50 protein-coding genes (2 of these 50 cut by a window edge) are annotated in these 57,671 nt (G+C 69.3%); 40 read left to right on the forward strand and 10 right to left on the reverse strand.

What is annotated here, in order from left to right; genetic code table 11:
* Positions 1 to 325, forward strand: the final stretch of a protein-coding gene (locus GF068_RS29060) for an alpha-ketoacid dehydrogenase subunit beta (RefSeq protein WP_153822742.1). Its footprint begins 650 nt before the window's first position; the window shows 325 of its 975 coding nt (coding positions 651-975); the start codon falls outside the window, past its left edge; its stop codon occupies positions 323 to 325.
* A 1-nt stretch (position 326) separates the two neighbouring features.
* Positions 327 to 1,790, forward strand: a complete 1,464-nt coding sequence (locus GF068_RS29065; protein ID WP_153822743.1) for a dihydrolipoamide acetyltransferase family protein — start codon at positions 327 to 329, stop codon at positions 1,788 to 1,790.
* A 2-nt stretch (positions 1,791 to 1,792) separates the two neighbouring features.
* Here GF068_RS29065 and GF068_RS29070 read toward each other — a convergent pair whose 3' ends face one another.
* Complete coding sequence (locus tag GF068_RS29070) at positions 1,793 to 2,914, reverse strand: M48 family metallopeptidase (RefSeq protein ID WP_153822744.1); 1,122 nt, start codon at positions 2,912 to 2,914, stop codon at positions 1,793 to 1,795.
* Between the two features lie 253 nt (positions 2,915 to 3,167).
* Here GF068_RS29070 and GF068_RS29075 point away from each other — a divergent pair, with 253 nt between their 5' ends.
* The 5 genes from GF068_RS29075 to GF068_RS29095 all read left to right on the forward strand — a co-directional run bounded on the left by GF068_RS29075 (position 3,168) and on the right by GF068_RS29095 (position 9,673).
* On the forward strand, positions 3,168 to 4,295 hold the full coding sequence (locus GF068_RS29075) for a cytochrome-c peroxidase (RefSeq protein ID WP_153822745.1): 1,128 nt from the start codon (positions 3,168 to 3,170) through the stop codon (positions 4,293 to 4,295).
* Positions 4,296 to 4,357: 62 nt separating this feature from the next.
* Positions 4,358 to 5,504 (forward strand): peptide chain release factor 2 gene (gene prfB / locus GF068_RS29080; protein WP_153822746.1). Its coding sequence is split into 2 segments (ribosomal slippage): positions 4,358 to 4,426 and positions 4,428 to 5,504, totalling 1,146 coding nucleotides; the frame shifts between segments, so codons are not numbered across the junction.
* Between the two features lie 113 nt (positions 5,505 to 5,617).
* The gene (lysS, locus tag GF068_RS29085; RefSeq protein ID WP_420814134.1) at positions 5,618 to 7,216 is read left to right on the forward strand and encodes a lysine--tRNA ligase; all 1,599 of its coding nucleotides are present in this window, start codon (positions 5,618 to 5,620) and stop codon (positions 7,214 to 7,216) included.
* The gene (locus GF068_RS29090) at positions 7,213 to 8,907 is read left to right on the forward strand and encodes an ABC transporter permease (protein ID WP_153822747.1); all 1,695 of its coding nucleotides are present in this window, start codon (positions 7,213 to 7,215) and stop codon (positions 8,905 to 8,907) included. The genes lysS and GF068_RS29090 overlap by 4 nt, the downstream gene beginning before the upstream one ends.
* 4 nt (positions 8,908 to 8,911) lie before the next feature.
* Positions 8,912 to 9,673, forward strand: coding sequence for an ABC transporter ATP-binding protein (locus GF068_RS29095; protein ID WP_153822748.1), 762 nt, complete (start codon positions 8,912 to 8,914; stop codon positions 9,671 to 9,673).
* Positions 9,674 to 9,696: 23 nt separating this feature from the next.
* Here the strand turns inward: GF068_RS29095 and GF068_RS29100 are convergent, their stop codons facing one another.
* The 6 genes from GF068_RS29100 to GF068_RS29135 all read right to left on the reverse strand — a co-directional run bounded on the left by GF068_RS29100 (position 9,697) and on the right by GF068_RS29135 (position 18,729).
* Positions 9,697 to 10,596, reverse strand: coding sequence for a hypothetical protein (locus GF068_RS29100; protein WP_153822749.1), 900 nt, complete (start codon positions 10,594 to 10,596; stop codon positions 9,697 to 9,699).
* Positions 10,597 to 10,687: 91 nt separating this feature from the next.
* Positions 10,688 to 13,039, reverse strand: coding sequence for an MXAN_6577-like cysteine-rich protein (locus GF068_RS44470; RefSeq protein WP_206079578.1), 2,352 nt, complete (start codon positions 13,037 to 13,039; stop codon positions 10,688 to 10,690).
* 289 nt (positions 13,040 to 13,328) lie between these two features.
* Positions 13,329 to 15,323: a GMC family oxidoreductase gene (locus GF068_RS29120; RefSeq protein WP_153822750.1), complete on the reverse strand. Its 1,995-nt coding sequence runs from the start codon at positions 15,321 to 15,323 to the stop codon at positions 13,329 to 13,331.
* An 89-nt stretch (positions 15,324 to 15,412) separates the two neighbouring features.
* Complete coding sequence (locus tag GF068_RS29125) at positions 15,413 to 16,441, reverse strand: arginine N-succinyltransferase (RefSeq protein ID WP_153822751.1); 1,029 nt, start codon at positions 16,439 to 16,441, stop codon at positions 15,413 to 15,415.
* Positions 16,442 to 16,595: 154 nt separating this feature from the next.
* Complete coding sequence (locus GF068_RS29130) at positions 16,596 to 17,642, reverse strand: SUMF1/EgtB/PvdO family nonheme iron enzyme (RefSeq protein WP_170319741.1); 1,047 nt, start codon at positions 17,640 to 17,642, stop codon at positions 16,596 to 16,598.
* A gap of 199 nt (positions 17,643 to 17,841) precedes the next feature.
* Positions 17,842 to 18,729, reverse strand: coding sequence for a shikimate dehydrogenase family protein (locus GF068_RS29135; protein ID WP_240807530.1), 888 nt, complete (start codon positions 18,727 to 18,729; stop codon positions 17,842 to 17,844).
* On the opposite strand from GF068_RS29135, the gene lepB reads away from it, so the two are divergent.
* The 6 genes from lepB to GF068_RS29165 all read left to right on the forward strand — a co-directional run bounded on the left by lepB (position 18,695) and on the right by GF068_RS29165 (position 26,137).
* The gene (lepB, locus tag GF068_RS29140) at positions 18,695 to 19,462 is read left to right on the forward strand and encodes a signal peptidase I (RefSeq protein ID WP_338046617.1); all 768 of its coding nucleotides are present in this window, start codon (positions 18,695 to 18,697) and stop codon (positions 19,460 to 19,462) included. The genes GF068_RS29135 and lepB overlap by 35 nt on opposite strands.
* Before the next feature lie 267 nt (positions 19,463 to 19,729).
* Positions 19,730 to 20,146: a hypothetical protein gene (locus GF068_RS29145; RefSeq protein ID WP_153822753.1), complete on the forward strand. Its 417-nt coding sequence runs from the start codon at positions 19,730 to 19,732 to the stop codon at positions 20,144 to 20,146.
* A gap of 85 nt (positions 20,147 to 20,231) precedes the next feature.
* On the forward strand, positions 20,232 to 24,503 hold the full coding sequence (locus GF068_RS29150) for a HipA N-terminal domain-containing protein (RefSeq protein ID WP_153822754.1): 4,272 nt from the start codon (positions 20,232 to 20,234) through the stop codon (positions 24,501 to 24,503).
* Positions 24,500 to 25,453 carry a HipA domain-containing protein gene (locus tag GF068_RS29155; RefSeq protein WP_153822755.1) on the forward strand — a complete coding sequence of 318 codons (954 nt, stop codon included), beginning with the start codon at positions 24,500 to 24,502 and terminating at the stop codon, positions 25,451 to 25,453. The genes GF068_RS29150 and GF068_RS29155 overlap by 4 nt, the downstream gene beginning before the upstream one ends.
* 320 nt (positions 25,454 to 25,773) lie before the next feature.
* Positions 25,774 to 25,944: a hypothetical protein gene (locus GF068_RS29160; RefSeq protein WP_153822756.1), complete on the forward strand. Its 171-nt coding sequence runs from the start codon at positions 25,774 to 25,776 to the stop codon at positions 25,942 to 25,944.
* Positions 25,945 to 25,954: 10 nt separating this feature from the next.
* Positions 25,955 to 26,137 carry a hypothetical protein gene (locus GF068_RS29165; protein WP_153822757.1) on the forward strand — a complete coding sequence of 61 codons (183 nt, stop codon included), beginning with the start codon at positions 25,955 to 25,957 and terminating at the stop codon, positions 26,135 to 26,137.
* A gap of 6 nt (positions 26,138 to 26,143) precedes the next feature.
* On the opposite strand, the gene ftsH is transcribed toward GF068_RS29165, so the two are convergent.
* Entirely contained in the window at positions 26,144 to 28,039 is a 1,896-nt protein-coding gene (gene ftsH / locus GF068_RS29170; RefSeq protein ID WP_153822758.1) for an ATP-dependent zinc metalloprotease FtsH, read from the reverse strand.
* A gap of 134 nt (positions 28,040 to 28,173) precedes the next feature.
* Between ftsH and GF068_RS29175 the strand changes: the two genes are divergently transcribed.
* From GF068_RS29175 to GF068_RS29185, 3 genes are all read left to right on the forward strand, one after another.
* Positions 28,174 to 28,716 (forward strand): hypothetical protein, encoded by a 543-nt coding sequence (locus GF068_RS29175; protein WP_153822759.1) that lies wholly within the window; start codon positions 28,174 to 28,176, stop codon positions 28,714 to 28,716.
* A gap of 141 nt (positions 28,717 to 28,857) precedes the next feature.
* A complete protein-coding gene (locus GF068_RS29180) occupies positions 28,858 to 29,154 on the forward strand; it encodes a hypothetical protein (protein ID WP_206079579.1) in 297 nt (98 codons plus the stop codon).
* The gene (locus GF068_RS29185) at positions 29,151 to 29,819 is read left to right on the forward strand and encodes a sigma-70 family RNA polymerase sigma factor (RefSeq protein WP_338046618.1); all 669 of its coding nucleotides are present in this window, start codon (positions 29,151 to 29,153) and stop codon (positions 29,817 to 29,819) included. The genes GF068_RS29180 and GF068_RS29185 overlap by 4 nt, the downstream gene beginning before the upstream one ends.
* On the opposite strand, the gene GF068_RS29190 is transcribed toward GF068_RS29185, so the two are convergent.
* Positions 29,816 to 30,226 carry a hypothetical protein gene (locus GF068_RS29190; RefSeq protein ID WP_153822760.1) on the reverse strand — a complete coding sequence of 137 codons (411 nt, stop codon included), beginning with the start codon at positions 30,224 to 30,226 and terminating at the stop codon, positions 29,816 to 29,818. The genes GF068_RS29185 and GF068_RS29190 overlap by 4 nt on opposite strands.
* A 113-nt stretch (positions 30,227 to 30,339) precedes the next feature.
* Between GF068_RS29190 and GF068_RS29195 the strand changes: the two genes are divergently transcribed.
* The 7 genes from GF068_RS29195 (at position 30,340) to tgt (ending at position 36,517) form a co-directional block, all read left to right on the forward strand.
* The gene (locus tag GF068_RS29195; RefSeq protein ID WP_153822761.1) at positions 30,340 to 31,104 is read left to right on the forward strand and encodes an SDR family NAD(P)-dependent oxidoreductase; all 765 of its coding nucleotides are present in this window, start codon (positions 30,340 to 30,342) and stop codon (positions 31,102 to 31,104) included.
* Positions 31,105 to 31,215: 111 nt separating this feature from the next.
* Positions 31,216 to 31,458, forward strand: a complete 243-nt coding sequence (locus tag GF068_RS47425; protein WP_153822762.1) for a (2Fe-2S)-binding protein — start codon at positions 31,216 to 31,218, stop codon at positions 31,456 to 31,458.
* A 189-nt stretch (positions 31,459 to 31,647) separates the two neighbouring features.
* A complete protein-coding gene (gene bfr, locus GF068_RS29205; RefSeq protein WP_153822763.1) occupies positions 31,648 to 32,121 on the forward strand; it encodes a bacterioferritin in 474 nt (157 codons plus the stop codon).
* Positions 32,122 to 32,242: 121 nt separating this feature from the next.
* Positions 32,243 to 33,604 carry a sigma-54-dependent transcriptional regulator gene (locus GF068_RS29210; RefSeq protein WP_153822764.1) on the forward strand — a complete coding sequence of 454 codons (1,362 nt, stop codon included), beginning with the start codon at positions 32,243 to 32,245 and terminating at the stop codon, positions 33,602 to 33,604.
* A gap of 292 nt (positions 33,605 to 33,896) precedes the next feature.
* Positions 33,897 to 34,277, forward strand: coding sequence for a response regulator (locus tag GF068_RS29215; RefSeq protein WP_153822765.1), 381 nt, complete (start codon positions 33,897 to 33,899; stop codon positions 34,275 to 34,277).
* A 9-nt stretch (positions 34,278 to 34,286) separates the two neighbouring features.
* Positions 34,287 to 35,381 carry a tRNA preQ1(34) S-adenosylmethionine ribosyltransferase-isomerase QueA gene (gene queA, locus GF068_RS29220; RefSeq protein WP_338046619.1) on the forward strand — a complete coding sequence of 365 codons (1,095 nt, stop codon included), beginning with the start codon at positions 34,287 to 34,289 and terminating at the stop codon, positions 35,379 to 35,381.
* Complete coding sequence (gene tgt / locus GF068_RS29225) at positions 35,378 to 36,517, forward strand: tRNA guanosine(34) transglycosylase Tgt (protein WP_153822766.1); 1,140 nt, start codon at positions 35,378 to 35,380, stop codon at positions 36,515 to 36,517. Before queA ends, tgt begins: the two co-directional genes overlap by 4 nt.
* On the opposite strand, the gene gspC is transcribed toward tgt, so the two are convergent.
* Positions 36,510 to 37,484 (reverse strand): type II secretion system protein GspC, encoded by a 975-nt coding sequence (gene gspC / locus GF068_RS46500; protein ID WP_153822767.1) that lies wholly within the window; start codon positions 37,482 to 37,484, stop codon positions 36,510 to 36,512. The genes tgt and gspC overlap by 8 nt on opposite strands.
* Before the next feature lie 136 nt (positions 37,485 to 37,620).
* Here gspC and GF068_RS29235 point away from each other — a divergent pair, with 136 nt between their 5' ends.
* From GF068_RS29235 to ftsZ, 17 genes are all read left to right on the forward strand, one after another.
* The gene (locus GF068_RS29235) at positions 37,621 to 39,030 is read left to right on the forward strand and encodes a response regulator (RefSeq protein ID WP_240807534.1); all 1,410 of its coding nucleotides are present in this window, start codon (positions 37,621 to 37,623) and stop codon (positions 39,028 to 39,030) included.
* Between the two features lie 65 nt (positions 39,031 to 39,095).
* Entirely contained in the window at positions 39,096 to 40,427 is a 1,332-nt protein-coding gene (locus tag GF068_RS46505; RefSeq protein ID WP_153822768.1) for an AgmX/PglI C-terminal domain-containing protein, read from the forward strand.
* Between the two features lie 57 nt (positions 40,428 to 40,484).
* On the forward strand, positions 40,485 to 40,883 hold the full coding sequence (locus GF068_RS29245; RefSeq protein WP_153822769.1) for a cobalamin B12-binding domain-containing protein: 399 nt from the start codon (positions 40,485 to 40,487) through the stop codon (positions 40,881 to 40,883).
* Positions 40,884 to 41,405: 522 nt separating this feature from the next.
* Positions 41,406 to 41,858: a division/cell wall cluster transcriptional repressor MraZ gene (gene mraZ, locus GF068_RS29250; protein ID WP_153822808.1), complete on the forward strand. Its 453-nt coding sequence runs from the start codon at positions 41,406 to 41,408 to the stop codon at positions 41,856 to 41,858.
* Entirely contained in the window at positions 41,855 to 42,823 is a 969-nt protein-coding gene (gene rsmH / locus GF068_RS29255; protein ID WP_153822770.1) for a 16S rRNA (cytosine(1402)-N(4))-methyltransferase RsmH, read from the forward strand. The genes mraZ and rsmH overlap by 4 nt, the downstream gene beginning before the upstream one ends.
* Positions 42,820 to 43,176, forward strand: coding sequence for an FtsB/FtsL family cell division protein (locus tag GF068_RS29260; RefSeq protein ID WP_240807536.1), 357 nt, complete (start codon positions 42,820 to 42,822; stop codon positions 43,174 to 43,176). The genes rsmH and GF068_RS29260 overlap by 4 nt, the downstream gene beginning before the upstream one ends.
* Positions 43,173 to 45,263 (forward strand): penicillin-binding transpeptidase domain-containing protein, encoded by a 2,091-nt coding sequence (locus GF068_RS29265; protein WP_338046620.1) that lies wholly within the window; start codon positions 43,173 to 43,175, stop codon positions 45,261 to 45,263. Before GF068_RS29260 ends, GF068_RS29265 begins: the two co-directional genes overlap by 4 nt.
* A complete protein-coding gene (locus GF068_RS29270; protein ID WP_153822771.1) occupies positions 45,260 to 46,876 on the forward strand; it encodes a UDP-N-acetylmuramoyl-L-alanyl-D-glutamate--2,6-diaminopimelate ligase in 1,617 nt (538 codons plus the stop codon). The genes GF068_RS29265 and GF068_RS29270 overlap by 4 nt, the downstream gene beginning before the upstream one ends.
* The gene (locus GF068_RS29275) at positions 46,876 to 48,336 is read left to right on the forward strand and encodes a UDP-N-acetylmuramoyl-tripeptide--D-alanyl-D-alanine ligase (protein ID WP_153822772.1); all 1,461 of its coding nucleotides are present in this window, start codon (positions 46,876 to 46,878) and stop codon (positions 48,334 to 48,336) included. Before GF068_RS29270 ends, GF068_RS29275 begins: the two co-directional genes overlap by 1 nt.
* Complete coding sequence (gene mraY, locus GF068_RS29280; RefSeq protein WP_338046621.1) at positions 48,333 to 49,463, forward strand: phospho-N-acetylmuramoyl-pentapeptide-transferase; 1,131 nt, start codon at positions 48,333 to 48,335, stop codon at positions 49,461 to 49,463. The genes GF068_RS29275 and mraY overlap by 4 nt, the downstream gene beginning before the upstream one ends.
* A gap of 5 nt (positions 49,464 to 49,468) precedes the next feature.
* Positions 49,469 to 50,815: a UDP-N-acetylmuramoyl-L-alanine--D-glutamate ligase gene (gene murD, locus GF068_RS29285; protein ID WP_153822773.1), complete on the forward strand. Its 1,347-nt coding sequence runs from the start codon at positions 49,469 to 49,471 to the stop codon at positions 50,813 to 50,815.
* Entirely contained in the window at positions 50,812 to 52,179 is a 1,368-nt protein-coding gene (gene ftsW, locus GF068_RS29290) for a putative lipid II flippase FtsW (protein ID WP_338046622.1), read from the forward strand. Before murD ends, ftsW begins: the two co-directional genes overlap by 4 nt.
* Complete coding sequence (murG, locus tag GF068_RS29295) at positions 52,176 to 53,300, forward strand: undecaprenyldiphospho-muramoylpentapeptide beta-N-acetylglucosaminyltransferase (RefSeq protein ID WP_338046623.1); 1,125 nt, start codon at positions 52,176 to 52,178, stop codon at positions 53,298 to 53,300. Before ftsW ends, murG begins: the two co-directional genes overlap by 4 nt.
* Positions 53,300 to 54,721: a UDP-N-acetylmuramate--L-alanine ligase gene (gene murC / locus GF068_RS29300; protein WP_153822812.1), complete on the forward strand. Its 1,422-nt coding sequence runs from the start codon at positions 53,300 to 53,302 to the stop codon at positions 54,719 to 54,721. The genes murG and murC overlap by 1 nt, the downstream gene beginning before the upstream one ends.
* A complete protein-coding gene (locus GF068_RS29305; RefSeq protein ID WP_153822774.1) occupies positions 54,718 to 55,644 on the forward strand; it encodes a cell division protein FtsQ/DivIB in 927 nt (308 codons plus the stop codon). The genes murC and GF068_RS29305 overlap by 4 nt, the downstream gene beginning before the upstream one ends.
* Before the next feature lie 154 nt (positions 55,645 to 55,798).
* The gene (gene ftsA, locus GF068_RS29310; protein WP_153822775.1) at positions 55,799 to 57,121 is read left to right on the forward strand and encodes a cell division protein FtsA; all 1,323 of its coding nucleotides are present in this window, start codon (positions 55,799 to 55,801) and stop codon (positions 57,119 to 57,121) included.
* A 166-nt stretch (positions 57,122 to 57,287) separates the two neighbouring features.
* Positions 57,288 to 57,671: the start of a cell division protein FtsZ gene (gene ftsZ, locus GF068_RS29315; RefSeq protein WP_153822776.1), read on the forward strand. The gene runs 948 nt beyond the window's last position; 384 of the gene's 1,332 nt are visible here — the first part of the coding sequence; the start codon lies at positions 57,288 to 57,290; the stop codon falls past the right edge of the window.

Consider the following 57,671-nt stretch of genomic DNA (forward strand, 5'->3'; position numbering starts at 1 on the left):
GCTCGAGGCGGCGAACCAGGCGGCGGCGCAGGGCATCGACTGCGAGGTCATCGACCTGCGCACGCTCTGGCCGCTCGACATCGAGACGATCATCACGTCCGTGAAGAAGACGGGCCGCGTGGTCGTGGTGCACGAGGCGCCGAAGAGCTGCGGGCTCGGCGGCGAGATCGTCGCGCTCATCAACGAGAAGGCCTTCCTCCACCTCGAGGCGCCGCCGAAGCGCGTGACCGGCTTCGACACGCCCTTCCCGTACACGCTCGAGATGGAGTACCTGCCGCTCTCCCACCGCATCCTGCCGGCGATCATCGAGACCGCGAGGTACTGAGATGGCGAGCTTCGAGTTCAAGCTGCCCGACATCGGCGAGGGCGTCACCGAGGGCGAGATCGTCAAGTGGCTCGTCGCGCCGGGCGACGTCGTCAAGGAAGACCAGCCGATGGTCGAGGTGATGACGGACAAGGCCACGGTCACGATCACCGCGCCGAAGGCCGGCAAGATCGTCGAGACGCGCGCCAAGGAGGGCCAGGTCGTCGCCGTGCACTCCGTGCTCGTCGTCTTCGACCTCGACGGGGCCGGGGCCGAGAAGGCCGCGCCCGCGCACATCGCTCCCTCTGCCGCGGCCGAGCCCACGGCGGGGACGGCGGCCAGCGCCGCGAAGGATCAAGGCCCGGCGGCGACCGCGGTCGGCGACATCAAGGAGGACCTGCCCGGCATGAACCTCATGCCGATCGCGGCCTCGCACACGACGAACGGGGTCTCCGCGCCGCCCGTCGCCGCGTACTACAACGAAAAACCCCTCGCCACGCCGGCCACGCGCAAGCTCGCGCGGGACCTCGGCGTGGACCTGCGGCGCGTGACGCCGACGGGTCCGAGCGGGCGGGTCACGAAGGACGACGTCCGCGGCGCGATCGCGGCGCCCGTGGCCGCTGCGCCGCAGGCGATGCACACGGCCGCGGCCTCGCACGTGCCCGAGTCGCTCCCGACGACCGTGCCTGCGCCCGCGCCTGTGTCCGCGACGGCGCCCATCGTGCCTGTCACGAAGGCGCCCACGCCCGTGCGGGTCCCGCCGCCTCCGGCCGGCGAGGAGGCGCTCGAGGAGCGGACCCCGCTGCGCGGCGTGCGCAAGCGGATCTTCGAGCAGATGGCCCGCTCGAAGCACACCGCGGCGCACTTCACGTTCGTCGAGGAGTGTGACGTCACGGCGCTGAAGGAGCTCCGCGCGCGGCTCAAGCCCGCGGCGGACAAGGCCGGCGTGAAGCTCACGTTCCTGCCCTTCTTCGTGAAGGCCGTCGTCGCCGCGCTGAAGAAGCACCCCTCGCTGAACAGCGCCTTCGACGAGAGCACGCAGGAGCTCGTGCAGCGCCGCTACTACGACATCGGCATCGCGTCTGCCACCGAGGCGGGCCTCATGGTGCCCGTCGTGCGTCGCGCCGATCGCAAGAGCATCCTCGACATCGCGAAGGACATCCAGCGCCTCGGCGAGGACACGAAGGCCGGCAAGGTCCGCGCGGAGGACCTCGGCAACTCCACCTTCACGATCACCTCGCTCGGAGCGCAGGGCGGCCTCTTCGCGACGCCGATCCTGAACTTCCCCGAGGTCGCGATCCTCGGCATCCACCAGATGAAGCAGAAGCCGGTGGTGCGGGACGGCCAGATCGTGATCGGGGACGTGATGCTGCTCAGTTTGTCCTTCGATCACCGCATCATCGACGGCCACGTCGGCGCGGCGTTCGCCTACGAGATCATCGGCTACCTCGAGAACCCGGATCGGCTCTTCCTCGAGATGGCCTGATTTCACGTGGGTTCGCCCGCGGGGATCACCACCCCGTGGCTCATCGCCACGGCCTCGCGGATCTTCTTCGTCATCTGCTCCTCGATCTTCGCCCGGTCCGCGAAGAGCTCCCACACCTCGAGCGTGTCGTCGGGCGAGCGCTCGATCACGCGCTTCGGCAGCGCGTTCACCCAGGCGAGACGATCCTTCGGCGAGGGGTGGCTGTCGTAGGGCGAGGGCTCGGCGTGGATGGCCTCGTCGATCGCCCTCTCGATCTCGGCCTCCGCCGGTGTTTGTCCGCGGACGCGGTATCGGTAGAGGTTCGCGAGCGCGCGCCGCTGCTCGATCACCTCCGAGAGCACCACGCGCGTGTACACGTCGAAGCGGATCGACCGATCGATCACGTGCTTCAGGCCCTCGGTGAACGCCTCCGCGCCGTACGCGAAGGCCGCCCATCGATCCGCGAGCACCTCCTGCAAGCGCGACGCGCCCTGCGAGATCCGCAGGAAGACCTTGTGGAGCCCGCGCTCGCACAGCCACGCCGGGTTCGTGAGCACGCTCCGCCGTACGGCCAGCGCGAAGCCGCCGCCGGCCGTGTCCTCGTTGTGAAAATGCCCGTATTCGTGGGCCAGGATGGCCTTGAACGCGCCGATCGGGAAGCCGTCGAGCACCCCCGCGCCGAGCACGAGGCACCGCTCCGTCCGGCCCGTGAGCTGCCGCAAGAGGCCGCCACGTTCGAGGACGCCGACCTCGGTCGCGGGCGTCATGTACACGCTGTCCACCGGCCGCGTGCCGATGCGCCCGGCCACCTCTTCGAGCACCCCGCGGAGCTTCGGGTGCTCTGCGAGGTCGAGTTTGTCCCCGGGCTCGCTCTCCTTCGGCCGGAAGAAGAAGCTCTTCAGCATCACCCACGACGAGAGCAGCGTGAAGGCGCAGCAGGCCCAGAGAACGACGCCGTAGATGCGCCGCAGCCACCTGTCCGCGCCCGTCGTGTTCGTGTCGGCCGACGTCGGCGCCGCGGTCGCCGCGCGCAGCGTGAGCTCGCTCAAGAGCGCCCCGAGCCCGAGCAACGCGGCGAGCCCCGCGAGCCAGCCGAGCAGGCCGTAGAGGATCGTCGCGCCCCACGTGTCCAGCGTCGCTCCCACGGCGCCTCCTCCCCGTTCTCGGGCATACTAACCCACCACGATGCCGCGTCGCGACGGGGTGGCGCGGATGCGTTCGCTGCGGCGGCCGAGCCCGACCTCGTGATTCGTTGCGGCTTCCGTTGCGGCACCTCCGGCTCTCTCCGCCGTTCCGGCAGCCGATCGTTGACGCCGCCCGGTGTTGTCACCTAAGACGAAGCGCCGAGAGCCCGATCCACGCACCTCGGGCTCGATCTTGCGAGGAGACACGTCACCGATGCGCTTCCGCCTGTTCCTGCCACTGCTCTTGATCTCTGCCGCGGCGTTCGCAGGCGCCGGCTGCGGCGAACGTGAGGCCACGCCGCTCCCGTTCCAGCAGAAAAAGAAGGGGGCGAACGCTGCGGCCGAGGCCGCGAAGCTCGCGGAGCTCGACCTCGCGGACATGAAGAACAACTTCGGCACGTTGCCCGCCAAGTACGAGGCGAAGAGCGGCGAGACCGACACGAACCCGATCACGGCCGAGAAGGTCGCTCTCGGGCGCATGCTCTACTACGAGAACCGGCTCTCGAAGAACCAGGACCTCTCGTGCAACTCGTGCCACATGCTCGACAAGTACGGCGTCGACGGCACGAAGGTCTCGAAGGGCCACAAAGGCCAGCTCGGCGGCCGCAACGCGCCCACCGTGTACAACGCCGGCGGCTTCGTCGCGCAGTTCTGGGACGGCCGCGCGGGCACGCTCGAGGACCAGGCCAAGGGCCCGATCCTGAACCCGATCGAGATGGCCATGAAGGACGAGAAGAGCGTCGTCGCGGTGCTCGAGTCGATCCCGGGCTACGAGGACGCCTTCAAGAAGGCCTTCCCGGACGACAAGGAGCCGATCTCGTACGACAACCTGGCGAAGGCGATCGGCGCGTTCGAGCGGCAGCTCGTGACGCCCTCGCGCTTCGACAAGTACATGGGCGGCGACAAGACGGCGCTGACGGATCAGGAGCGCGCGGGCCTGACGAAGTTCGTGCAGAACGGCTGCACCTCGTGCCACAGCGGCAGCGCCCTCGGCGGCTCGACGTTCCAGAAGCTCGGGCTCATCAAGGCGTACCCGAACCAGAAGGACCTCGGCCGTTACGACGTCACGAAGAAGGACGAGGACAAGATGGTCTTCCGCGTCCCGACGCTGCGCAACGTGGCCGAGACGGGCCCGTGGTTCCACGACGGCTCGATCGACAGGCTCGAAGCGACGGTGCAGGCGATGGCCTACCACCAGCTCGGCAAGGAGCTGCCCGAGGCGGACGTCGTGGACATCGTGGCCTTCTTGAAATCGCTGACGGGCGAGATCCCGCAGGAGTACATCAAGAAGCCCGAGCTGCCCCCGAACGGCGAGAAGACGCCCGGCCCCGATCCCACGTGATCGGAAGCAGTCCCTCCTGATCAGGCTAGCGTGGGCGGCGGAAATCGAATAAACCGCCGCCCATGCTGTCCGAGACCCGCGAGAAAATCGAAGACCTCAAAAGGCGCTATGCTGCGCTAAGGGGGCATCTTTGACGTCCCCAAGCTCACGCGCATGCTCGCCGAGCTGACGCAAAAGTCGCTCGAGCCTGGGTTCTGGAACGATCAAACGAAGGCGCAGGCCACCCTGCGCAAGCGCGCGGACGTCGAGCAGAAGCTCGAGGTCGCGCAGACGCTCGGCCGCGCGGTCGACGACGCCGCCGAGTACCTGGAGCTCGCCGCCTCGGAGAACGACGAGGCCGCGATCGCCGACTGCGAGACGCAGGTCGAGGAGCTCGACGCGCGTATGCGCAAGGCCGAGCTCGAGCGCATGCTGAGCGGCCCGGCCGATGGCTCGAACGCGATCATCAGCATCCACCCGGGCGCCGGCGGGACCGACGCCAAGGACTGGGCGGCGATGCTGATGCGCATGTACCTGCGGTACTGCGAGCGTCGCGGCTACAAGACCGAGATCATCGACTACCAGGACGGCGACGAGGCCGGCATCGACGCCGTCTCGATCACCGTCTCGGGCCCGAGCGCGTACGGTTATCTGCGCTCGGAGAGCGGCGTGCACCGCCTCGTGCGCATGAGCCCGTTCAACGCGGATCACACGCGTCAGACGGCGTTCGCCGCGGTCGAGGTCACGCCCGAGGTCGGCGACGACATCAACATCGAGGTCAACGAGAAGGACATCGAGATCACGACGATGCGCGCCGGCGGCAAGGGCGGGCAGAACGTGAACAAGGTCGAGACGGCGGTGCGCCTGCGGTACTTGCCGGATCCGACGATCAACATCGTCTGCCGGGCCGAGCGCAGCCAGCACCAGAACCGGGCGATGGCGCTCAAGGTGTTGAAGGCGAAGCTCTACGAGCGCGAGCTCGCGCGGCGCGACGCCGAGAACGCCGCGTACCAGGCCTCGAAGACCGCGATCAACTTCGGCAGCCAGATCCGTAACTACGTGCTCGCCCCCTACCGCCTCGTGAAGGACGTGCGGACCTCGACGGAGACGGGCAACGTGGACGCGGTGCTCGACGGTGACCTCGATCCGTTCATCGAGGCATACCTCCTGGCCGCGGCGGGCGGCACGTTGAAGAAGGGCGGCCAGGTGGTCGCAGAGGACGACGTGTGAGCGAGGACAAGAAGGCAAAGGGGGGCTTGGGGGCGCAGCTCGGCTCGTCCGAGCGAAGCCCCCAAACGTCAAAAGGCGCAGCGCCGGCCGGGGAACACGCGGAGGAGACCCTCATCGCGGTTCGCAAGGCGAAGGCGGCGAAGCTCCGCGAGCGGGCCGAAAATCCCTTCGCGAACGACGTCACGTCGGGCGAGCCCCTCGTGGATCTCGCCTCGGCCCGCGCGCGCTTCGAGGGCGCGAAGAACGCCGCGGGCCGGTACGACGCCGAGAAGGTCGCGCCCGAGCCGCTCCGGATCGCGGGCCGCGTCCTCTTTCTGCGCCAGATGGGCGGCGTCTCGTTCGTGCGACTCCGTGATCGCACGGGCGAGCTCCAGCTCTACTGCGACGAGGCCGTGCTCGGCGAGGCCTACGCGCGCCTGCACGAGGAGATCGACCTCGGCGACATCATCGAGGCCAGCGGCACGGCCATGGCCACGCAGAAGGGCGAGCTCAGCGTCAAGGCGACGAGCTTCCGCCTGCTCACGAAGGCCTATCGCCCGTTGCCCACGAAGACGAGCTTCAAGGACGTCGAGGCGCGTTACCGCATGCGGTACGTCGACCTCGTGGCGAACCGCGAGGTCGCCACGGTCTTCCGGGCTCGTACGTTCATCGTCTCGGCGCTGCGCCGGTTCTTCGACGGCCAGGGCTTCCTCGAGGTCGAGACGCCCACGATGCACACGATCATCGGCGGCGCCGCGGCCAAGCCCTTCAAGACGCACCACAACACGCTCGACATGGAGCTCTTCATGCGCATCGCGCCGGAGCTCTACCTGAAGCGCCTCGTGGTGGGCGGCTTCGAGCGGGTCTACGAGATCGCGCGTTGTTACCGGAACGAGGGGCTCAGCACGCGGCACAACCCCGAGTTCACGATGCTCGAGTACTACCAGGCCTACGCCACGTACGAGACGCTCATGGACCAGACCGAGGCCATGCTGCGCGCCGTCGACGAGGCCCTCGCCCAGGTGCTGCCCGAGGAGCACGCGACGTGGGCGAAGGCGCGCACGTGGTCCTTCGAGAAATTCGTCCGGGTCCCGATGGCGAAGGCCATCGAGAACGCGCTCTCGCGCTCGGGTTTGCCCCCGGAGGTCGCGACGAACGTCGCCGCCGACGACGCGCCGATCAAGGCCTGGGCGAAGGCCGCCAAGGAGAAGAAGCGCGAGATCGACTGGGCGAACTTCCGCGCGGGCATGAAGAAATGCGACTCCGAGGGAGAGCGCGTCTTCTGCGCGTACGAGTACCTCGCCGAGCCGTTCCTCACGGCGGATTACCGCACCAGTCCTGGTGGGGACGGGTCGAAGAGCCTGCCCGTCTTCATCATCGACTACCCGTTCGAGGTCTCGCCGCTCGCGCGGAAGAAGGACGGGAATGGATCGCTGGTCGACAGGTTCGAGCTCTTCGTCGACGGCCGCGAGCTCTGCAACGCCTTCAGCGAGCTGAACGATCCCGAGGATCAGGACGCGCGCTTCCGGGCGCAGGTCGAGAAGAAGGCCAAGGGCGCCGAGGAGACGATGGACTACGACGCCGATTACGTGCGCGCGCTCGAGTACGGCATGCCGCCGACCGCGGGCTTCGGCATGGGCGTCGACAGGCTCACGATGTTGCTCACGGGCGCCGCGTCGATCCGCGACGTCATCCTCTTCCCCCTCCTCAGGCCCGAGGCGAGCGGCAGTTGAGCGCCGAGCAGGTCCCCTTCCTCGTCCTGCGTGTCCTCTCCGTCTCCGCGGCGGTCTGGCTCGCCGTGCTCGGCTTCCGGCGCCTGCGAGCGGGCTCCGCGCGGGGCATCGGCTGGCTCTTCGGATCGCTCACCGGGTTTGCCTTCACCGTGCTCTCGTACTTCGCGGCGAGGGCCCCGCGCGAGAGGTTCGCGCCGTTCAAGCTGAAGGACGAGATCGTCGGCTTCTCCGCGCTGCTCACGGGCGTGCTCTTCCTGGTCGCGGTGCTGGCCGCGCTCCTGCCGGTGATCCTCGACGTCCTCGAGCGCCGTGGCTTCAGCTCGTACGTGGGCGCGCGGCACGTGCGCGCCACGAAGAGCGGCTTTCTCACGGTGATCAGCGTGCTCAGCATGGCGGGCGTCGCCGTGAGCTCGTGCGCGCTCTGCTCCGTGACGAGCATCATGGGCGGCTTCGGCGCCGACCTGAAGCGCAAGATCCTGGGCAACAACGCGCACATCGTCGTCGACGTGACCAGGCCCGGCGGCTACGGCGACTGGGAGGACAAACTCGACGGCATCCGGCTCGCGGTCGCGCCGAAGGGCGGGGCGGCGACGCCGGTCGTGGCCGGCGACGCGATGGGCTCGTCGGCGTCGAACACCGCGGGCGCGCTCGTGCGTGGCATCGACACGAACACGATCGCGCAGGTGATCGACCTCAAGCAGAACATCGAGGTCGGCAACTTCGACTGGCTCGACGATCCGGACAAACTCGCGGATCTGCCGGCCGACACGATCATCGGGAGGGGCCCCGGGGGCGAGCCGTACTTCAAGGGGCCGGATCTGCGGGCCTCGGCGGACCTCGATCCAGCCGTGAAGGCGGCGCTGCGGAAGGACGTGAAGGTCCTGCCGGGCGTGATCATCGGCAAGGAGCTCGCGAAGAGCCTGCACGTGCTCGTGGGCGACGAGATCACCCTGCTCTCGCCGATGGGCGAGCTCGGGCCGATGGGCGTGATGCCGCGGACGCGCAGGTTCCGGGTCGCGGCGATCTTCTACAGCGGGATGTACGAGTACGACGCGACGCACGCGTACATCAGGCTCGACGTCGCCCAGAGCTTCTTCAGCATGGGCGACCACATCAGCCAGATCGACGTCCGCGTGCCGGATCCCGAGCGGGTCGCGGAGGTGACGCCGCTCGTCGAGGCCGCGGCCGTGAAGCTCAGCGAGGAGGGCAAGGAGCCGCTCCGGGTGCGCGACTGGGTGGAGATGAACAAGAACCTCTTCAGCGCCCTCAAGCTGGAGAAGATCGCGACGTTCATCATCCTCTCCATCGCCATCGCGGTCGCGAGCTTCTGCATCGTCTGCACATTGCTGTTGATGGTGACCGAGAAGGGCAAGGAGATCGCGATCCTGAAGGCGCTCGGGGCCTCGGACGGCGCGATCATGCGCATCTTCATGCTCGAGGGCGTCATCATCGGCGGCATCGGCACCGTGTTCGGCGTGGGCACGGCGTTTGCTGCCTGCTCGGGCCTCGCGCGCTTCGGCGTCCGGCTGGATCCCGAGGTGTATTACATCGATCGATTGCCGGTGAACGTGAACGAGGGCGACTACGCGATGGTCGCGGTCGCCGCGCTCATCATCTGCACGATCGCCACCCTTTATCCGGCCCGCGCGGCGTCGAGGCTCTCGCCCGTCGACGGGCTCCGGTACGAGTGAGCCCATGAGCGAGCCGCTCATCGTCATCGAGAATCTGCAGAAGTCCTTCATCCACATGGGGAGCAGGCTCGACGTGCTCCGCGGCATCGACCTCGTGATCGATCAAGGCGAGGTCTTGGCGATCGTCGGCCCCTCGGGCGCGGGCAAGAGCACGCTGCTGCATTGTATCGGCACCCTGGATCTGCCGACGAGCGGCAGGATCAAGCTCGCCGGTGAGCACCTCGTGGGCCTGCCGAGCGCGCGCCTCGCGGCGATCCGGAACCGCACGATCGGCTTCGTGTTCCAGTTCCACCACCTCCTGCCCGAGTTCAATGCGCTGGAGAACGTGATGATGCCCGGCCTGATCCAGGGCAAATCACGCAAGGAGATGGAGGGGCCCGCGACGGCGCTGCTCACGGAGGTGGGCCTCGCGCACCGCGTGACGCACAGGCCGGGCGAGCTCTCGGGCGGCGAGCAGCAACGCGTGGCCCTCGCCCGCGCGCTCGTGCTCTCGCCGAAGCTTTTGCTCGCCGACGAGCCGACGGGAAACCTCGATTCGAGCACCTCGAAGGCGATGCACGAGCTCTTCTTCGAGATCAACCGCAAGCACGGCACGACGATCGTGGTCGTCACGCACAACCCGAGCTTCGCCGAGTCGATGCCGCGCATGGTGACGGTGACGGACGGCAAGATCGAGAGCGACGTGCGGCGTGGCCATTCGCCATTCGAGGCCGAACGAGCCAAGGCGGCGGAGGCGTCCGCGGAGGCGCCGGCGGCCGAGGCCTAGGGTTTGGCCGGGTAAACCATTCCCTAGCGCTTCAATCCGGCCTTCTCCGCGATCTTCGTGCTCGATTGCGCCGCGCGCACGGGGGCCGAATACGGGTACATGATCGCGACGCCCTCGGTCGTGACCGTACGCGCGCCGTCGTCGCGCACGATCTCGAGGATCGTCGCGTCGTCGATCGTGGCCATCGCGGCCTGGATCGTGGCCAGGTCCTTCGCGGCGGGCACGTGCTTCGGCGTCCGGACCCCGCCGGGCAGGCCCATCACGTGGACCATGGCGGCGGCGGCCTCCTTCGCGTCGCTGCCGCGGAACCAGGCGCCGACGTCGCGGGTATCGAGGTGGCTGCAGCCGGCGTAAAGCGCGGCCCCGTCGGCGCTCGTCTCGCGGGCGATACGCTCGGCGAGCCCGAGGAATCGCTGGCGGCCGTCGAGCTCGAAAAAGAGACGCGCGTATCCCTCGGAGAACGCGATTTCCACCTCGCCTCGTGGCTCGTATCGCACGACCGTGACCGACCCGTCGTTCACCGCCGCGAGCTTCTCGTCCACGTCCGCGCCGAGCTTGTTGTTCTGGCTCGCGGCTTCGATCACCGGGTGCGTGACCATCTTGCCGCCGCTCGGCGCGAGCCACAGCCGCACCGTGAATCCCTCGAGCGGCATCGCGCCCCAGGCGCCGCCGGTCCAGAGCATCGTGCGCGCCGCCTCGCAGGCGCGGGCGAGCCGCTCGCTCCTTTGTTGAGGCGATTCGCTCGCCGGGTCCGCCGACCGGGCGGGCGCGGGCGCGGGCTTTCGGCGCAGCGCCGTCACCGTGATGAGCAGCATCATGCCAATGCCGAGGCCGATGGCGAGCGGGACGAACCGTGATGGCGGGGGGACGTCGGGCTTGGAAGGCCGCTTCGGCGCGCGCTTTCCGCGAGGGGGAGCCTGCATGGGCGGAGCTTACTCCACCCACGCAGGTCGGGGGAACCGCGCTCGTCCGGACCCGGGAGGTTTTTCCGGATCCGGACGGACGCTCATTGCATCAAGGGCAGGCCATGCCGTTGTTGCAGTCGTTCGGGCATTCCTGGCAGACGCCGCAGATGATGATCGCGTTGTAGTCCGCGACGCCGAACGGATGCGTCTGCTCGCACTGGACCTGGCATTGCACGTCGCCGGCCGGGCACATGTTGATGCAGGCCGAGAGCATGGTGCACTCCGGGTTGTTCAGGCAGATCTGCAGGTCGTCCTCGCAGATGCCGCCCATGGCCATCGAGCAATCGAAGCAGCTCTGGCAGTTGTTCTGGTTGTCGCAGCTCGCCGGGCAGCCGAAGGCCATCGGGTCGACGCCGCAGCTCGAGCCGCACTCCTGGCAGAAGATGCAATCGAGGATGTCGACGTACGTGTCGATCGCGTTCGGGTACTGCTGCGCGCATTGCTGCTGGCAGGCCTGGTCGCAGACGCCGCTCGCGGGGTTCAGGCAGTTGAAGAGGTCGACGCACTCCTGGTTGTTCGCGCAGGTCGCGAGCTCGTCCGAGCAGAGCCCGTCGAACGCGCATTGCTGGCAGGTGCCGCAATCGTTCAGCGTGTCGCAGCCGCCGGCCGGCTGGCAGACGCCGTCGTAGCAGGCGACGCTCGGCAGGCAGGCGTTGCCGCACATGCCGCAGTTCGCCTCGTCCGTCTGCATGTCGACGCACTCGTTGCCGCACTTCGTCGTGCCGGCCGCGCAGCTCCCGCCGCAGGTGCCGTTCGAGCAGACCTCACCGGCGGCGCAGGCGACGCCGCACATGCCGCAGTTGCTCGGGTCGAGCTGCGTGTCGACGCAGAGGTTCCCGCACTTCGTCGTGCCAGGGGCGCATTGTCCGGCGCACTGGCCGTTCGTGCAGACCTGGCCGGCCGCGCAGACGACGCCGCAGGCGCCGCAGTTGCCCGGGTCGCTCTTCGTGTCGACGCAGGTATTCGAGCACTTCGTCGTGCCGCCGACGCAGTTCAGGTTGCACTGGCCGGCCGCGCAGACCTCACCGGCGGCGCAGGCATTGCCGCACATGCCGCAGTTCGAGCCGTCGGTGCTGGTGTCGACGCACTTGTTGCCGCACTTCGTCGTGCCGCCGACGCAGTTGAGCTGGCACATCCCGTTCGAGCAGACCTGGCCGGCGGCGCAGGCGTTGCCGCACATGCCGCAGTTCGCCGTGTCCGTCTTGACGTCGACGCAGAGCGAGCCGCACTTCGTCGTCTGACCGACGCAATTGAGCTGGCACTTGCCGGCCGTGCAGACCTCGCCGAAGGCGCAGGCCGCGCCGCACGCGCCGCAGTTCAGCGGGTCGAGCGACAGGTCGATGCACTTGCCATTGCAGTTCGCCGTGCCGCCGACGCAGGCGAGCTGGCACATCCCGTTCGAGCAGACCTGGTCGTTCGGGCAGGCCGTGCCGCACATCCCGCAGTTCAGCGGGTCGACCGTGGTGTCGACGCACTTGCCATTGCAGTTCGTCGTGCCGCCCACGCAGGCGAGGCTGCAGGAGCCGTTCGCGCAGACCTCACCGGCCGCGCAGGTCTTGCCGCACATGCCGCAGTTCGTCGGGTCGATCGTGGGGTCGACGCACTTGCCATTGCAGTTCGTCGTGCCGCCGACGCATTGCGTGGCGCATTGGCCGTTCGAGCAGGCCTGGCCCGCCGGGCACGCCGTGCCGCACATGCCGCAGTTCAGCGGGTCGATCTTGGTGTCGACGCACTTGCCATTGCAGTTCTGGGTGCCGCCGACGCACGCGAGCCCGCATTGCCCGTTCGCGCAGACCTCGCCGGCCGCGCAGGCCGTGCCGCACATGCCGCAGTTCGCCGGATCGATCTTCGTGTCGACGCACTGGCCTTCGCAGTTCGTCGTGCCGCCGACGCATTGCGTGGCGCATTGCCCGCCGGAGCAGACCTCGCCGGCCGCGCAGGCCGTGCCGCACATGCCGCAGTTCGCGGGGTCGACCGCCGTGTCGACGCACTTGCCGTCGCAGTTCTCGGTGCCGCCTGCGCAGGTCAGGCCGCACATGCCCGCGGAGCAGACCTCGCCGGCCCCGCAGGCCGTGCCGCACATGCCGCAGTTGTTCGGATCGAAGTCCGTGATCGTGCAGGCGCCGTCGCATTCGGTTTGTCCGGGCGGACACGCGCTCCCGCCGCCCGCGCCGCCCTGGCCGCCCTGGCCGCCCCCGCCCTGGGCCATGCCGCCCTGGCCGCCCGTGGCGCCCGCGCCGCCGTCGCCGCCCGTGGCGCCGGAGCCGCCGTTGCCGCCGTTGCCGGTGGTGTTCGACCCGCCGTCGCTACACCCCGTCCACGAAGCCACGGCGAGGCTCATGAAAGCCGCCGTGAGCGCCCATCGCCACCCCCCGCGGGGGGATTGCGCCTTGTTGCTCATCGTTGTTGAAACCTTCCTGTAAGCAGCACAACTGCGATTTCAGTGTCATTTCCGTCCGCTGCGGCACGGTCGTCCGCGATCGTCGGCATTGCGGCCGCGCTCGCGGGCTTTTCGAGGCGGCCATGCCGCAGTCGGGAAGGAAGTGATCCGCTGGAATCGCCCCGGGGACCGTCCCTCGGGCGACCGACCTTACCACTGCCCGGACGGACAAGGAAGCGTTCGGGCGGCTCTTGGGCGGACGAGAAATGTCCGAAATTCAGGAGAGGCGTCTGTTAAAGCGGCATTTTATCTAGCCAAGCCGCTGGTGCAGGATCTCAGCCGCGCGCAAGGCCATCGCCATGATGGTCATCTGCGGGTTCACGCCGAGCGAGGAGGGGATGGCGCTGCCGTCGCATACATAGAGGCCGGCGACGTCGTGGGCCTCGTGGTCGGGGCCGAGGCAGGAGCGGGCGGGATTCGTGCCGATGCGGCAGGTCCCGAGGGGGTGGTACGCCGTCACCTCGATGTCGCCCGGCTGGATGCGGCTCGACCGGAGGCGGTCGAGGGCCTGCTTCGAGCTCACCTCGTCGTGCCCCGCGACAAAAGGCAAGACGCGGCGCGCGCCGGCGGCCTGGAAGACCTCGCAGAGGATCTCGACGCCGCGCTGGAGGAGCCGCGTGTCCCGCCCGTTCATGCGGTAGAGCGGGAGCGGCCGGCCGCCGGGCCCGGCGCGGACCTCGCCGCGGCTATGGTCCTGGATCATGAAGCCGAACGTCGCGAGGTACGGATATTTCTCCATCAGCTCGACGTACCGCGGCCCCGACCAGGGCACGCCGAGCGCGGCCACGTCGAAGGGGAGCGAGCCTCCCTCGAAGAGCAGGCCCTCCTCGGCGAACTGGTCGATCGAATACCCTTGCGGGATCCCGTTCCATTGGTCGACGCGGTCGTCGAAGAGCGCCATGACCTTCGAGGCCGGGTGGATCGAGAGGTTTTTCCCGAGCATCCCCGAGGAGAGGCAAGCGCCGCTCCTGCGCAGGAGCAGCGGCGTCATCAGCGTGCCGCCGGCGACGACGACGGCGTCGGCGCGGACCCGGAGGCGCGGCGCGCGGCCGTCCCGGCGTTCGGCGCCGAGCGTCGCGGTCACGCCGCGGGCGCGGCCGGCCACGATGTCCACGAAATCGACACGCGCGGCCGTCACGAGCTCGGCGCCTTTGGAGAGCGCGGCGGGCACGTAGCTCACGTCGGTGGATCGTTTCGCGCCCGTGGGGCAGCCGAAACAACAGATACCCTGTCCGTCGCAATCGGGGGCGTTGCGGTTCAGGGCGTGGTGGTGGAGGCCGAGGTGCTCGGCGCCGCGTGCGATGATCCCGGCGATCTTGCCGAGGTGGAGCGGGCTCGCGGGGGCGACGCCGAGCATCGCCTCGACGCGCTCGTAATAAGGGCCGAGGCCCTCGGGCGAGAAATCGCCGGGCAGGCCGTGGTGATCGCGCCAGTAGGCGAAGGTGCGCGCCGGGGCGCGGTAGCAGGTGCCCGAGTTGATGACCGTGCTGCCGCCGACGGCGCGCCCGGCCCATACCGGGATGTTCACGTTGCCGCCGAGCGCGACGGTCATGCCCTTGTCGCGATAGAGGTCGCGATAGGCCCTGGAGGGCCGGCCGTTGAAGCTCGAGCGCCTGTGGTAATGGCCCTCCTCCAGCAAGAGCACGGCCCGCCCGCGCGAGGCGAGCTCGTAGGCCGCGGCGGCGCCGCCCGCGCCCGTGCCGACGACGACGACCTCGCATTCGAGGTCGAGATCCGCGCTCACGTCGCGCCCGTCGGTCACCCGGGCGAGCCAGCGGGGGTTCTCGTCGCGCACCGTCTCGAGCTCGTAGCGGCAGCCGACGTGGCGGAACATCTCGGGCCGGTCGAAATGCATGGCCTTGAGCGGCGTGAGCAGGACGCGGAGGACCTCGCGGATCGGCAGCAGCCGCGATTGCTCGAAGCGCTCGAGGGCCGAGAGGCGCTCTTCGGGGGCGAGGGCCGAGAAGGGGCGGCGCTTCGTGGGGACCGTGGAGAGCTCGACGGCCCAGAGGGCGGCCTGGAAGACGCGGATCGCGTCCCGGGGGATGTCGGACAGGTAGCGGACCGTGGCCTCGGCGGTCTTGCGGCCGGCGCCTTCGAGGAAGGCGCCGGGGGGGATGGCGGCCTCGGCGACGGCCGTGAGGATGTCGAGCTCGCGCGCGGAGAGCCACGCCTCGTGGCCGGCCTGCGCGGGCTGTGCCTTGGGAAGGGGGACGGAGAGCGAAGGCTCCGGGTGAGCGACCATGCTTTGGCTCCCTTGCGTACTAAAAATTCTGTAGCGAAAGAACGCTCAGAACACAAGGGGGCGAGCACGGCCGTCGCGCGGGCGAGCCCTCACTCGATCGGCAGGATGATCAGCGGGCTCGAGTGGTGCAGGTTGAGCGTCTCCCAGGCCTCGTCGTCGACGGCGACGCCGCGGGGGCCTTCGCGCAGGTGGCCGAGCACGGCGCGGAAGAAGGGCGGCTCGGGCATCTCGACGGCGAGGATGCCTTTGCGGTCGCCCGGCACCGGGGAGTAGGGGCGGTCGGCGCGGGTGCGCTTCGTGTCGGCGATGAGGGAGATCTCATCCATCCGCGCCGTGTAGTGCGGGCCGCCGTCGAAGGGGTCGACGCGGTGGGCGTACCGGAAGCCGATGCGGCGCAGGAGCTTCTCGACCCCGCGCGTCTGCAGGCCGGTCTTGCCGATGACCTTCTGGGCCTCCTCGGACATGAGGGTCGCGTGGATGACGCCCTCGGGGAAGAGGCCCTTGATGAACTCCTTGTTCTTCTTCGAGAGCCGGTCGGCCTCGCCGTACGTGAGGCCGGTGAAGCGCCGGCCGAGGGCCTCCCAGAGGTGGCTCGTGCCGTCGGGCTCGAGCGGGGGCATGAGCTCGGCGAGGATCTCCTGCTGGAAGAGCTCGCGGTGGGCGGCGAGGTAGAGGAACCGGACGTACGAGATGAACGTGCCGAGCCTGTCGGTGCGGCGGTACTCGGGCATGATCACGAGGCCGCCGATCTCGGTCGGGCCGTCGTACGAGTAACCGATGCGCAGGAGCGTGTGGTAGAAATGCCGGTCGATCGTGGCCGAGTACCGCTCCTCGTCGATGACGTCGAAGTAGATGTAGGGCGCGCCTCGCCGGCCGAGCTGGGCGATGATCATCGACGTGCCGATGATGTGCTCCTTCTGCCGGTCGATGAGGACGAAGACGTACTGCCGGAGGCGCGGATCCTTGATCTCGCCGGTGAAGCTCTTGTGGGAGAGGCTCACGATCTCGTGAATCTCGTCCCGATCGTGCGGCAGGTTGACCGAGTTGAGGTGTCGCGCGACGCGGAGCATTTGCTCCTCATCACCGAGGGTGGCGGCGCGGATCTCGAAGGGCAGCATGGGAAACGGGGGTCGGGGGCGGTTGGGCTCGGCTCGTCCGAGCGTAGCGGCGGCCCCCAGCGGCGCGAAGCCTAGATGGGCGAGCGACCTTGGGCCACCGGCGACGGCAACATGCGAAGCCGGCCCCGCGGAGACTGTACCATCGGTGTATGCGTTAGCCCGAACAGCAGGCGCTGGTCCAGTTCTCTCCCATGTCCCGTTTCGTGCAGCCGTCCCCCGCGATGACCGGGTTCCGGCTGTAAAACGTTCCGCCCTCGTAACGATAAGCGGCCGGGTGGCCAGCGTAATGCGCCTTGCAGTCGTCGTCGAAACGCGGGGTGCGGGTGCGATGGACGGGGGCGGGGGAAGCGGGGGCGTCGGGCGTGGCCGTGGAGGCCCCGGCGGGGCTCGTGGTGGCCTCGGCGCGGGCCGGAAGGACGACGCCGCGGAGGGAGCAAGCCTTGCCGTTCCAGGAGCGCCCAGGCTCACACAGCGGCTCGCCCTTCACGCGGACGCAGGCGCCGCCGCGCGCCTCGGTGTCGGGGGGGCAGGTGAGCGGGGTCTGCGACTTGGCGCATCGCACGCCGAGGGAAGCGCTCCACTTGTGGGGCTCGTACCGGTTGCGGAGGGCCGTGCGTAGCCACTTGGGGAAGCGGCGGCTCCAGCTCCCGCCGCGGTAGACGCGGTGGGTGCCGGTGGTGGCCACGTCGGGGTAGGGGCCGTAGACGGTGGAGGTCCATTCCCAGACGTTGCCCGACATGTCGTGCAGGCCAAAACCACCGGCGGGGAAGGAGGCGACGGGGCAGGAGCCTGGGTGGTCGTAGCAGGCGTGTTTTTCGTCGGGCGGGTCGTCGCCCCAGGAGAACTTGTGGTGCTCGTTGCCGCTTCGCGCGGCGTACTCCCACTCGCGCTCGGTGGGCAGGCGCTTCCCGGCGAAGGCGCAGTAGGCCTCGGCCTGGTGGAAGTCGATGCAACTGATGGGGTGGTTTGCCTTGTCGGGGGCGTCGCCGGGGCAGAAGGACTCGCCGGTGTGCGCGGGGGTGCAGGCGCCGGCGGCGACACAGGCGCGGTAGGCGGCGACGGTGACCTCGGTGCGGTCGAGGTAGAAGCCGGCGAGGACGACCTCGTGCATCGGCTTCTCCTCGGGCAACCCCTCGAGCGCGCGCGAGCCCATGAGGTAGATGGCCGGCGGGAGGGCGATCATGCCCTCGGGCGGAGGCACGGGCGCGGGAGCGGAAGCGGTCGCAGGAGCGGTCGCGGGAGCGGCAGCGGTCGCGGTGACGTGTGTCGACGCGGGTGCAGGTGCAGGGGGCGTTTCGGTGCTGCATCCGAGAGCCACGGCGGCGAGCAACGGAAGGAGCAGGACCGGGCGATCCACGGCGCGGAGCATGCCGGAGGGCCGCGACGGTCTGCAAACAAACTCAGCCGAGCCGCGCGATCTGCTCCCGCAGCGCCGCGTCCATCGCGTCGAGCGGCGCTCGCTCGCCCGTGTAGAGCTCGAACTGCCGCGCCGCCTGGTGCAAGAGCATACGCCCGCCGTGGATCACGCGCGCGCCGCGCCGGCTCGCCGCGCGCACGAGCGCCGTCTCGATCGGCTTGTACACGATGTCCATCACCACGAGCCCCGGGCGCATCGCGTCCTCGGGCACGGGGGTTTGGGGGCGCAGCTCCGCTTGTCGGAGCGGAGCCCCCAAGCGTTGACCAGCGCTTTCGGCGGCGATCTCACCCATGCCCACCGACGTCGCGTTCACGACGACGTCGTACCTCGCCGCGTGCTTCGCCTCGTCCGCGCCTCGCGCGCTTCCACCGACCTCGGCGGCGAGCGCCTCGGCCTTGTCGAGGCTACGGTTCGCGACGACCACCGCGGCCCCTGCGTCCGCGAGCCCGTGCGCCACGGCGCGCCCGGCGCCGCCCGCCCCGAGCACGAGCGCGCGCGCGCCCTTCACGGGACCGAGCTCCTCGAGCGCCCGCACCGCGCCCACGCAGTCGGTGTTGTACCCGCGCAGGCGCCCGTCCTCCTGCACGACCGTGTTCACCGCGCCGATCCGCGCGGCCAGGGGATCGATCTCGTCGAGCAGCGGCATGATCTCCTGCTTGTACGGCATCGACACGCCGAGCCCGCGGATCCCGAGCGCGCGCATGCCCGTGATCGCGCCGCCGAGGTCCGTCACGCGGAACGGCACGTACGTGAACGGCAAGCCGAGCGCGCGGTAACCCGCGAGGTGCATCGCCGCGCCGAGCGAGACCGGATAAAGCGAAATCGATCCACAAAGCGTGAGCCGCGCATCGGGGGCCTTCGCGTTCGTCATGCGCGCAGGCTGGATCGGCCTCGACCGTGATGCTACCGAGCAGCACGCGATGGCCTCGTTCGAGCCTTCCCTGACGCTCCCCGAAGAGGAAGCAGAAGCGCCCGTCGCCTCGCGACGCAAGCGCCTCTTCGCGATCCTGTTCAAGCGGGCGTGCAAGATCCTCGCCCTCGTCGTGGTGCTGACGGCGGCGCGCGCCTCGCTCGCCGACCAGTACCACGTGCCCACGGGCTCGATGTGGCCGACGATCGAGCCCGGGGATCGCATCTTCGTGGTGAAGGCCGCCTACGGCCTGCGTATCCCCTTCACCGAGGCCTGGCTCTTCCACCACAAGAGCCCGCGCCCGGGGGACGTCGTGGTCTTCGCGGATCCACGCGGCGGCGCGATCCCGCTGGTCAAGCGCGTCGTCGCCACGGCCGGACAAACCGTGGCGGTGAAGCGAGGGATCCTCTACATCGACGGGCGTCCGCAGCGCATCGAGCGCCTGCCGGACGGCCGGTTCCTCGAGCACCTCGGCCCGCGCGCGCACGAGTCCGGAGGTCGTGACTTCGAGGACTTCGGCCCGGCGGTGGTGCCCGCCGATCACCTCTTCGTGATGGGCGACAACCGCCCCGCGTCGCTCGACAGCCGCGTCATGGGCACGGTGCCGAGCGCGCTCGTGCGAGGGCAGGTGCTCGGGGTGATCTTCCGGGGAGAAGGGTTCGATTGGGAGAGGGTGTTTCGGTGGATCCGGTGAAAACGCGCCTTGCGCGTCATTGTCCTTGACAAGGCGACAATTCCATGTGCGCACATGGCGCTCGCTCACCGTCTGGAACGTGAAGTTCTGGAGGAGAGTGGGGCGTCGGTGGTAGCGTGCTCACGAACGTTCGGTTGGTCCGAGCGTGGGAGTGGGCTGGCCATGAGTGTGTGGGATTCGGTGCGGAACGCGGTCGACCGAGTGACGGGCAGCTCCGCGCATCTGTCGATTGCAGTTGACAGGGCTGTGGTCCGACCTGGGGAGGACGTGAAGGTTCACGTCGCGGTCAAGAGTGGCCCTTCGAAGCTCGAGGCGCGCGCGCTCGTGCTGGAGATCGAGGCGCTCGAGGTCATCGATCTGCCGAGGCACGCGAACATGGGCAACGTCATTGAAGATTTTACGCAGAGCGTGACGGCGAAGCCCGGCCGCCCTCCGCCTCCCAAGCCCGGCCCCACGGTCAACACCGCGAAGACCTTCGAGGCGACCATCACCATTTGCCCGGGTTTGTCGCTGAACGCCGGCGAAGAGAAGAAGTTCGACGGGCGCTTCCGTTTGCCCACGAACGTGCAGCCGACGTACGAGGGGAAGTACACGAAACATCACTGGCGATTCCGCGCCCGGCTCGACGTCTTCGGGACCGACCCGGATACGGGATGGCATGCGTTGCGGGTGCTCAGCGCGTAGCAGCCGGCCCGGGCGGTGCGAGGGAGAAGGAGCGACCCGCGTCTAGAAAGATCGGGGCGCGGATGGTAGCTTCGCCCACGAGATCATGCCGGAAGGCAAACGGCTCACGCTCCTCCATCTTTCGGACCTCCAGTTCGGTCGTGCGCACGGCTTCCCTGCGGGCGGCTCTCCTGGCTCGCTCGTCGACCGGCTCGCGCAAAACCTCGCCCGTCTCCGCGACGAGGAGCACGTCCGACCTGATCTGGTCCTTCTGTCCGGCGATCTGGCCGAGTGGGGCTTGCCGCGCGAGTTCGAGGAGGTCGCGCTCTTCGTTCGCGAGCTCGCTCGTTCCCTCGCGCTCGATGTGCGGCGCTTCGTGCTGATCCCGGGCAACCACGACATCAGTCGGAAGTTGTCGCGCGCCTACTTCGATGAATGCGAGGTGTATGGCCGCGATCCCGAAAAACCCTACTGGCCCAAGTACAAGCCTTACGCTGACTTCTTCACGCAGCTTTATGCTGGGCATGCTGGGATCGGCTTCACCGAGCGGGAGCCCTGGTCGCTGTTCGAGTATCCCGATCTCGGCGTCGTCGTCGCGGGGCTCAACTCCACCATCGCCGACAGCCATCGGGACGAGGATCATCGCGGCGAGATTGGGGAGGCGCAGATCCGGGCGTTCGTCGAGGAGCTTCGTCCTCTTGGCGAGAAGGGGTATCTGAGGATCGGCCTCGTGCATCATGATCCCACCCGATCCGGGGGACACGACGGGATCGTCGATGCGGAGGCGATCGAGAAGAAGCTCGCGCCGCACCTCGACTTGCTGCTGCACGGCCATACCCACGACGACAAGCAACGGTGGTTCGGCCACCTCGGCGCGACGCCCGTGCCCGTCATCGGGATAGGCAGCGCTGGTGTCGATCGCGCTGAGCGGCCTGCGGAGGTGGGCAATCAGTTTCAGATCCTGCAACTGTCCCGCGATTCGATCGAGGTCGGCCTGCGCCGCCATGATCCTGGACAGGGAGATTGGATCGGCGATACACGCGGCGATCCTGCGGGCCAGGCGTGGCGCATCATTTATCCAGTGCCGCACCTCGCGCGGGCGACGGCTGCGTTCGCCGAGGCGCCGGCGAGCGAGCCGGCACGCGACGCGATGGCGGATGCGGTCGAGCAGTATCGACGTCGGATCACGGCCACGTATCGCGGGCGCCACTTCGCGGAGCAATCGGGCCTCCTCCGACGTGCTTCGGTCGATCTGCTGAGTCTCTTCGTGGTGCCGCAGGTGGCGGCGTTGACGCAACGTCCGAAGGCGCCGGAAGCCAAGGCCACGTACGAGGAGAAGGAGCAGGAAGCGCCCTGGGAAGAGGGGTATCCCGAGGACGCGGACGCGGTGCTGTTCGACCCGCGGAAGCCGTGGATGCTCGTCCTGGGCGGGCCTGGCTCCGGCAAGTCGGCGCTCACGAGCTGGCTCATGTTGAAGCTCTGTGAGGCCGGGGAGACCTTGCCGGAGGGCATGGCCCGGTTCGTCCCGGTGCGGATCGAGATGCGCCGCTTCGCGCAACACATGCGGGTCCACAAGGGGCGCGCGTACGACTTCTTCGATTACCTGGAAGCCGAGAACGCGGAGCTGTCGATCGACGCGCTGCGGTCGGATCGCTTGCGAGAGCTCGCGGAGGCGCGGCGGCTCCTCTGGATCTTCGACGGGCTCGACGAGGTGGTGGACGCCGAGGAGCGCAAGCGGTGCGCAGCGATGATCGGCGGCGTGCGGCAGCGATACGATGGGCGAGGGCTCATCACGAGTCGTGAGGTGGGGGCCGAGGATGTGCGGACGGAGCTGTCGCGGTGCGAAGTGCCGTCGTATCGCCTGCGCGCGTTCGACGCTGCGCACGTGAAGAAGCTCCTCGCGGCTTTGCCCATGCCCGAGGCGCGGCGCGAGCGGCTCCTTCACGCAATCCGCCAGAGCCCGGCGCTCGCGGAGATGTGTCGTACGCCGCTCGTCCTCACGATGACCGCGCTCCTCTCGCTCCGCGGTGAGGTCCCGGAGCGGCGAAGGGATCTGCTTGGACGGCTCGTCGAGCTGCTCGTGGAGGAGTGGGAGGCCGGCAAGGGGGACGAGCCGGAGAGCAGCGACCTGGCCCGATTCGATTTCGCCTTGACGACGCGGTTTCTGTCGAAACTCGCGCTTTGGATGATGCTGGACATCGAAGGAGGGAGCGGGAACGTCCTCGCTGAGGAGGATCTAAGACGGTTCACGGTCGCGTTTTGCCGGGAGGAGCTCGGCGAACGCGAGATCGTGGCGAAGCGGACGGCGCGACGGTTTCTGGAGAAGCTCCAGCATCGGAACGGTGTGCTCGTCTCCTGGGGGGCGGGTGCTTATGGATTCGTGCATCGGGGGTTTCTGGATTATCTGGCGGCGGAGGAGCTCCACGAGGGGTTCGCGACCGAGGAGGGCCGCGAGCTCGTCGCCGAGCTCGTGCAGACATGCTGGCGCTCGGATGCATGGCGCGAGTGCCTTGCCATGGTGCTCGGGGCGATCGGGGAGGAGGAGCCCCATGAGGTCATCCCAATGTTGCAGGCCGTCTTGCGACGACTGGAGCTTCAGGAGACGACGTATGCGAATTTCATCGCTTTTGCCGTTCGGGTACTGGCGGAGGTGTATCGAGGTCTCGATCAAGAACCTCTGCGCTCCTTCGCCTCGCGTCTGACGGAGCTCCTGCGGCGGTGCTGCGAAGCCAGAGTCAACTACCCACTCGGCGGCACGGCTGCTATCACCGAAGCATTGCGGCAGGTTGGGGAACAATGGCCCGCGGCTTCGATTCTCCGGGAGTGGGCCCTCGGGGAATTTGGCTTCGATTTCCTAGGGCACCGCAGCGGGTCCAGCTATCGGATGGCTCTCGCGACCACCCCGCTAAAAGAGCGCCGCGAGCTTCTCGACCGTATCGTCGAACGGAGCGAATCTCCCGAGGCCATCCAGGCTGCCACCGAGGAGGTACTGTCAGGGCAGGATCTCGCGCCTGACGATGCCGCACGACTCTATCGTGCAGCCGAACGAAAAAGCGAACGCGTCGCGTTGGCCGTGGGAGAGGTGCTGCTGCAAGACGGTGTTCCCGAGGCCGCGCGATGGATCGAGGACTCCTGGCGGAGCTTTCACGACGATACGGCGCAAATCGACGGCGCGATTCTTCTAGCCAGTGTCCCAGAGCGGCGTTCGACGATGCTTCGATGGCTGATCGAGAGGGCGGAGAGCTCGGACAAGGTCCCTCCGACCATTCGCGCTTTCATTGCTCGCACGGAAGTGGACGATCCCTTTCTCTACGAGACGCTGACGTCCTGGTTCCGCTCCTCGCACAGCCGTCTTCGGCTGACTGCCGCAATGGCCCTGGCCCATGGTCATGACGATCCGGAAGCCTTCGACCAACTCGAGCGCTTTGTGCGGGGGCGTGACGAGAATTTTGCGGACCTGGCTCTGTACGCACTGCTCGATGCATCGAAGAGAGATGGGGCTGCGGCGAGCGAAATAGCGCGGTCCACCCTCCGTCGCTTGTTGCAGGACCCAACGGATGTTGGACCTAGCGACTTCGAACACATGGCCTGGTGGTGGGAGCAGCATGTCGACGCGGCCGAGGCTGCTGCGGCCAGAGCTGCTTATCCGGGTACGTACGAGGAAACCCCGCCGTCGGACCATTGGGCTCGTTTCAACGCAGCGACGGACGCCTTGGAAGGCGCGGCAGAGGACCCGGAGCGAAGACGCGCCGCCCAGTCACAACTCCGCGAGCTCGTCACCCCCGCCGCACCCGAAGAAGTCCGCCTCCCGGCCGCAATCCAACTCCGCCGCATCGGCGACCCCCTCGGCGAAGCCACCCTCCGCGAGCTCGCCCATTCCGCGGCGAACGAAGACCGGCGCTGTTTCGCCGCCCGCCAAATCCGCGACCTTGAAACCCTCCACCACCTCGCCACCTCTGCCCAATCCGACCAGGTTCGCGCCGACGCCGCCCATGTCCTCGCCCTCCTCGACGCCCGCCGCGCCCTCCTCCGCGTCGGTCGCCCCCGCCGCGGCATCGTCTCCCTCCGCGGACAGCGCGCCGGCATCATCGAGGAGACCCCCACCGGCTCCCGATTCACCTACGACCCCGATTACCTCGACCGCCCCGACGCCAAAGCCATCGCCCCCTCCCTCCCTCTCCGCCGCCTCCCCTACGAAAGCGAAGGCCTCCACCCCTTCTTCGAGAACCTCCTCCCCGAAGGCTGGCTCCTCCACCTCGCCCGCAAAACCCTCGGCACCTCCGGCCAGGACCTCTTTGGCCTCCTCCTCGCCACCTGCCGCGATTGCATCGGCGCCGTCGAGATCGTCCCCGAGCCCGACGACGAGGAGCTCACGTGAGCACCTGCCTCGCCTGCCTCGGCCCCGACGCGCCCGAGCCGCCGGCCGAGCCGTATCACCCCGCTTGCCTCGAAGCCCTCTTCGGCACCCCCTCCGCGCCTCGGATCTCCTTCGGTCGCGCCGACGTACCTGACGTCGTCGAGCGCTCCATCGGCAAGTTCTCCATCTCCGGCGTCCAGCCCAAAGCCCAGGCCCGGCTCAGCGAAGACCGCGGCGCCCTCGAGCTCGCCGACGCCGGCGGCCGCTACATCGTCAAGCCCGACGTCCAGGCCTATCCGTTCCTCCCGGCCAACGAGCACCTCACCATGGCCCTCGCGCGCCGCGTCGGCCTCCCCGTGCCCCCCAATGCCCTCGTCCGCCTCGCCGACGACAGCATGGCGTACATCGTCCGCCGCTTCGATCGCATCAACGGCGAACCTCCCCGGAAGCGTATCCAGGAGGACTTCTGCTCCCTCGCCGGCTTACGCTCGGGCGACAAGTACGAGAGCAGCGCCGAGAAATGCGCGAAGCTCGTGCTTCGATTCACGCAGGACACCGCCGCCGGCATGCGCACGCTCTTCGTGCAAATGCTGTTTTCTTATCTCGTCGGCAATGGCGACCTGCACCTGAAGAACCTGTCCATCGTCGAAGAGGACGACGGATCCTTCGCCCTCTCCCCCGCGTACGACCTCGTCTCCACGTGGATCTACGGCGACCACGACCTCGCGTTGCCCATCCAGGGCAAGAAGAACAAGGTCACGAGGCGCAACTGGCTCACGTTCGCCGAGCTCCACGCCCACATTCCGCGCCCCGAAGCGACGACCCTGCTCGACGGGGTCCTCGCGCAGCTCACGCACGCGCGCTCCGTCGTCGCGAGCTCCGCGCTCACGGACGAGACCCTCCGCTTCCGGTATCTCGCCGTCCTCGACGAGCGCGTCGCGTCCCTCGCCCCCGGGCGATCCGATCCCTGACGTGACCCGGCCGCCGGCAAGCCCTGAGCCTCGCGCCGACCTTCACCCTTCCGCCGCCCCAACCTTTCGGGCGCGGGAAGCTCTCCACCCTTCCCTGGTCCGCAAAGTTTAGCGAACGGGAAGCCTTCCACCCTTCCCTGGTCCGCAAAGTTTAGCGAACGGGAAGCCTTCCACCCTTCCCTGGTCCGCAAAGTTTAGCGAACGGGAAGTTCTCCACCCTTCCGCCGCCCCGAAAGCTCGAGGCTCGCGAACAAGGTAACCCTTCGGCCGCCGCCGCGAGCCATGCGGCGATGCCTCTGCCGTCTGGTATCCTCCGGCGCATGAACGTGCCGGCTCGCAAGGTCGTCGGGCGCTTCCGGTTGCCCACGAACGTCCAGCCGACGTACGACGGGAAGTACACAAAGCACTTCTGGCGATTCCGCGCCCGGATCGATGTGTTCGGCACCGACCCCGATACCGGTTGGCAGGCGTTACGTGTCTTGAGCGCGTAGAGGTTGACCCGTGTCCGGAGAAGAACCGCGGTACGAACTGATCGAAGGCGAGCTCTGCGAGACGGAGGCGCCGACGGACGCACACAAGAAGGCGCTCCGCAAGCTCCTGGCTTTCATTGCGCCCTTTGACGGGCCCTCTTCCGTAGCGAACGAGCCGCCGGGCGGAGAGGACCCCACGCCCGGCGAGCCCTGATCCTCCCTACTTGCTCCCCACACAAGCCGCCCGCGGCCTCGCCTCGCTCGCCGGCGCCTCCTCGACCGTCACGTCGACGCCCTCGGCCTCCGCGACCTTCGGCTTCTCGGCCGGCGCGTGCAAGAGCGCCCGCACGTCTTCGCCCGTCAGCGTCTCCACATCGAGCAGCCTCCGCGCGATGCGATCGAGCCCCTCGTAGTGCTCGTTGATCAGCGCCTTCGTCCGCGCCTCCGCCTCGGCGAGCAGCCGCCCCACCTCCGCGTCGACCACGCGCGCCGTCTCCTCGCTGTAGTCGTAGCCGCCGCGCTCGAACGTCACGCTCCGCCGTGGATCGAACGACGCGAGCCCCAGCCCGGCAGCGCCGCCCATGCCGAGCTCGCGCACCATGCGCCGCGCGATGTCCGTCGCGTTCACGAGGTCGTCCTGCGCGCCCGTCGAGGCGTCGCCGAACGTCCGCTGCTCCGCCACGCGACCGCCGAGCAGCACGACGAGCCGATCGAGGATCTCCTGCCGGCTCATCAGGTACCGATCCTCGCGCGGCTTCTGCAGCGTGTAGCCGAGCGCGCCCACCCCGCGCGGCACGATCGACACCTTCCGCACCGGATCCTGCGTCGGCAAGAGCTCCGCCGCGATCGCGTGCCCCGCCTCGTGATACGCAACGACCACGCGCTCGTGCGCGCCGAGCCGCCGGCTCTTGCGCTCGAGGCCCGCGATCACCCGCTCGATGGCCTCGTCGAGGTCCGCCCTGCTCACGGACGTCGCGTGCCTGCGCGCCGCGAGCAGCGCCGCCTCGTTCAGGAGGTTCGCGAGGTCCGCGCCCACGAGCCCCGTCGTCTGCGCGGCCATGTCGTCGAGGTTCACGTCCGGGCCGAGCAGCACCCGGCGCGCGTGCACCTCCAGGATCTCGCGCCGCTCGCGTAGATCCGGCCGATCGACGTAGACGCGCCGATCGAAGCGGCCTGCACGCGTGAGCGCCGGGTCGAGGATCTCGGGCCGGTTCGTCGCGGCGATCACCACGAGCCCCGTCGCGCCGTCGAAGCCGTCCATCTCCGTGAGGAGCTGGTTCAGCGTCTGCTCGCGCTCGTCGTTGCCGCCGATCGGCCCGGCCGCGCCGCGCGCCTTTCCGACCGCGTCGAGCTCGTCGACGAACAGGATCGCGGCCGGCTTTTCGCGCGCCTGCGTGAACAGGTCGCGCACGCGCGCCGCGCCCACGCCGACGAACATCTCCACGAACTCCGAGCCGCAGATGCTGAAGAAGGGCACGTTCGCCTCGCCGGCCACGGCCCGCGCGAGCAACGTCTTGCCCGTCCCGGGTGGGCCGACGAGCAAGACGCCCTTCGGGATCCGCCCGCCGAGCCTGCGATAACGCTCGGGAGACTTGAGGAACTCGACGATCTCGGTGAGCTCTGCCTTCGCCTCGTGGCTGCCGGCCACGTCGCGGAAGGTCACCGGCGCGCCCTTGTCCACGTAGAGCCGCGCCTTGTGTTTGCCGAAGTTCAGCGCGGGGTTCGTGATGTTCGGCGTCGGCGCCTTGCGCGACATCGAGCTCACGAGCAGGAGCACGCCGAGGAGCGGCAACGCCCAGAGCAGCATCATCGACATCGACGGCCCGCCGTCGGAGACCCGCGTGTACGGGACGTCCTTCGCGTCGAGCGTCGCGAGCAGGGCGGTCTCGGCGCCTTCGATGCGCCCGGTCCGGAACGTCTGCGACGTGCCGACGGGCGCGTTCGGCGCCGTGCGCCCGATGTACGTATCCCCTTTGATCTGCACCTCGGTGAGCACGCCTTGCTCGGCCATGTCCCGGAACCGAGCGTAAGGAATTCGCTCCTCGCTCCCTTCGAGCGAGCCGAGCAGGAGCACTGCGCCCACCACGAGCAGGATGTAAACCCAGAACGATCGCATTGGTTTCCGCCCCGTGCGACCTGCCTGCACACGCTTTGCCAACCACGATCCGGAGGCGAGCGACCTCGATCCGTGCACCGACGTACCGGCGAGGATGGACAGTCCAAAAGGAGCGGGCGTACGCTTCTCCGTCCATGAACGGCCGCTCCCTGCACTCCACGCTCACCGCGCTGACGTCCGCCACGTTCCTCTCGCTCGCGGCCCTCGGCTGCGGCGGCGCGACCCCGCCGCCGGACGACGCCACGAGCGGGAGCGACGCTGTCCCGGACACCGAGCCGAGCGAGTCGAGCGCGGCTCCGAGCGACACGTCGAGCGACGCGGCGGAGCCTGAGCCGAAGCCCCTGTCGCACGGCGCGAAGAAGGTGACGGGCGACGGCGCCGCGGACGACTACACGCTCACCGAGCGGGACTGCATCGAGCTCGGCAAGCAGTACGTCGTGGTGCAACGCGCCGATCAGATCGTCGCGCTCGACAAGCGGCTCACGGCCAAGCAACGCGAGCAGGCGATCACGAACATCGACGCGGTGGTCGGGAAGATGGGCGAGCCGTGGGCGAACGGCTGCATCGAGAGCCTCGTCGGCAAGGTGGCCGAGCGCAAGCGGCTCGAGTGCGCGATGGCCGCGAAGACCGTGAAGGGCTTCGACGAGTGCCTCAACGGGGAGAATCCGCCGCAGTGAGATGAGAGGTGAGAGGGGAGGGGTCGAGCGTCGCCTCCGCGGAAAAACCCCACGGAAAAACCTGGTTCGTCCCAGCGAACCTCCGCCCCTCACTTTCCCCTTGTTTTCTCGTTCCAGCGGGTGCTAGGTTTGTCCCTACCGATGCACCCCCTCCTCGCCGACCCCTGGGTCGCGGCGCGCATCGACGCTGCCGTCGCCCCGTACCGCGACCTCCTCCCCAGCGCGGACGTCGACTTTCTCCGCGACGAGCTCGCCGAGCGGCTCGCGACCGACGAACACGCGGCGCGCCTCCTCCGCCGGGCCGCGCCGAGGCACGTCGAGCAGAGCGGGGAGGCGTTCGTGGGGGTTCTCGACGAGACGCACGAGACCGACGGAGCGCCCACGGTTCGCCGCGTGGCGAACGGCTCGTGTCGATCGGGATCCGGGGCCGGCGAGTGAACGTTCGCGGCGGCGCTTCGTTCGGCGGAAACCCCGAGGTCGAGCGCTACTACCAGGAGGGCAAGCCGGTGCTCGAGCAAGTCGTCCGCTGGATGGCGCGCAGGCTCGGCGACTCGGTCCCGTTCGAGGACATGCGCGCCTACGCGCACGAGGCCTTGCTCGAAGCGGTGAGCACCTTCGACCCGAGCCGCGCCACCCTCGCCACCTACGTCGCGCGGAAGGTCCGCTGGGCCATCCTCGACGGCATCAAGCGGGAGCGTCGTTCTCGCCGGGCCCTCGCCCGCGCCACCGGCCTGCTCGGCGCCGAGCGCCTCTCCCTCGAGCTCGCCTCCGCTCCGGACGAGCCGGGCTTCTCCGAGGACGACCACGTCTCCGCGCTCGATCGCCTCCTCGAAGCGCACGCCGCCGCCCTCGCGCTCGGCCTCGTCGCGGCCTCGAGCTCGCCCGAGGAGCACACCTCGCGCGCCGAGATGGCGCATGCGCTGCGGCACGCCATCGGCGCGCTCCCCGAGCGCGAACGCAAGCTCGTCGAGCGGCACTACTACCAGGGTGAAGACTTCGACGAGATCGCCGCGGAGCTCGGCATCAGCAAGAGCTGGGCGAGCCGCCTGCATGCGCAGGCCATCCAGTCGCTCGGCGAGGCGATCGCCTCACGAACGCGCTAGCGCCGCGCCTTCAGGTACGGCGCCTTCTCTTCGTCCGTCACCGGCTCGACGAAGAGCACCCGGTGGTCGCGTTTGCCGAAGTTCACGAGCCGCACGAAGATGTGGTCGAGCTTCACCGTCACCTCGTTGCGCTTGTATTTCCACATGTTCGCCGCGTCCTGGAACGTCGGCGCCTTCGGCTCGTAGACGATCATGTGGTACTCGGGCCCCGCGGGCTCGGGGTAGTCGTCCACGTGGACGATCTTGTAGAGCCGGACCCCTCCGCTCGACTCGGCGGCGGCGACGACGGCGCCCGTCACCAGGTCCTTCCCCTCTGGATCGGACGAGGCCGGGACGGGCACGTCGCGGTTGCATGCAGCCACGGAGCCGAGGGCCAAACACGAGACGAGCAGCACGCGGCGAAGCATGGCTCGGGAAATAACACTGCACCCGAGCGGCGCAAGCGTGGCCTTCCCGATCCCCACCCGCGCGTGTATCACCCGCATCCGAGGGCGCGCGCCCTCGTCATCTGGAGGAGACCATGCGACTCGAAGACACCAAGTTCATCGTCACCGGCGGCGCCTCGGGCCTCGGCCGTCACTACGCTTATCGCCTCGCGGAGGCCGGCGGACAGGTGGTCGCGGGCGACGTGAACGAGGCCGCGCTCGCCTCGCTCGAAGCCGAGGCCAAGGACCTCCGCGGCAAGATCCACACGAAGAAGCTCGACGTCTCGAACGAGGCCGAGGTCTCTGCCTTCGTCGACTTCGCGCACGAGGCCATGGGCGGCCTGAACGGCCTCGTCAACAACGCCGGCATCCTGCGCGACGGCCTTCTCGTGAAGAAGGACCGCACGACCGGCGCGATCACCAAGCTCTCCGCGGCGCAGTGGCAGTCCGTCATCGACGTGAACCTCACGGGCGCGACCTTCATGGTCCGCGACGTCGTCGCCAAGATGGCCACGAGCGGCGAGAAGGGCGTCATCGTCAACATCAGCTCGATCGCCCGCCACGGCAACCGCGGCCAGTCGAACTACAGCGCCGCGAAGTCCGCGCTCGCCACCAACACCAAGACCTGGGCCCTCGAGTTCGCGCCGTTTGGCATCCGCGTCGGCTGCGTCGCGCCTGGCATGGTCGAGACGCCCATGACCCAGGGCATGAACCCGAAGGCCAAGGAAGCCCTCGTCGCGGCGATCCCCGTCGGCCGCATCGGCGTGCCCGAGGACCTCTGGCTCGCCGTTCGTTTCGTCATCGAGTGCGAGTACTTCAACGGCCGCACCATCGACGTCGACGGCGGCCTCGCCATGTGAGCGCCTGTCCGCCTCGAACAGACGGCCGATCCATGCTTCCGGTATTGACCCTCGAGATGTTGAAAGCTATTCTCAACATCAACAGGACGCCGGACGGTCGGATCAGCACCTATGTACGTCTGCATCTGTGAGGCGGTTTCGGAGCAGGACATCCTGGATCTCGTGGGCGCTGGTGCTCAGACAGCCCACGAGGTCATGGAGAAGACGCGGGCTGGCACGCGGTGCGGCTCGTGTCGGTCGACGGTGGTCGCCATGGTCGAGGGGGAATGCCCGATCTCGACGGAGGGTGATTCCGGCTTGACCTGCGGAGTTCGTCGGCTCCGGGTGCTGCGTTCGGCCTCTTCGGCGGCCTGAGATTCGTTCGTTTTCGATAGTGGTTTTCGACATCTCCAGCGTATGTGCGCGCGACGACGTTCGTCGCGTGAAGGGTATTCTTTTCTGTCGAATACCCTCACGGACCTGCCCTTTTTTCCGATAGCGTGCTAGGCGGACACCGGGCGACCGTATCGTCGGCGCCGCAACCTTTGCCGCTAGAGGTCTTTCATGAAGGGCGACAGAGACGTCATCCACGCGCTGAACGAGGTGCTCGCCGCCGAGCTCGTCGCGATCAACCAGTATTTCATGCACGCCAAGATGTGCGAGAACTGGGGATATCTGGCGCTCGCCGCGCGCAGCCGTACCGAGTCGATCGACGAGATGCGTCACGCCGAGGCGATCATGACGCGGATCCTCTTCCTCGAAGGGCTGCCGAACCTGCAGCGCCTCGACAAGCTGAACGTCGGCCAGACCGTGCCGGAGCAGTTCCGGAGCGACCTCGACCTCGAGTATGCGGCCGTCGCGCGCCTCAACAGCTCCATCCAGCTCTGCCGTGAGAAGGCCGATCACCAGAGCGAGGCATTGCTGAGGACCATCCTCGCCGGCGAGGAGGAGCACATCGATTGGCTGGAGACCCAGCTCGACCTCCTTCAGAAGCTCGGCGAGCCGCTTTACCTTTCGCGGCAGCTCGCGAACGGCTAGGGCTGACGAGCGGGCCAATCATGGCGAAGATAGGGTCGCGCGGGCGCCTCCCGGCTGCACGCGCGACTGCATCTCCCATGTATCGTAGACAAAGGCCCCCAGACGGAGGCCGGGGGAACCCATGGCGAAGATTCTCGTCGTCGATGATCAGCGCAACATGCGCACGACGCTCGCGATGATGTTGCGAAGCGCGGGCTACGAAGTCGACGAGGCGAGCGACGGCAAAGAAGGCGCAGACCGCGGCTCGAAGGGCGCATACGACCTCGTGCTCACCGACCTGCGCATGGGCGGCAACGACGGCATCGGCGTCCTGCGCGCGGTCAAGGAGACTCACGCGATGACCGAGGTCATCGTGATGACCGCGTACGGCACGATCGAGAGCGCGGTCGAGGCCATGCGCCTCGGCGCCTTCGACTACATCCAGAAGCCCTTCACGGAGCAGGAGCTGCTCGTGAAGGTCGAGCGCGCGATCGCGAACCGCAGGCTCACGGGCCAGGTCTCGCTCTTCGCGACCGAGTTCCGCGAGCGCTACAAGTTCGAGAACATCATCGGCCGCTCGCACGCGGTCCGCGAGGTGCTCGCGCGTATCGTGCGCGTGGCGCCGACGGACGCGACGGTGCTCATCACGGGCGAGAGCGGCACGGGCAAGGAGCTCGTCGCGAAGGCGATCCACGCGAACTCGAAGCGCGCCGATCGCCCGTTCGTCCCGGTCAACTGCGCCGCGATCAGCGAGACGTTGCTCGAGAGCGAGCTCTTCGGCCACGCGCGTGGCTCCTTCACGGGCGCGGTCTCGGCGCGCAAGGGCCTCTTCGAGGAGGCCGACGGCGGCACGTTTTTCTTCGACGAGATCGCCGAGACGCCGCTGACCTTCCAGGCGAAGCTGCTCCGCGCGATCCAGGAGAACGAGATCCGGCGCGTCGGCGAGAACAAGCCGATCCGCGTCGACGTGCGTATCATCGCCGCGACGAACCAGGACCTCATGGTCTCCGTCGCCGAGCGTCGCTTCCGGCAGGACCTCTACTACCGCCTCAACGTGGCGCGCTTCATCCTGCCGCCCTTGCGCGAGCGCCGCGAGGACATCCCGGTCCTCTTCGAGTTCTTCCTCGACAAGTACAACCGCAAGATGAGCACGAAGGCGCGCGTGGGCGAGGGCGTGCTCGAGGCGGTGTCGAGCTACGAGTTCCCCGGCAACATCCGCGAGCTCGAGAACCTCGTCGAGCAAGCCGTGGCGCTCTCGGGCGGCGGCGTCATCACGATCGACGACCTCGGCCTTCCGCCGGGCCCCTCGCAGAAGGCGGCCGCGGCGAGCAGCGGCGGCCGGGCCCTCGCCGACGTGGTCGACTCGGCCGAGCGTCAAGCCATCGAGGCGGCGCTGCGCGAGTGTGACGGCAGCCGCGAGCGCGCCGCCGAGGTGCTCGGCATCAGCGCCACCACGCTCTGGCGCAAGATGACGCGCCTCGCGATCACGTACCCCCCCGCCTGACAGAGGGTATTCCACAGGCTGCTGCGCGGCGCCTGTGGAACACCCTCTGAACCCGTCCCGACCCTCGGATTCCGTCATCGTCGCGTTGCAGATCTGCAACGTGATCGGGGCGTCATCGTTCCGACATGCAATGTTCGTGGCGAAATCGATCTGCCCCGGATGATGCGATGCGGCGTCGAAGACCGGGGGTTTTCCCCGGGATCCGCCGATGGAACGCGTGTTGCTTCGAAAAACGGCAAAGACGAACCCGAGCGCTTTCGTGTCGGCGTCGTCTCCGAAGGGGTCTCGTCCCATGCCGCGCGTGTTGATCGTCGATGACGAGGAGAATCAACGCAAGACGCTGTCCATCGGGCTCCGGCTCGAAGGGTTCGAGGTGGTCGGCGCCGGCTCGGGGGAGGAGGCGCTGCGGCTGCTCGCCGAGAAGTCCGTCGACGTGGCGATGGTCGACCTGATGCTTCCAGGCATGAGTGGCCTCGACCTCGTGCGCCAGATCCGCCGCATGTTCCCGAACGTGCGCGTCTACCTCGCGAGCGCCTACCACCTCTCGTCGCGGCAGATGGAGCGCGCCGACTGCGGCGCCGCCGGCTTCATCCCCAAGCCCTACCCACTCGCCGAGCTGAGCCGCCTCTTGCAAGCCAAGACGCCGACGGCGGCAGCGCAAGCCGCGTGCTAACAGCCGCGCGTGCGCCGCGACCTCCTCGCCTACGACCTACCGCCCGAGCTCATCGCCGCGCATCCGTCGCCGGATCGTGAGAGCGCGCGCCTGCTCGTCGTCGACGCCGAGCCGGGCCGCCTCGAACACGCCTTCATCCGTGACCTCCCCGAGCGCTTGCCCGAAGGCGCGCTGCTCATCGTCAACGACACCCGCGTCCTGCCCGCGCGCCTCCTCGGCCGCAAGGCCCAGAGCGGCGGCAAGGTCGAGGTCTTCCTCGTCCGCAAGATCGCGGAGACACACGTCGATGTCGACGGCGAGCGCCTGCCCGCCGAGCGATGGCGCGCCCTCGGCCGCGCCTCGAAGCCCCTGCGCGAAGGCGCCGAGATCCTGATCGAAGGCCCCGTGCCGCTCGTGGCGCGTGCCCTCGGCCGCGATCCCGAAGGACTCTTCGACGTCGTCCTCTTCTCGCCCCGCAGCGGCCTCTCCGTCCCCGATGCCATCGAGGCCGCCGGCCACGTCCCGCTCCCGCCGTACATCCGTCGCGACGACGACGCGACCGATCGCGCGCGGTATCAGACCGTCTACGCGCGCGAGCCCGGCGCCGTCGCCGCGCCGACGGCCGGCTTGCACCTGACCGAGGCGCTGATCGAGCGTTCCCGCGCGCGCGGCATATCACTCGCGCGGGTCACGCTGCACGTCGGTTTAGGCACGTTCCAGCCGGTGACAGCCGCCGATCTCGATGATCACCCCATGCACGCCGAGGCCTATCGCGTGCCGCCCGAGACAGCCGAGGCCGTGGCCCACGCGCGCCGGGAAGGTCGGGAGATCGTGGCGATCGGGACGACCAGCGTGCGCGCCCTGGAGAGCGCCGCGGACCCCGAGCGTGACGGGCACGTGCTCCCGCGCGAGGGCGAGACCCGGCTCTTGATCCAGCCGGGTTATCGCTTCCGCGTGGTCGATCGGCTGCTGACGAATTTCCACCTGCCGGAGTCGACGTTGCTCGCGCTCGTGAGCGCCTTCGCGGGCCACGCGCGTGTCCTCGAGAGTTACCGCGTCGCGATCGAGGAGAAGTACCGGTTTTATTCGTACGGCGACGCGATGCTGCTGAGGAGAAGCCGATGAGCGGGCCGACCACGCCCGGATATGCCTTCCGCACCCTCGCCACGAGCGGCGCGGCGCGCGCGGGGCTCCTGACCACGCCGCACGGTGAGGTCGAGACGCCGACGTTCATGCCCGTCGGCACGCAGGGCAGCGTGAAGACGATGAGCCCCGACGAGGTCGCCGCCACGGGCGCGCGTATCGTCCTCGGCAACACGTATCACCTCTGGCTGCGGCCCGGCCCCGACGTCGTGGCGGAGCTCGGGGGCCTGCACGGCTTCACGAAGTGGCCACACGCCATGCTCACGGACTCCGGCGGCTTTCAGGCCTTCTCCCTCGCCGACCGGCGCAAGACGGACGAGGACGGCTTCGTCTTCCGCTCGCACCTCGACGGCTCGAAGAAGGTCCTCACGCCCGAGGTCGCGATGCAGGTGCAAGGGAAGATCGGCGCTGACATCGCCATGCAGCTCGACATCTGCCCGCCCGGCGACGCCTCGCGCGCCGACTTCGAGGCTGCCTGCGCCCGCACCACGCGCTGGGCCCGCCGCTGCCTCGCCGCCAAGCGGGCCGATCAAGCCGTCTTCGGCATCGTGCAAGGCGGCACCGACCCGGCCCTCCGCAAGGCCCACGCCGAGGAGCTCGCCGCCATGCCCTTCGACGGCCTCGCGCTCGGCGGCTTCTCCGTCGGCGAGCCGATCCAGCGCATGCACGAGGTCCTCGTCGAGGTCGCGCCCACGCTCGATCCGGAGCGGCCGCGTTACCTCATGGGCGTGGGCACGCCGTACGACCTCGTGCGCGCCATCGGCGCGGGCGTCGACATGTTCGACTGCGTCTTGCCCACGCGCAACGCCCGCAACGGCCAGGCCCTCACGCGCACGGGCAAGGTCGTCATCAAGCAGGCGCGTTACCGGACCGATCCCTCGCCGCTCGACCCCACCTGCACCTGCCCGACCTGCGCCGCCGGTTACTCGCGCGCCTACCTCAGGCACCTCTTCCTCGCGGGCGAGATCCTCGTCTTGCGCCTCTTCACCGCGCACAACCTGCACCTCTACGGCACGCTCGTGCGTGAGGCGCGGGAGGCGATCCTGGCGGGGCGGTACGAGGCGTTCGCGCGGGACTGGCTCGCGGGGCTCGAGGCCGGGAGCCAGGCGGCTACTTGATGTTCAGCTCCAGCGTCGTCGGCCGCCCTCTGCGCATCACCTCCACGCGGATCTGGCTGGCCGACATCAGCCGCGAGTAGGCCTCGAGCGCGCTCTGCGCGTTCGTCATCTCGAACCCGTTGATCTTCTGGAGCTGATCGCCGTGCTTCAGGCCGATCGCGTCGAGCGCCGTGCCTTTGCGCACGCCCATGATCCGCATGCCCGTCGTCTCGTCGCCCTGCCGCGCCGGCACCACGCGCACCTTCTGCAGGTACTCCGCCTGGTTCGTCAGGATCTCGTCCACCACCGTGCGGTCGATGTCGTACGACGTCGGCCCTGTCTGCCGGATCCGCTCGGCGATGTGCGGCGGCAGCCGACCTTTGGGCCGCTTCCCGGGCTTGGCCGGCGGCGCCGTCTGCGGCCCTCCGCGCGGCGGCTCCATCCTCGGCCCGTTTGGCGGCGGCGCGGCCTTCTTCCGCTCGAGGTCGTGCACCTCGATCTGGCAGAACCGCCCCTCGCGCGTCAGCCAGATCCGATCCGGCCCCACGTGCGCCACCTGGAAACCGCCGATCACGTCGCCTCGGCGGTGCAGCCGCACCCCCTCGGGCCCTGCGATCGCCGCGAACGACCAGTCGGGATCCTCCTCCGACCACACGACGAGCGTCACCGCCCCGAACCCGCACGGCGGATCGGCCATCGGGTTCGTCATCTCCGGCGTGGGTTGCCCGTCGTCCTCCGGGGGGACGAGCGGGCCGGTGAACGAGTCGAAGGGGTTCCGCGACAGGATCACGTCGCCCTTCGGCCGTGGCGGCGTTTCTTCCTGACTCGTGGGGATCTCCGGCTTCGGCAGGCTCGTCACCGGGGCCGCTTCGATCCACGCCGCGCCTACCAGATAGGCCAGGCCCTTCGCCTGGAAATAGGCCGCGGTCAGGAGCAAGAGGGCCACGACCCCCTTGAAATGGCGCTTCAGCAGGGCATCGAACCGCACCCCCAGCCGCCCGAGCGAGCCCCGTACCAGCGCCTACCGTGTGCGCATCTTGCCCGGAATTTGCCCCTCGGATACGGTGGGGAGCGAGGCGCGGGACGGCGTGGAAATTCCTAACAAAAAGCCGATCGGAAAGATCTTGGTCCAGCAACGGGCGCTCTCCGAGGTGGAGCTCGAGCGCGCGCTCGAAGCGGGCCAGGGCTCTCCGGTCCCGCTCGCTTCGCGGCTGGCCGAGTCCGGGGCCATCAGCAAGGTCGCCGCCTTGAAGGCGCTCAGCGAGCAAAACGGCGTGCCGGGCGTCGACCTCGATCAGGTCTGCTTGAAGCTCTCGGACCTCGAGATCGTGCCGCGCCAGGTGGCGATGCAGCACAAGCTCCTGCCGGTGCTCGTGCGGGACGACAAGGTCCACCTCGCGATGGCGACGCCGACGAACCGCAAGATCATCGACGAGATCGAGTTCGCCACGGGCAAACGCGTCTTCCCGTACGTCGCGCTCGCCGCGCAGCTCGCGAAGATCATCCCGGTCGTCTACGAGATGAACGAGCGGGGCGAGTCGCACTACGTCGGCCCGACCTGCCCGCCGGAGGTGCGTCGCAAGGCGGCGATCGCGCCGCCGAAGCGCGTCATCACGCGCAACCAGATCGGCGCGATCGTCGACGACGCCATGCAACGCGCGGCGGCGGACACCGACATCAGCGACGCGGACTTCGGCAAGGCGCCGCGTGATCTCTCGGTCATCGCGGGCCCGGGCGCGCTTCGTCCGCCGCGCCAGCCGGGCGAGCGAACGGTGCTCGTGGTCGACGACGAGGTCGAGATCCGCAACATCCTGCGACTGGTCCTCGAGCAACGTGGTTACCGCGTGCTCGAGGCCGATCGTGGCGAGGCGGCGCTTCGGATCCTCAAGGAAGACGTGCCGGACGCGATCGTGCTCGACGCGATGCTCCCGGGCGAGCTGCACGGGTTCGACATCGCGCGGCAGCTCAAGGGATCGGAGCGTTACGGCCACATCCCGATCGTGATCGTCTCGGCCGTGTACCGGGGCTGGCGCTTCGCGGAGGACCTCAAGGCGAGTTACAAGGTCGACGCGTACGTCGAGAAGCCGTTCCGGGTGACGGACGTGATCGACGCGCTCGAGCGCGCGATCGAGCAGGGGCAAGGCAAGGCGGCGCCGCAGGATCCGGAGCGGATCTCGGCGGAGGCGGAGAAGAAGCTCTCGGCGGGCATCGCGGCCTACCAGGCGGGCAAGTTCGACGAGGCGATCGGCTTCTTGCGCGAGGGGACGAAGATCGACCCGCTGGCGTATCGCCTGCACTTCCACCTCGGGCTCCTGCTCGGCAAGCGGGGCCAGATCTACGACGCGATCAGCGAGCTCGAGACGGCGCTGCGCATCAACGACCGGCACTTTCCGGCGCTGAAGAACCTGGCGGTGCTCTACCAGAAGGCCGGCTTCCGGAACAAAGCGGTCGAGGTCTGGGAGCGGGCGCTGCGGCAGGCGCCCGACGAGCCGACGCGGCAGCAGATCAAGGAGATCCTGGTCGGGCTCCTGTAGCGCGGAAGTTTCGCGAGCGCGCCGAGTCGAGTAGACTCCCGAGCCTTCCGCGCCTGGGCTCGTCGATGAACCTCACCTGCCAGAAGTGCAAGACGCCTCTCGCCGCCGGCGCGACGGGCCGCGTGACGTGCGCGTCGTGTGGGCACGTGAGCTTCGTGCCGCCGCGCCCCGCCGTGCCGCTGCCCCCGCGGCCCGCCGCGCCGCGTCCGATCGCTGCCCCGGCGGTGCCGAGGCCCTTCGTGACGCCCGGCGGGCCTGCCCCGGCGCCGCCCGCGCTTGCCCAGGTGCCAGAAATCGCTGCCCCGGCGCCGCCCGCGCTTGCCCCGGCGCCGGAAATCGCTGCCCCGGTGCCGGAAATCGTTGCCCCGGCGCCGCCCGCGCTTGCCCCGGCGCCGGAACTCGTTGCCCCGGCGTCGCCCGCGCTTGCCCCGGCGCCGGAAATCGCTGCCCCGGCGTCGCCCGCGCTTGCCCAGGTGCCGGAGCTCGTTGCCCCGGCGCCGCCCGCGCTTGCCCAGGTGCCGCTCGACGTCCTCGAAGACCCTTTTGCCCTGCGCGACCCCTTCGCGCCCACGCCCCAGGCCTCCCCCGGCCCGACGACGACAAGTGACGCCGCCGCCACCCTCGTCCGCCCGGCCCCCGCGCCGGCCCCGGAGCCGCCCCCGCCGCCCCCGATCGTCTCCCCGCCCCTCCCGGACGACGACATCGACGAGGACGCCCTCCTCGGGCGCCGCAAGAAGGGCTCCCTCCACCCCGCCGCCCTCGCCCTCATCGCGGCGGGCGCCGTCTTCGGCGGGGTCGCCGCCTTCCTCCTCCTTCGCCCCGCCCCGCAGCCGCAGATCGTCTACGTCACGGCCTCCGCCACCGCCGCCCCGGCCGCGCCTTCACCCTCGGCCGGCCCCACCCTCGAGGCCACCGCCGCCGCCCCCGACCCGGCCGAGGCCCCCAAGCCCGGCGCCACGGGCCGGCCCCTCGGCGGCCCCTGGCCCCAGGCCGCGAAGACGGGCGCGCCGGCCGCCCCGATCGACATGTCCGGCTTCTCGGGCCCGAACGTGGCCGGCCCGAGCAACGGCCCCGCGGCGGGCGCGCAGGCGGCGGGCACGGGGCAACTCTCGGCGGGCGAGATCAGCGGCGTGGTCGAGGCGAACCGCCCGCTCGTCAAGCGACGCTGCTGGCAACCGGCGCTCGACGCCACGAAGGGCATGGGCGGCTCGGCGCGCGTGTCGGCCACGATCTCCATCGCCCCCTCCGGCGCCGTGCAAATGGTGAGCGCGAGCGGCGCGGAGAAGGATTACCCAGGCTTGTCGAGCTGCATCGCCGCCCGTATCAAGGGCTGGAAATTCCCGGCCTCCGGGGGCACGACCCCGGTGAACATCCCCTTCGTTTTCGCCGCGCAATGAGCGCGCTTCCCGTCAAACCCCTTTGATTTCCTGAAGAGAGGACGGTATCGAATCGCCATGACCGAACGAAAGATCCGCATCCTCGTCGCCAAGCCCGGCCTCGATGGGCACGATCGCGGCGCCAAGGTCGTCGCGCGCGCGCTGCGAGACGCGGGCTTCGAGGTCATCTACACAGGCCTGCACCAGACGCCCGACATGATCGCCAGCGCCGCCGTCCAGGAGGACGTGGACGCGGTGGGCCTGTCGATCATGTCCGGCGCCCACAACACGCTGTTCCCCGCGGTGATCGAGGCCCTGAAGAAACACGGCGCCGAGGACATCGTGGTCTTCGGCGGCGGGATCATCCCGGACGACGACATCAGCCGGCTCAAAGACGCGGGCGTACGAGGGGTCTTCACCCCAGGGACGCCGCTGAAGAGCATCATCGACTGGATCCACGAGAACGTGGCGGCGTAGCGCTGGGGTTTCACCCCAGGCCCCACCAGGGGTTGTCCACCCCTGGACCCGGACCAGGCACGGCCTGGACCGAAGTACATCGACCGCGATGCGGTCGATGTACGGGCGGAGAGTTTTCCCCCTCATCCCAGCGTCAAGAAAAGCGGCCCCGCCAAACGGCGCCGCTTTTTTGGCCATTTCCATCATTATCTGCATACCTGCGCAATCGTGCAGCGGCGCATCGGTTCTGGATCGTCGAGTGACCACCTCGTGATCGATCCAGCTTCCACCACCTCTTCCCACCACAGCCTGGATCCCGCCTCCCGCAGGCCCGTTCGTCACGTCCGGGTTGGTCTGGAAAGGTAGGAGAGGGGAGGACTCTTACCTCCCTTGGGATCCGCCAAACTCCACAAAAAATGCAAACTGTTGACACCCAAGGGCCCTCTCCGTAGCGTGGCGGTGCCTCGTGGGAGAAAGTGGCAAAGATGCCCATGACCCCGGGGTCCTTGGCCGGCAGGCGAGCGGAGCCTCCTCGTGGGAACCATGTTTCGTGGTCATTTCGAGCACGCGATCGACGCGAAAGGGCGCACCAGCCTGCCCGCGCGTTTTCGCGACGTGCTGGATGCACCCGCGGAGCAGGTCGCGCTGATCCTGACGCCCGCTCTCTTCGACCCCTGCCTCCACTGCTACCCGCTCAAGGCCTGGGAGGAGCTCGAAGCCAAGATCGCGGCGCTCCCCCAGTTCGAGCCAAACGTCGTCGCCTTCCGCCGGAAGTACCTGTCGGCCGCGGTCGAGTGCGAGCTCGACAAACAAGGCCGGATCCTCGTGCCGCCGTCGCTGCGCGAGCACGCAGGTCTGCACAAGGAAGTGCTCTGGGCCGGGATGGGCGCGACGGCCGAGCTCTGGTCGAAGGAGCGGTGGAAGGCCGCCCAGACGATGAGCGAGGCCGAGCTCGCCAGCTTCAAGGCCGCGATCGCGGAGCAGTTCCGCCTATGAACGTGGTGAACGTCGTGCCGATGCGAGACAAGGTGCCACCCCCCGAGCCGCAAAAAGCGCCCCACGTGACGGTGCTCCTGCGCGAGGTCGTCGAGGCGCTCGCGCCCCACGCAGGCGGCGTCTACGTGGACGCGACGCTCGGCGCAGGCGGCCACGCCGAGGCGATCCTCGAAGCCGCCCCAGGCTGCCGGCTGATCGGCGTCGACCGCGACGAGACAGCCCTCGCGCTCGCGAAGGAGCGCCTCGCGCCGTTCGGCGACCGGGTGACGCTCGTGCACGGGCGCTTCGGCGAGGTCGACGAGCACCTCCAGAAGCTCGGCGTCACGTCGGTGGACGGGCTCGTCGCCGACGTGGGCGTGTCGTCGATGCAGATCGATGACGCGACGCGCGGGATGAGCTTCCGCGCCGAAGGCCCGCTCGACATGCGGATGGATCCGTCGACGGGCGAGACGGCGCTCGAGCTGATCGAGCGGCTCGACGACGACGAGCTGGCGAACGTGATCTACCAGTACGGCGAGGAGCGAAGGTCACGGCGGATTGCGCGTTGCATCAAGCAAGCGCTCGCGAACGGGGAGCTCGTGACGACGCTGGATCTACGCCGCGCGGTGGTGCGGGCGGTGGGGCCGTCGCGCGTGGGCGGGGTCGATCCGGCGACGCGTACGTTCCAGGCCTTGCGCGTCGCGGTGAACGGCGAGCTCGACGAGCTCGAGGCGCTCCTGCGCGCGGCGACGCGGGTGGTGAAGAGCGGCGGCGTGCTCGCGGTGATCTCGTTCCACTCGCTGGAGGACCGGATCGTCAAGCACGCGCTACGCGAGGCGAGCGTGTGGGAGCCGCTCTGGAAGAAGCCGCTCGTCGCGTCGGACGAGGAGACCACGCAGAACCCGCGGGCGAGGAGCGCGAAGCTACGCGCGGCGCGGCGCGTCGCGCTGGCGGGTGAGGGTGGCGGCGACGAGGTGTACGCATGAACGAGCGCATGAAGCAGCGTCCGTTCCTCGCGCTCTGGTCGCTCGCGGTCGTCGCGAGCGTGGCGGCGTTCGTGGTGCACCTCGGCCTGCGCGGGAAGATCGTGGACCTCGGCTACAAGCTCGGCCGCGCGCGCGCCGAGCAAGGTCGCCTGCGCGAGGTGAAGCGCGTGCTGTCGCTGGAGGCGTCGAGTTACGAGACGCCCCAGCGCGTGGAGATGGTGGCGCGCACGCTCCTCGGCATGACGCCGCCGCCGCCGGAGCGCGTGATCCCGGTGAAGTGGGTCGTGAAGATCCAGGACGAGAGAGAGGCGCCCGCGCCGGATCCGGCCGCGCCGGCGGGAGGTTCTCCGTGAAGAACCTCGATCCGAAGCGCGCGCGCTGGATCCGCATCCGCATGGGGATCCTCTGCGGGATGATGGGGCTCGGGCTCGGCGTGATCGTGTCGGGCGCGCACCGCATCCAGGTCGAGGACGGCGAGGACTGGTACGACCTCGCCGAGCGGCAGCGGCAGCGGCGCCTGCACGTGACGCCGAAGCGCGGCACGATCTACGACCGCAACGGCGCGTCGCTCGCGGAGAGCGTCGAGGTGCCGAGCATCTCGCTCGACGCGGTGGAGCTCTTGCGCGGCATCGAGGAGCGTTACCTCCCGATGCGGATCCAGCAGTACGGCGAGCGGATCGCGCAGGCGTTGAACATGCCGGCGGAGGACGTGGTCGAGAAGATCAGCCGTCGCCGCCGCTTCGTGTGGCTGAAGCGCCGCGTCTCGGAGGCCGAGGTCGCGGCCGTGCGCGCGCTCGGCGACAAGAAGCAACGTTACCCGGTGCGGGGCCTGCAGATCGAGGGCGAGGGCCACAGGTTCTACCCGAACCGCGAGCTCGGCGGCCCGCTCATCGGGTTCGTCTCGCCCGACGGCGAGGGGCGCGAGGGCCTCGAGCTCGCGCTCGATCACGAGCTGCGCGGCAAGAGCTCGGAGGTGCGCGGCCTGCGTGATCGCTCGGGCCGCTTGATCTTCTCCGAGGGCATCGAGGACGAGGCCGCGCTCGCGGGCCACAACGTCTACCTCACGATCGACAAGGGCATCCAGTTCACGGTCGAGCGTGAGCTCGACTCGGCGATGAAGACGTACGAGGCCACGGGCGGCGCCGTCGTCGTCGCGGATCCGTCGAACGGCGAGATCCTCGCGATGGCGAGCGCGCCCGGGTACAACCCGAACGACTACTCGGTCTCCGACCCCGACGCGCGCCGCAACCGCTGCATCGTCGATCGCTTCGAGCCGGGCTCGACGATCAAGGTCTTCTCGATCGGCACCGCGCTCGCCGCGCGCAGCGTGAACCCCACCGCCTCGATCTACTGCGAGGAGGGGAACATGGCGATCGACAACGTCGTCATCCACGACACGCACCCGGCGAAGTGGCTGACCGTGACGCAGATCCTCAGCTTGAGCTCCAACATCGGGACGGCGAAGATCGCGTTTGGACTCGGCGAGCAGCGGCTCTACGAGGGCTTCCGCCGGTTCGGCTTCGGCGACACGACGGGCATCCCGCTGCCCGGCGAGAGCATGGGCGTCCTCAGGCCGCGGGGTCGTCCGTGGGTCTCGGTCGAGACGGCGGCGGCGTCGTTCGGTCAGGGCATCAGCGTGACGACGCTGCAGCTCACGATGGCGATGGCGGCGATCGCGAACGGGGGCAAGCTGCTCGAGCCGGTGCTGGTCAAGCGCGTGACGGACGGCGGCGGCACGGTGCTCACGGAGACGCAGCCGCGCGTGCGGCGCGAGGCGATCCAGGCGGCGACGGCGAAGCTGATGTCGGAGATGCTCGTCGCGGTCACCGAGGGCGACGGCACGGGCGTCGAGGCCGCGATTCCAGGCTTCCGCGTCGCCGGGAAAACGGGGACGGCGCAGAAGATCGACCCGGCGACGGGCAGGTATACGGACACGCACTACGTCGCCTCGTTTGTCGGGTTCGTACCTGCGGACAAGCCGCGCCTCGTGATCTCGGTGGTGCTCGACGAGCCTCTCGGCGGCACCTACGGCGGTGGATCCGTCGCCGCGCCGGTGTTCCGTCGCATCGGCGAGATGGCGCTGCGTTACCTCGGTGTCACACCTCGCGGCAGTGTGCCCATGAAGCTCAGCGAGGTTTCGGATCGAGCGAAGGTCGGGGATCCGGCGACGAGTACGTACCAGGTCCTCACGGAGGCGCGATCGGCCGCGGCTCCGATCACGGCAGGCGTCGTCACGCCGTCGGCGCCGATGAAGAGCGGCGAGACGCGCGTGCCGGATCTGACGGGACAACCCGTGCGCGAGGCGATCCGCGCGGCGACCGCGGCGGGCCTCGCGCCCGCGGCGTTCGGCACGGGGCGCCTCGCGCGGGTCGAGCCGCCGGCGGGGACGGTGTTGCCCAAGGGCGCGGCGGTGAAGCTCTTCTTCGAGCCTTCGTCATGACGCACGAGACGAAGTACGAGGAGCTCCTGCGCCCGCGGGAGACGAGCGAGGGCGCGCCGCCTTCGTGCAAGAGGGCGAAGCTCGGCCGCAGGCTCGGCGATCTCGTGGACGAGATCCCCGGGGCGAAGCTCGCCTCGGGGGAGGCGACCGTCTTCGTGACGGGCGTGCATCACGACTCGCGGCGGGTGTCGCCGGGGGATCTCTTCGTCGCGCGGCCAGGCGCGCGCACGAGCGGCGAGCGCTTCGTGGCCGACGCGATCGGGCGCGGCGCGAGCGCGGTGCTCGTGGCGCGTGGCGCGAGCGTCGAGACGAACGAGCTGCCGCGGATCGAGGTCGAGGATGTGCCGAGCGCGCTCGCCTTCGCGTCGGCGGCCGTCTACGGGCACCCGACGTTCGCGCTCGACGTCGTGGGTGTCACCGGGACGAACGGCAAGACGACGACGACGCACCTCGTGCAAGCGTGCCTCGCGGCCGCGGGGGAGCGGCCGGGGATCGTGGGCACGCTCGGGTATCGGTTCGGCGATCTCGACCTGCCCTCGACGCATACGAGCCCCGAGGCCGACGAGCTCGCGCGGATCGCCGCGGCGATGCACCTGCGCGGCGCGTCGCACCTCGTGATGGAGGTGTCGAGCATCGCGGTCGCGGCGCGTCGCGTCGAGGCCGTACGTTTCCGCGTCGCGGCGTTCCTCAACCTCACGCAGGATCACCTCGACTACCACGGCACGATGGAGGCCTACGCCGAGGCGAAGGCGCGGCTCTTCGTGGACCTCGGCCCCGGCGCGGCGGCGATCAACGTCGACGATCCGTTCGGCGCCGAGCTCGTGAAGAGGCTCGCGCCGCGGGGCCCGGCCGGGCCGTCGTCGGCGACGGTCGCGCGCTTCTCCACGAGGGTCGGCGCGTCGATCGAGGAGGCCGACATCGCGCCCGTCTCGGTGGAGCACGCGGCGTCGGGGATCTCGCTCGTGGCGCGGACGCCGGCGGGGCAGCTCTCGATCCGGTCGCCGCTCGTCGGCGCGCACAACGTGCAGAACCTGCTCGCGACCGTGGCGATCTGCTGGTTGCTCGACGTCGACCTCCACGCCGCGGCGCGGGCCCTCTCGGGGTCGATCCGGGTGCCGGGGCGGCTCGAGCGTTGTGACGATCCGGCGCGGGACGACGTCATCGTGCTCGTCGACTACGCGCACACGCCGGACGCGCTCGAGCGGGTGCTGCAGAGCGTGCGCGCGTTCGGGCCAGGGAGCGTGCGCTGCGTGTTCGGCTGCGGCGGCGATCGTGATCCGAAGAAGCGCCCGCTCATGGGCGAGGCCGTCGCGCGTGGCGCGGACGAAGCGTTCGTCACGAACGACAACCCGCGCAGCGAGGATCCACGCGCCATCGCGGAGGCGATCCTGCCGGGGCTCGCGGGCGGAAGGGCGGCCGTGCACGTCGAGCTCGATCGGGCGAAGGCCATCGAGCGCGCGGTGCTCGAAGCGGCGCCGGGCGACGTGGTGCTCGTCGCGGGCAAGGGCCACGAGCCGTACCAGATCATCGGCAACGTGACCTTGCCGTTCGACGATCGTGTCGAGGCCGAGCGCGCGCTCGGGCTGCGTCGTTCGCGGAAGGGAGGCGCGTGATGGGCACGCCGCTCCCCGAGACCGTCGCGCGTTTCTCGCTCGTCGACGCGCTGAGCCTGGGCTTCGGCAATCTGTCGATCCCGGACGGCGTCGAGCTCATGGTTCCGCTCGGGGCCATCTCGACCGACACGCGCACGCTCCAGCCGGGCGCGATCTTCGTCGCGCTCCGCGGCGCGTCGTTCGACGGTCACGATCACGTCGCGGAGGCCGTCACCAAGGGCGCGCGTCTCCTCGTCGTCGAGCGCGAGGTGCAGGCGCCGAGCGGCGTCGCGATCCTGCGCGTCCCCTCGACGCTCGACGCGCTCGGCATGTTCGCGCGTCTGCACGTCGAGCGCTGGCGCGCGCTCCGCGGGCGCCGGACGATCGTCGCGATCACGGGCTCGGCGGGGAAGACCACGACGCGCGTGGCGACGGCCGCGCTGCTCGGGCGGCTCCTGGGGGAGCCGGCCGTGCTCGCGACGCGGGGCAACCTGAACAACCGCGTCGGCGTGCCGATGATGGCGCTTTGCCTCGAGCAGCGGCACCACGCGGCGGTCCTCGAGATGGGCATGAACCAGCCGGGGGAGATCAAAATGCTCACGGCCGTCGCCCCGCCCGACCTCGCCATCGTGACGCTCGTCGCCGCCGCGCACGTCGAGGGGTGCGGCTCGATCGAGGCCGTCGCGCACGAGAAGGGCGCCCTCTTCCGCGCGCTCGATCCGAGTGGGATCGTGGTCGGCAACAGCGACGATGCGCGCGTCGTCTCGCAGATGGAGACGTCGCGCGCGCAGCGCAGGATCCACTACGGCGCGGCGGAGGGCCTCGACCTGCGGATCGCGGAGCGTCGCCCCGAGGGGCTCACCACGTCGCGCCTCACGCTCGAGCGTTACGACGGCAGCCGCCTGTCGTTCCGGACGCCGCTCATCGGCGAGGCGGGCGCTTACGCCTGCGCCGCGGCCGTGGCGGCCGTCGAGGCCCTCACGGGCGAGCGCGTGACCTCGCCGATCGCCGAAGAGGCCTTCGCCCTCGCGGACGTGGGCGGCGGCGGTGGTCGCCTCGTCCCGCGCTTGCTCGCGCGGGACGTCGTGGTGATCGACGACAGCTACAACGCGAACCCCGCTTCGTCCTCCGCGTCGATCCGCACGGCGGCCGAGCTCGCGCGGGACGCGGGCCGCAGGCTCGTGCTCGTGCTCGGCGCGATGTACGAGCTCGGCCACGAGTCCTCGCGCGGGCACGACGACGTCGGCCGCGTGGCCGCGGAGAGCGGCGCGGCGCTCGTGTTCGCGGTGAACGGCGACGCGCGCCTCATCGCCGATCGCGCCTCGGACGCGGGCCTTCCGGCGCGGTTCTACGAGACGAGCGCGGACGCGGCCCCTGCGGTCGCGGCCGCCGTTCAGCCTGGGGATCTGGTCCTCGTGAAGGGTTCGCGCGGCGTCGGGACCGAGCGAATCGTGCGTGCCCTCGCGGAGGTGCCCTCGTGATCTACGAGCTCTTCTACCCGCTCAAGTTCCACTACAGCTCGCTCTCCTGGCTGAACGTCCTCCGGTACATCCCGTTCCGGACCATCATGGCGACGATCACCGCCATGATCCTCACGTTCGTGCTCGCGCCGTGGTTCATCCGCGAGCTGCGGCGCAAGCAGATCGGGCAGGTCGTCCGCAGCGAGGGCCCCGAGACGCACAAGGTCAAGGCGGGCACGCCGACCATGGGCGGCGCGTTGATCCTGCTCTCGTTGCTCCTGCCGACGGCGCTCTGGGCCGACCTGCGCAACCCCTTCGTCCTCGCGACGACGGCGGTCACGGCGGGTTACGGCGTCATCGGCTACCTCGACGACTACCTCAAGATCAAGCGCAAGAACACGGGCGGCTTGCCCGGCCGCTACAAGCTGATCGGCCAGGTGCTCATCGGCGGCTCGGCCCTCTCGTACACGTTTCTTTTCAGCTCCAAGCTTCCCGCCGACTGGGCCGAGATCAAGACGCGGCTCGCGCTCCCGTTCGCGGCCTTCTCGAAGCACTCGATCGACCTGCCGATCTGGTTCTACATCCCGTTCGCGCTCTTCGTGGTCGTCGCCTGGTCGAATGCCGTCAACCTCACCGACGGCCTCGACGGCCTCGCGATCGGCCCCGTGATGATCAACGCGGGCACGTACCTCATCTGGGCGTACGTCGCGGGCGCGACGATCGCGAACTTCTCGCTCGCGACCTACCTCGACATCCCGAAGATCGCCTCCGCCGGCGAGCTCAGCGTCTACTGCGGCTCGGTCATCGGCGCGGGGATCGGGTTCCTCTGGTACAACACCTACCCAGCCCAGGTCTTCATGGGCGACGTGGGATCGCTGGCCCTCGGCGGGGGCCTCGGCATGCTGGCGATCTTCACGAAGAACGAGCTCCTGAGCATCCTGCTCGGCGGCGTCTTCTTCGTCGAGACGATCAGCGTCATCGCGCAGGTGGCCTCGTTCAAGCTCACGGGCAAGCGCGTGTTCTTGATGGCGCCGATCCACCACCACTACGAGAAGAAGGGGTGGGCGGAGCCGAAGATCATCGTGCGCTTCTGGATCATCTCCATCCTCCTGGCGCTGGTCTCGCTGGCGTCCATGAAGCTGCGGTGAGGCCGATGGAACTCGCGGGCAAGAAGGTCCTCGTGATCGGGCTCGGCCGCAGCGGCATCGCCGCGGCGCGGCTCTGCATCGACAAAGGCGCGCGGGTCGAGGTGACCGACGCGGCGCCACGCGAGCGTTTGTCCAGGGAGGCCCTCGCCCTCGAAGCCGCGGGCGCGACGCTCACCGCGGGCGGGCATCCGCCCTCGCTCTTCGACGGGACCGACCTCGTCGTGATCTCGCCCGGCGTGCCCTCGTTCCCCGCGCTCGAAGCGTTCGAGAAGGCGGGCGGCGAGGTCATCGGCGAGATGGAGCTCGCGGCGCGGTTCTTCGTGGGGACGCCCATCGGGCTCATCGGCGGGACGAACGGCAAGAGCACGACGACCGCGCTCGTGCACGTGATGCTCGAGGCGTCGGGGAAAAAGGCCTTCATCGGCGGCAACTTCGGCACGCCTCTCGCCGAGGTCGTCGGGCAGAGCTTCGACGTGATCGTCCTCGAGATCTCGAGCTTCCAGGCCGAACGCGTGCCGACCTTGCACGCGCGTGTCCACGTGCTGCTCAACATCACCGACGATCACCTCGATCGATACCCGAGCTTCGAGGCGTACGCGAACGCCAAGGGCAACCCCTTCGTCAACATGGGGCCGGACGACGTCGCCGTGATCGAGTCCGGCGACAAACGCCTCCGTCGCCAGGCCGAGCGTGGCGACGCCAAGATCGTCACGTTCAGCGGCCACTCCGCGGATGTCTACGCCGACATCGAGGGAGGCGCGATCGTCGACAATACCCGCGGCGCGCGGTACCCACTCTCGATTCTCCGGATCAAGGGCGCGCACAACATCGCGAACGCGTGCGCCTCCATCGCTGCCGCGACCGCCATCGGCGCGACCGAGGACGGCATCCGCGCCGCGCTGGCCTCGTTCGAGGGGCTCGGCCATCGAACCGCGCTCGTCGGAGAGCTCGACGGTGTCCGGTACTACGACGACTCGAAGGGCACGAACGTCGGCGCCTCGGTCGCCGCGCTGCGTGGCCTCGCCGAGGACAAGGCCGTCCTCATCGCGGGCGGCAAGGACAAGCTCGGCGCGTACGAGCCGCTCGTCGAAGCGCTCCGCCAGAAGGGCCGCGCCCTCGTGCTCATCGGCGAGGCGGCCGATCGTATCGAGGCCGCCGCGAGGGGCGTGCTCCCCGTCGCGCGCGCCTCGTCGATGGTCGAGGCCGTGCGCGTCGCGCGTCGGTTCGCGAAGGCGGGGGACGCCGTCCTGCTCAGCCCGGCCTGCTCGAGCTTCGACATGTTCCGCGACTACAAGGATCGCGGCGACCAATTTGCCCAGGCGGTCCAGTCCATGCTGGAGGTGCGGTCGTGAGCAGCAGCGCCGTCCTCTCGGGCAACGTCGTCGGCGAGCGCCGCCATTCGAGCGCGCCTCCGCCGAGGAACCGGCTCCTTCCGCCGAGTGATCCGCCGCCCGCGCCGCCGAAGAACGAGCCGCGCGCGTCGCGCAACGGCAGCGCGGGGAGCGGCGTTGCCTCGCTCCTCCGTTCGAGCAAGGCGGGCCCCGTCGACTCGGTGCTCGCCGCCGTGGTCATCGCCCTCGTCGGCTTCGGCGTGGTGATGGTCTACAGCGCGAGCGCGATCGAGGCGACCGTGAAGTACCACGACGCGCAGTTCTTCCTGAAGCGCCAGGGCGTCTACGCGCTCGTCGCGCTCTGCACGATGTGGCTCGTGAGCCGCTTCGACTACCGCAAGATCAAGCCCTTCACGTACCCGATCCTCGTCGCGGTCACGATCATGCTGGGCCTGACGATCATCGGCCTCGGCCACAAGGCGGGCAACGCCTACCGCTGGATCGCGATCGGCCCCGTGCACATCCAGCCGGCGGAGACGGCCAAGCTCGGCATCGTCCTCTGGCTCGCGTATTCGCTCTCGAAGAAGGCCGACAAGATCAAGAGCTTCTCCGTCGGCTTCTTGCCGCACCTGATCGTCGTCGGCGTCTTGATCATGCTGCTCCTGAAGCAGCCCGACTTCGGCAGCGCCGTCGTGCTCCTGTTCCTCACGTTCACGCTGCTCTTCGTGGCGGGCGCGCGCCTGCCGTACATCGCGGCCTTCACGGCGCTGCTCGGCATGGGCGCCGCCGCGCTCGTCGCGTTCAGCGACTACCGCTACCGGCGCTACCTGGCGTTCATCGACATGGACAACCACCGCCAGGACCTCGCCTATCAGCCCTTCCAGTCCGTCATGAGCTTCGGCTCGGGCGGCTTCTCGGGGCTCGGCCTCGGCAAGGGCCTGCAGGTGCTCTACCTGCCCGAGGCGCACACGGACTTCATCAGCGCGATCATCGGCGAGGAGCTCGGCTTCCTCGGCATCCTCGGCCTCGTCAGCGCCTACCTCGTCATCGTCGCGCGCGGCGTGAAGATCGCCCTCGAGGCGCACGACGACTACGGCAGCTTCATGGCCTTCGGCATCGCCACGCTCTTCGGCGTGCAGGCGCTCGTCAACCTCGCCGTCGCCATGGCCATCCTGCCCACGAAGGGCCTCACGCTCCCGTTCATGAGCTACGGCGGCTCCTCGCTGCTCGTGAACGCGGCCGGCGCGGGCATCCTGCTCAGCATCAGCCGCCCGCGGACGAACGAGGTCCCGGAGGACAAACCCGCGCCCGTGCGGACGAGCGAGGGCGCGCCGAGCGCGTCGGTCCTCGTCGCGACGGAAGCGCAGGAAGGGGCGAGCGCGTGACGACCCTCCTCCTCGCAGGCGGCGGCACGGGCGGACACGTCTTCCCGATGCTCGCGGTGGGCGAAGCGATCCGCGCCTCCGATCCTTCTGCGCGTGTCGTCTACGTCGGCACCGCCCGCGGCCTCGAAGCGCGCGTCGTGCCCGAGCAGGGCGGCGAGCTCGAGCTGCTCGACATCCTGCCCCTGCGCGGCGCTGGTTTGTCCGGCTTCCTGAAGGGCGCGCAGCACGCCATGGCCTCGATCCCCGCGTCGCGGGAGCTCGTCCGCCGCCTCGCCCCTTCGGCCGTCCTCTCCGTCGGCGGCTACGCGGGTGGCCCCGTCTGCCTCGCCGCGCGCACGCTCGGCGTCGCCGTCACCGTGCTCGAGCCGAACAGCGTGATGGGCCTGTCGAACCGCCTGCTCGCGCCCTTCGCCGTCCGCGCGTACACCACGTTCCCCGAGGTCGATCGTTTCTTCCGCCCGAGCATCGTGCGCCGCCTCGGCGTGCCCCTCCGCAAGGCCTTCGCGCCCGCGTCGTACGAGGCCCAGGAGGACAAACTCTCGATCCTCGTCCTCGGCGGCAGCCAGGGCGCCAAGGCCCTGAACGAGACCGTCCCGCGCGCGATCGCCAAGCTCGGAGGCCAGGTCCCCGGCCTGCGCGTCACGCACCAGACCGGCCGCGAGCGCGAGGCCGAGGCGCGCTCGCTCTACGAGTCGCTCGGTTTGTCCGCGGCGGCCGAGGTCGTCCCCTTCATCGACGACATGGCCCGCGCGCTCGCCTCGGCCGACCTCGTCATCGCTCGCGCCGGCGCCTCCACGCTCGCCGAGCTCTGCGCCGTCGGCCGCCCCGCGATCCTCGTCCCGTATCCCTTCGCGGCCGACGATCACCAGCTCAAGAACGCGCGCTCGCTCGAGAAGCGCGGCGCGGCCGTGGCGCTGCCGCAGGCCGATGCCACGGTCGATCGCGTGGCGGACGAGATCCTCCGGCTCGCACGTTCGTCAGAGCGCCGCGCCTCGATGGCGCGCGCCGCGGCCGAGATCGGCGCGCCCGACGCGGCGAAGGCCGTGGCCTCGGATCTGCTCGAGCTCGCGCGTGTGCGGGAATCGAAACGCCGGGAGAAGGCCCGGGGAAAGACGACATGATGTTCCGCGGGCGCGTCCGGCACATCCACTTCGTGGGCATCGGCGGCGTGGGCATGAGTGGCCTCGCGGAGATCCTCCGCTCGCTCGAGTTCGACGTCTCCGGCTCCGACGTGAAGAGCGGCGGGACCACGCAGCGCCTCGCCTCGCTCGGCGTGCGCATCGACATCGGCCACCGCGCCGAGAACGTGCGCGGCGTCGACGTCGTCGTGTACTCGAGCGCCATCCGCCCGGAGAACCCCGAGCTCGTCGAGGCCCGCGCGCTCGGCATCCCCGTCATCGGCCGCGCCGAGATGCTGGCCGAGCTGATGCGCGTGAAGTACGGCGTCGCCATCGCGGGTTCACACGGGAAAACCACGACGACCTCCCTCGTCGCCACGGTCCTCCGCCACGCGGGCCTCGACCCCACCGTCGTCGTCGGCGGCAAGATGGCCGCGCTCGGCTCGAACGCGCGCCTCGGCGCCGGCGACCTGCTCGTGGCCGAGGCCGACGAGAGCGACGGCTCCTTCTTGCGCCTGACGCCCACGATCGCCGTCGTCACGAACATCGACCCCGAGCACCTCGATCACTACGGCACGCACGAGAAGATCAAGGACGCCTTCGTCGAGTTCGCCGCGCGTGTGCCGTTCTACGGCCTCGCCGTGCTCTGCCTCGATCACCCCCACGTGCAGGACATCTTGCCGCGTATCCCGCGCCGCCACGTCACGTACGGCGTCTCGCCGCACGCCGACTACTGCGCGCGTGGCATCCAGTTCCGTGGCCTCGAGACGAGCTTCAACGCCTACAGGCGCGGCCAGCCCCTCGGCGGCTTCACCGTGAGGATGCCCGGCGCGCACAACGTGCTGAACTGCCTCGCCACGATCGCCGTCGCCGACGAGCTCGAGGTCCCGCTCGACGTCACCAAGCAAGCCCTCGCCACGTTCGGCGGCGTCGCGCGTCGCTTCACCGTCGTCGGCGTTCATCAAGGCGTCACGCTCGTCGACGACTACGGCCATCACCCGGCCGAGATCCGCGCCACGATCGAGGCCGCGCGCCGTGCCTACCCCGACGACGCGCACCGCATCGTCGTCGCCTTCCAGCCGCACCGCTACACGCGCACGAAGGACCTCTTCGACGACTTCACCCGCGCCTTCAACCTCGCCGACGTCCTCTTCGTGACGGACATCTACCCCGCGGGTGAGGCGCCGCTGCCCGGCGTGAGCGCCGAGCGGCTCGTGCAGTCGATCCGCGAGCACGGCCATCACGACGCCACGTACGTGCCGAACAAGGCCGAGCTGCCCGAGGTCATCGCGAAGGTCACGCGCCCCGGCGACATCGTGATCGCCCTCGGCGCGGGCGACATCAACAACATGCTGAAGGGCCTGCGCGCGCGGCTCGAAGGCGCCCCCGAGGCCCGGCCCGCGAGCAAGGAGGGTGGTCCATGAGCGACGCCCTGCCCACGAACCGGAGGCTCAAGAAGCCCTCGACGCCGCCGATCGTTGCTGCTCCAAAGGATCCGGAGCCGCAACACGACTCGCCGCCGCCGCCCGGGGCCACGACGAGCACGATCCGCCCGCCGAAGCCGAAGCCCGCGAGGCGCCTGTCGCTCCCGCGGCCGAAGCTCCCGCGCGCGCTGTCGCTTTTTCTCGGCGTGATGATCGTCCTCTCGGCCTCGATCGCGGTCGCCTGGGGCGCGCGGCGTTACATCATGACGAGCCCGCGCTTCGCGATCCGCACGGTGCTCGTCGACGGAAACCGCCGCTTGCCCGCCGAGCATGTCGCCGGCGCGGGCGGCGTCACCGTCGGCCGCAACATCTTCGAGCTCGACCTCGAGACCGCGGGCGCCGCCGTCACCACCGAGCCCTGGGTCGAGAAGGCCATCGTCACGCGCACGCTCCCGAACACCGTGCGCATCACGGTCGTCGAGCGCGAGGCCTGGGCCGTGGCCACGATCGGCGGCGATCTCTACCTCGTCACCCGCGACGGCGACCCGTTCAAGCGCGTGGCCGAAGGTGACCCGATCGACCTGCCCTACGTGACAGGCATCACGCCCGAGAAGGTCGCCGCGGACCGGCCCGGCGTGGTGAACGCGCTGCGTCGCGCGCTCGACGTGGTCGAGGACATGGATCGCGCGGGCATCAGCAAGCGTTACCCCATCCAGGAGGTCCACCTCGAGCGCGACGGCACGATCGTCATGACGATCGGCAAGGACGCGATCTCGCTTTACCTGGGCCAGACGAGGTTCCGCGAGAAGATCGAGCAGGCCGCGCGTGTCTTGCTGGAGCTCTCGAAGCGCAAGGCCAACCCCTCGGTGATCTTCCTCGACAACGAGGCGCACCCCGAGCGCGTCGTCGTGAGGATGCGATGAACTCGCGCGTGACGTCGTCCTACGCTCGGGGCTTCGGATCGCCTTCGGCGTCCTGCGCCCCGAACCCCGTCTCGAAATTTGGCCGTCGCCCGCGGCCCATGTCAGCGTCGCCCTGCTTCGAGAGGCGCATGGCCTCCGTATCGGGTGGACGCGAATGAAGAGCAGGATGGACCAGAGCGAGATTGTCGTTGGTCTCGACATCGGGACGACGAAGGTGTCTGCCGTCGTCGGCGAGGTCGACGACGATGGCATCACCATCCTCGGCGTGGGCAATGTCCCGTGCCGCGGGCTGCGCAAGGGCATCGTCGCGAACATCGACTGGACGGTCCGGTCGATCGCGGAGGCCATCGAGGCCGCGCAGACGATGGCCGGCGTCGAGATTCGCACGGTGTATGCGGGCGTCGCGGGCAACCACATCCGCGGCCAGTCCTCGGACGGCGTGGTCGCCGTGGGCGCCGGAGAGGTGACGGACGTCGACGTGGACCGCGTCCTCGAGGGCGCGCGCGCCATTCCGATCGACGCCGACCGGCAGATCCTGCACGCCCTGCCGCGCGAGTTCACGGTCGACAACCAGGACGGTATTCGTGACCCCGTGGGAATGAGCGGCGTTCGCCTCGGCGTGAAGGTGAACCTCATCACGGCGGCCACGTCCTGCGTGCAAAACGTGGTCCGTTGCGCCGAGCGTTGCGGATTGACCGTGGCCGACGTGGTCCTCGAGCCGCTCGCGAGCGCCGAGGCCGTCCTCTCGGAGGACGAAAAAGAGATCGGCGTGGCCGTGATCGATATCGGCGGCGGTACGACGGATTTGCTGATTTACGTGGACGGCGGAATCGCGCACGCGAGCGTGATTCCGGCCGGCGGGAACAACGTGACGGCGGATCTCGCGGCGGGCCTGCGCACGCCGATGGCCGAGGCGGAGCGGCTGAAGCGTAATTTCGGCTGCGCGCTCGGGCGGATGGTGGCGGACGACGAGGAGGTCGAGGTGCCGGGCGTCGGCGGGCATCCGCCGCGCAAGGTGCCTCGCCGGGTGCTCTCGGACATCATCGAGCCGCGGATCGAGGAGATCTTCGCGGTGATCCGCAAGCGGATCGAGGACGCGGGCCTGCTCGATCAGCTCGCGGCGGGCGCGGTCCTCACGGGCGGCGCGGTGCTCATGGAAGGCATGAGTGAATTCGCCGAGGAGATCCTGGGTATGCCGGTTCGTCTCGGTGTACCGGTCGGGATGCGTGGAATCACGCAGCTCGTGGCGGGCCCGCAATATGCCACGGGCGTGGGGCTGCTCCACTACGGGGCGAGCCAGCTCCGCCAGGCGCGCGAGCCGCGCGTCCTCGTGGAGTCGTCGCCGCCGCCGCCGCGCCAGACCGCGCCGCGCGTGACGGCGCCATCGAGGCCGGATCGACGGGAGATGCCCGAGGAGTCGGTCGTCGAAAAACGTCAAGGGGGTCGGTTCTGGAATTGGTTGCGCGCAGCTTTCTGAGCTGACGCACGAGGGTAAATTTCGTAAAACGAAGTCGCGATACGGAAAGACTTGAGTGATTGATAGGCGGTTTCGCGGGGGAGAGGCACCCCACGGAGTCGCCCTCGGGAGCAGGCGAGGCTCCCTTGGCCCCGAGCGGCCGGAAAGAAATCCCGGGAGGCGTTTCATGAGTTTCTCCATCGAGTTTGCCGACGAGCATGCGGGTTACGACGCCCGGATCAAGGTGATCGGCTGTGGCGGGTCGGGCGGCAATGCCGTCAACACGATGATCAACTTCGGCCTCGAAGGGGTCGAGTTCCAGGTCGTCAACACCGACGCGCAGGCGCTGTCGGCGAGCATCGCGCCCATCAAGGTGCACATCGGCTCGAACGTGACCCGCGGCCTCGGCGCGGGCGCCGATCCCGAGAAGGGCCGCAAAGCAGCGCTCGAGGACGTCCAGCGCCTGAAGGAGCTCATCCAGGGCGCCGACATGGTGTTCGTGACCGCCGGCATGGGCGGCGGCACGGGCACGGGCGCCGCTCCGGTGATCGCTCAGCTCGCCCGCGAGGAA

Source organism: Polyangium spumosum (assembly GCF_009649845.1).
Taxonomy (GTDB): Bacteria; Myxococcota_A; Polyangia; order Polyangiales; family Polyangiaceae; genus Polyangium; species Polyangium spumosum.

Coding starts and splice junctions, on each gene's coding strand:
- GF068_RS29065 (WP_153822743.1), top strand. CDS start 327: ATGGCGAGCTTCGAGTTCAAGCTGCCCGACATCGGCGAGGGCGTCACC.
- GF068_RS29075 (WP_153822745.1), top strand. CDS start 3,168: ATGCGCTTCCGCCTGTTCCTGCCACTGCTCTTGATCTCTGCCGCGGCG.
- GF068_RS29095 (WP_153822748.1), top strand. CDS start 8,912: ATGAGCGAGCCGCTCATCGTCATCGAGAATCTGCAGAAGTCCTTCATC.
- GF068_RS29100 (WP_153822749.1), bottom strand. CDS start 10,596: ATGCAGGCTCCCCCTCGCGGAAAGCGCGCGCCGAAGCGGCCTTCCAAG.
- GF068_RS44470 (WP_206079578.1), bottom strand. CDS start 13,039: ATGAGCAACAAGGCGCAATCCCCCCGCGGGGGGTGGCGATGGGCGCTC.
- GF068_RS29120 (WP_153822750.1), bottom strand. CDS start 15,323: ATGGTCGCTCACCCGGAGCCTTCGCTCTCCGTCCCCCTTCCCAAGGCA.
- GF068_RS29125 (WP_153822751.1), bottom strand. CDS start 16,441: ATGCTGCCCTTCGAGATCCGCGCCGCCACCCTCGGTGATGAGGAGCAA.
- GF068_RS29135 (WP_240807530.1), bottom strand. CDS start 18,729: ATGACGAACGCGAAGGCCCCCGATGCGCGGCTCACGCTTTGTGGATCG.
- GF068_RS29150 (WP_153822754.1), top strand. CDS start 20,232: ATGCCGGAAGGCAAACGGCTCACGCTCCTCCATCTTTCGGACCTCCAG.
- GF068_RS29160 (WP_153822756.1), top strand. CDS start 25,774: ATGAACGTGCCGGCTCGCAAGGTCGTCGGGCGCTTCCGGTTGCCCACG.
- ftsH (WP_153822758.1), bottom strand. CDS start 28,039: ATGCGATCGTTCTGGGTTTACATCCTGCTCGTGGTGGGCGCAGTGCTC.
- GF068_RS29175 (WP_153822759.1), top strand. CDS start 28,174: ATGAACGGCCGCTCCCTGCACTCCACGCTCACCGCGCTGACGTCCGCC.
- GF068_RS29180 (WP_206079579.1), top strand. CDS start 28,858: ATGCACCCCCTCCTCGCCGACCCCTGGGTCGCGGCGCGCATCGACGCT.
- GF068_RS29190 (WP_153822760.1), bottom strand. CDS start 30,226: ATGCTTCGCCGCGTGCTGCTCGTCTCGTGTTTGGCCCTCGGCTCCGTG.
- GF068_RS29195 (WP_153822761.1), top strand. CDS start 30,340: ATGCGACTCGAAGACACCAAGTTCATCGTCACCGGCGGCGCCTCGGGC.
- GF068_RS47425 (WP_153822762.1), top strand. CDS start 31,216: ATGTACGTCTGCATCTGTGAGGCGGTTTCGGAGCAGGACATCCTGGAT.
- bfr (WP_153822763.1), top strand. CDS start 31,648: ATGAAGGGCGACAGAGACGTCATCCACGCGCTGAACGAGGTGCTCGCC.
- GF068_RS29210 (WP_153822764.1), top strand. CDS start 32,243: ATGGCGAAGATTCTCGTCGTCGATGATCAGCGCAACATGCGCACGACG.
- GF068_RS29215 (WP_153822765.1), top strand. CDS start 33,897: ATGCCGCGCGTGTTGATCGTCGATGACGAGGAGAATCAACGCAAGACG.
- tgt (WP_153822766.1), top strand. CDS start 35,378: ATGAGCGGGCCGACCACGCCCGGATATGCCTTCCGCACCCTCGCCACG.
- GF068_RS46505 (WP_153822768.1), top strand. CDS start 39,096: ATGAACCTCACCTGCCAGAAGTGCAAGACGCCTCTCGCCGCCGGCGCG.
- GF068_RS29245 (WP_153822769.1), top strand. CDS start 40,485: ATGACCGAACGAAAGATCCGCATCCTCGTCGCCAAGCCCGGCCTCGAT.
- mraZ (WP_153822808.1), top strand. CDS start 41,406: ATGTTTCGTGGTCATTTCGAGCACGCGATCGACGCGAAAGGGCGCACC.
- rsmH (WP_153822770.1), top strand. CDS start 41,855: ATGAACGTGGTGAACGTCGTGCCGATGCGAGACAAGGTGCCACCCCCC.
- GF068_RS29260 (WP_240807536.1), top strand. CDS start 42,820: ATGAACGAGCGCATGAAGCAGCGTCCGTTCCTCGCGCTCTGGTCGCTC.
- GF068_RS29270 (WP_153822771.1), top strand. CDS start 45,260: ATGACGCACGAGACGAAGTACGAGGAGCTCCTGCGCCCGCGGGAGACG.
- GF068_RS29275 (WP_153822772.1), top strand. CDS start 46,876: ATGGGCACGCCGCTCCCCGAGACCGTCGCGCGTTTCTCGCTCGTCGAC.
- murD (WP_153822773.1), top strand. CDS start 49,469: ATGGAACTCGCGGGCAAGAAGGTCCTCGTGATCGGGCTCGGCCGCAGC.
- murC (WP_153822812.1), top strand. CDS start 53,300: ATGTTCCGCGGGCGCGTCCGGCACATCCACTTCGTGGGCATCGGCGGC.
- GF068_RS29305 (WP_153822774.1), top strand. CDS start 54,718: ATGAGCGACGCCCTGCCCACGAACCGGAGGCTCAAGAAGCCCTCGACG.
- ftsA (WP_153822775.1), top strand. CDS start 55,799: ATGAAGAGCAGGATGGACCAGAGCGAGATTGTCGTTGGTCTCGACATC.